Source organism: Agrobacterium sp. CCNWLW155 (genome assembly GCF_036888815.1).
Lineage (GTDB): Bacteria > Pseudomonadota > Alphaproteobacteria > Rhizobiales > Rhizobiaceae > Agrobacterium > Agrobacterium radiobacter.
The window spans coordinates 338,712-395,904 of the sequence record NZ_JBAKFW010000002.1; the positions used below are offsets into that span (position 1 = coordinate 338,712).

Annotated in this window: 52 protein-coding genes, 1 tRNA gene and 1 pseudogene (1 of these 54 running past the window's edge); 36 read left to right on the top strand and 18 right to left on the bottom strand. The window is 59.5% G+C overall.

All coding sequences use genetic code 11. From position 1 onward, the window contains the following. The 4 genes from lnt to trmB form a co-directional block, all read left to right on the top strand. Positions 1–1,070 carry the 3' portion of an apolipoprotein N-acyltransferase gene (lnt, locus tag V6S97_RS10210; RefSeq protein ID WP_262513208.1) on the top strand. It extends 520 nt beyond the left edge of the window, so only the last 1,070 of its 1,590 coding nucleotides appear in the window; the start codon falls outside the window, past its left edge; it ends in the stop codon at positions 1,068–1,070. Positions 1,071–1,203: 133 nt separating this feature from the next. Beyond that, the gene (locus V6S97_RS10215; protein WP_003503735.1) at positions 1,204–1,623 is read left to right on the top strand and encodes a helix-turn-helix domain-containing protein; all 420 of its coding nucleotides are present in this window, start codon (positions 1,204–1,206) and stop codon (positions 1,621–1,623) included. A gap of 191 nt (positions 1,624–1,814) precedes the next feature. Next, positions 1,815–3,077: a methionine adenosyltransferase gene (gene metK / locus V6S97_RS10220; protein WP_003503733.1), complete on the top strand. Its 1,263-nt coding sequence runs from the start codon at positions 1,815–1,817 to the stop codon at positions 3,075–3,077. A gap of 110 nt (positions 3,078–3,187) precedes the next feature. After that, positions 3,188–3,886, top strand: a complete 699-nt coding sequence (gene trmB / locus V6S97_RS10225; protein WP_003503731.1) for a tRNA (guanosine(46)-N7)-methyltransferase TrmB — start codon at positions 3,188–3,190, stop codon at positions 3,884–3,886. A gap of 12 nt (positions 3,887–3,898) precedes the next feature. Here trmB and V6S97_RS10230 read toward each other — a convergent pair whose 3' ends face one another. Next, complete coding sequence (locus V6S97_RS10230) at positions 3,899–4,798, bottom strand: ribokinase (RefSeq protein WP_003503729.1); 900 nt, start codon at positions 4,796–4,798, stop codon at positions 3,899–3,901. Positions 4,799–4,852: 54 nt separating this feature from the next. Beyond that, entirely contained in the window at positions 4,853–6,046 is a 1,194-nt protein-coding gene (locus V6S97_RS10235) for a DNA recombination protein RmuC (RefSeq protein ID WP_003503726.1), read from the bottom strand. 148 nt (positions 6,047–6,194) lie between these two features. Between V6S97_RS10235 and def the strand changes: the two genes are divergently transcribed. The 3 genes from def to truA are packed head-to-tail and all read left to right on the top strand — an operon-like array spanning position 6,195 to position 8,488. Beyond that, positions 6,195–6,707: a peptide deformylase gene (def, locus tag V6S97_RS10240; RefSeq protein ID WP_003503724.1), complete on the top strand. Its 513-nt coding sequence runs from the start codon at positions 6,195–6,197 to the stop codon at positions 6,705–6,707. 45 nt (positions 6,708–6,752) lie between these two features. After that, positions 6,753–7,688, top strand: coding sequence for a methionyl-tRNA formyltransferase (gene fmt / locus V6S97_RS10245; protein ID WP_112356034.1), 936 nt, complete (start codon positions 6,753–6,755; stop codon positions 7,686–7,688). Next, positions 7,688–8,488, top strand: coding sequence for a tRNA pseudouridine(38-40) synthase TruA (gene truA, locus V6S97_RS10250; protein WP_129565919.1), 801 nt, complete (start codon positions 7,688–7,690; stop codon positions 8,486–8,488). Before fmt ends, truA begins: the two co-directional genes overlap by 1 nt. 20 nt (positions 8,489–8,508) lie before the next feature. Here the strand turns inward: truA and V6S97_RS10255 are convergent, their stop codons facing one another. The 3 genes from V6S97_RS10255 to dapD are packed head-to-tail and all read right to left on the bottom strand — an operon-like array spanning position 8,509 to position 11,155. Beyond that, the gene (locus V6S97_RS10255; RefSeq protein ID WP_003503718.1) at positions 8,509–9,105 is read right to left on the bottom strand and encodes a hypothetical protein; all 597 of its coding nucleotides are present in this window, start codon (positions 9,103–9,105) and stop codon (positions 8,509–8,511) included. Next, entirely contained in the window at positions 9,089–10,285 is a 1,197-nt protein-coding gene (gene dapE, locus V6S97_RS10260) for a succinyl-diaminopimelate desuccinylase (protein WP_020811937.1), read from the bottom strand. Before dapE ends, V6S97_RS10255 begins: the two co-directional genes overlap by 17 nt. A 15-nt stretch (positions 10,286–10,300) precedes the next feature. Then, positions 10,301–11,155 (bottom strand): 2,3,4,5-tetrahydropyridine-2,6-dicarboxylate N-succinyltransferase, encoded by an 855-nt coding sequence (gene dapD, locus V6S97_RS10265; protein WP_020811938.1) that lies wholly within the window; start codon positions 11,153–11,155, stop codon positions 10,301–10,303. 138 nt (positions 11,156–11,293) lie between these two features. On the opposite strand from dapD, the gene V6S97_RS10270 reads away from it, so the two are divergent. Together V6S97_RS10270 and V6S97_RS10275 are read left to right on the top strand one after the other, a co-directional pair. Further along, on the top strand, positions 11,294–12,160 hold the full coding sequence (locus V6S97_RS10270) for an LOG family protein (protein WP_423752249.1): 867 nt from the start codon (positions 11,294–11,296) through the stop codon (positions 12,158–12,160). Between the two features lie 166 nt (positions 12,161–12,326). Further along, positions 12,327–14,660 (top strand): methyl-accepting chemotaxis protein, encoded by a 2,334-nt coding sequence (locus tag V6S97_RS10275; RefSeq protein ID WP_111794276.1) that lies wholly within the window; start codon positions 12,327–12,329, stop codon positions 14,658–14,660. 72 nt (positions 14,661–14,732) lie between these two features. On the opposite strand, the gene V6S97_RS10280 is transcribed toward V6S97_RS10275, so the two are convergent. Beyond that, on the bottom strand, positions 14,733–15,677 hold the full coding sequence (locus V6S97_RS10280; protein WP_060723025.1) for a nucleoside hydrolase: 945 nt from the start codon (positions 15,675–15,677) through the stop codon (positions 14,733–14,735). 206 nt (positions 15,678–15,883) lie between these two features. Between V6S97_RS10280 and V6S97_RS10285 the strand changes: the two genes are divergently transcribed. Then, entirely contained in the window at positions 15,884–16,309 is a 426-nt protein-coding gene (locus V6S97_RS10285; RefSeq protein ID WP_003503708.1) for an Hsp20 family protein, read from the top strand. Positions 16,310–16,365: 56 nt separating this feature from the next. Further along, entirely contained in the window at positions 16,366–16,623 is a 258-nt protein-coding gene (locus tag V6S97_RS10290) for a DUF1150 family protein (RefSeq protein ID WP_003503706.1), read from the top strand. A gap of 41 nt (positions 16,624–16,664) precedes the next feature. Here V6S97_RS10290 and V6S97_RS10295 read toward each other — a convergent pair whose 3' ends face one another. Beyond that, entirely contained in the window at positions 16,665–17,252 is a 588-nt protein-coding gene (locus V6S97_RS10295; protein ID WP_003503704.1) for an EF-hand domain-containing protein, read from the bottom strand. A gap of 100 nt (positions 17,253–17,352) precedes the next feature. Beyond that, a complete protein-coding gene (locus V6S97_RS10300) occupies positions 17,353–18,066 on the bottom strand; it encodes a pyrimidine 5'-nucleotidase (RefSeq protein ID WP_334426755.1) in 714 nt (237 codons plus the stop codon). Positions 18,067–18,172: 106 nt separating this feature from the next. On the opposite strand from V6S97_RS10300, the gene V6S97_RS10305 reads away from it, so the two are divergent. Further along, positions 18,173–19,090 (top strand): DMT family transporter, encoded by a 918-nt coding sequence (locus V6S97_RS10305; RefSeq protein WP_334426756.1) that lies wholly within the window; start codon positions 18,173–18,175, stop codon positions 19,088–19,090. 46 nt (positions 19,091–19,136) lie between these two features. Here the strand turns inward: V6S97_RS10305 and argB are convergent, their stop codons facing one another. Continuing rightward, positions 19,137–20,021, bottom strand: a complete 885-nt coding sequence (gene argB, locus V6S97_RS10310; RefSeq protein WP_003503698.1) for an acetylglutamate kinase — start codon at positions 20,019–20,021, stop codon at positions 19,137–19,139. A 271-nt stretch (positions 20,022–20,292) separates the two neighbouring features. Here argB and V6S97_RS10315 point away from each other — a divergent pair, with 271 nt between their 5' ends. Continuing rightward, positions 20,293–20,670, top strand: coding sequence for a hypothetical protein (locus V6S97_RS10315; protein ID WP_003503696.1), 378 nt, complete (start codon positions 20,293–20,295; stop codon positions 20,668–20,670). Between the two features lie 12 nt (positions 20,671–20,682). On the opposite strand, the gene yihA is transcribed toward V6S97_RS10315, so the two are convergent. From yihA to rpmH, 4 genes are read right to left on the bottom strand one after another with little or no spacing between them, the layout of a single operon-like run. Further along, positions 20,683–21,336 (bottom strand): ribosome biogenesis GTP-binding protein YihA/YsxC, encoded by a 654-nt coding sequence (gene yihA, locus V6S97_RS10320; RefSeq protein WP_003503694.1) that lies wholly within the window; start codon positions 21,334–21,336, stop codon positions 20,683–20,685. After that, positions 21,333–23,138: a membrane protein insertase YidC gene (gene yidC / locus V6S97_RS10325; protein WP_035212582.1), complete on the bottom strand. Its 1,806-nt coding sequence runs from the start codon at positions 23,136–23,138 to the stop codon at positions 21,333–21,335. The genes yihA and yidC overlap by 4 nt, the downstream gene beginning before the upstream one ends. Next, on the bottom strand, positions 23,138–23,521 hold the full coding sequence (rnpA, locus tag V6S97_RS10330) for a ribonuclease P protein component (protein ID WP_080865779.1): 384 nt from the start codon (positions 23,519–23,521) through the stop codon (positions 23,138–23,140). Before rnpA ends, yidC begins: the two co-directional genes overlap by 1 nt. 36 nt (positions 23,522–23,557) lie before the next feature. Then, positions 23,558–23,695 carry a 50S ribosomal protein L34 gene (gene rpmH / locus V6S97_RS10335; RefSeq protein ID WP_003493611.1) on the bottom strand — a complete coding sequence of 46 codons (138 nt, stop codon included), beginning with the start codon at positions 23,693–23,695 and terminating at the stop codon, positions 23,558–23,560. Positions 23,696–24,046: 351 nt separating this feature from the next. Between rpmH and V6S97_RS10340 the strand changes: the two genes are divergently transcribed. The 17 genes and pseudogenes from V6S97_RS10340 (at position 24,047) to V6S97_RS10420 (ending at position 43,624) form a co-directional block, all read left to right on the top strand. After that, a complete protein-coding gene (locus V6S97_RS10340; RefSeq protein WP_080865782.1) occupies positions 24,047–26,095 on the top strand; it encodes a methyl-accepting chemotaxis protein in 2,049 nt (682 codons plus the stop codon). 250 nt (positions 26,096–26,345) lie between these two features. Then, positions 26,346–27,764, top strand: coding sequence for an ATP-binding protein (locus V6S97_RS10345; RefSeq protein WP_035212580.1), 1,419 nt, complete (start codon positions 26,346–26,348; stop codon positions 27,762–27,764). A 217-nt stretch (positions 27,765–27,981) separates the two neighbouring features. After that, positions 27,982–28,058: transfer RNA gene (locus V6S97_RS10350), tRNA-Arg, on the top strand. 185 nt (positions 28,059–28,243) lie between these two features. Then, a pseudogene (locus V6S97_RS10355) lies at positions 28,244–29,003 on the top strand (class I SAM-dependent methyltransferase). Between the two features lie 205 nt (positions 29,004–29,208). Further along, on the top strand, positions 29,209–30,354 hold the full coding sequence (locus V6S97_RS10360) for an ABC transporter ATP-binding protein (protein WP_020811735.1): 1,146 nt from the start codon (positions 29,209–29,211) through the stop codon (positions 30,352–30,354). Beyond that, positions 30,351–31,277: a carbohydrate ABC transporter permease gene (locus V6S97_RS10365; RefSeq protein WP_003503653.1), complete on the top strand. Its 927-nt coding sequence runs from the start codon at positions 30,351–30,353 to the stop codon at positions 31,275–31,277. The genes V6S97_RS10360 and V6S97_RS10365 overlap by 4 nt, the downstream gene beginning before the upstream one ends. Continuing rightward, positions 31,277–32,098 (top strand): carbohydrate ABC transporter permease, encoded by an 822-nt coding sequence (locus V6S97_RS10370; RefSeq protein WP_003503652.1) that lies wholly within the window; start codon positions 31,277–31,279, stop codon positions 32,096–32,098. Before V6S97_RS10365 ends, V6S97_RS10370 begins: the two co-directional genes overlap by 1 nt. A gap of 42 nt (positions 32,099–32,140) precedes the next feature. Beyond that, entirely contained in the window at positions 32,141–33,433 is a 1,293-nt protein-coding gene (locus V6S97_RS10375; protein ID WP_003503651.1) for an ABC transporter substrate-binding protein, read from the top strand. Positions 33,434–33,499: 66 nt separating this feature from the next. Then, on the top strand, positions 33,500–34,300 hold the full coding sequence (locus tag V6S97_RS10380) for a phosphodiesterase (protein ID WP_060722845.1): 801 nt from the start codon (positions 33,500–33,502) through the stop codon (positions 34,298–34,300). Between the two features lie 288 nt (positions 34,301–34,588). Next, the gene (locus V6S97_RS10385) at positions 34,589–36,085 is read left to right on the top strand and encodes an acetyl-CoA hydrolase/transferase family protein (RefSeq protein ID WP_060722846.1); all 1,497 of its coding nucleotides are present in this window, start codon (positions 34,589–34,591) and stop codon (positions 36,083–36,085) included. A 188-nt stretch (positions 36,086–36,273) separates the two neighbouring features. Further along, on the top strand, positions 36,274–37,596 hold the full coding sequence (locus tag V6S97_RS10390) for an alpha/beta hydrolase (RefSeq protein WP_003503627.1): 1,323 nt from the start codon (positions 36,274–36,276) through the stop codon (positions 37,594–37,596). 128 nt (positions 37,597–37,724) lie between these two features. Continuing rightward, positions 37,725–38,762 (top strand): 4-hydroxyproline epimerase, encoded by a 1,038-nt coding sequence (locus V6S97_RS10395; RefSeq protein WP_003503625.1) that lies wholly within the window; start codon positions 37,725–37,727, stop codon positions 38,760–38,762. Between the two features lie 113 nt (positions 38,763–38,875). Then, complete coding sequence (pyrC, locus tag V6S97_RS10400; RefSeq protein ID WP_080866515.1) at positions 38,876–39,913, top strand: dihydroorotase; 1,038 nt, start codon at positions 38,876–38,878, stop codon at positions 39,911–39,913. Positions 39,914–40,084: 171 nt separating this feature from the next. Further along, positions 40,085–40,783, top strand: coding sequence for an orotate phosphoribosyltransferase (locus V6S97_RS10405; protein WP_003503621.1), 699 nt, complete (start codon positions 40,085–40,087; stop codon positions 40,781–40,783). A gap of 99 nt (positions 40,784–40,882) precedes the next feature. Then, positions 40,883–41,809: a carbohydrate kinase family protein gene (locus V6S97_RS10410; RefSeq protein WP_003503619.1), complete on the top strand. Its 927-nt coding sequence runs from the start codon at positions 40,883–40,885 to the stop codon at positions 41,807–41,809. Between the two features lie 124 nt (positions 41,810–41,933). Continuing rightward, a complete protein-coding gene (locus V6S97_RS10415) occupies positions 41,934–42,899 on the top strand; it encodes an acetylxylan esterase (RefSeq protein ID WP_080866516.1) in 966 nt (321 codons plus the stop codon). Then, the gene (locus tag V6S97_RS10420) at positions 42,896–43,624 is read left to right on the top strand and encodes an esterase family protein (protein WP_080865788.1); all 729 of its coding nucleotides are present in this window, start codon (positions 42,896–42,898) and stop codon (positions 43,622–43,624) included. The genes V6S97_RS10415 and V6S97_RS10420 overlap by 4 nt, the downstream gene beginning before the upstream one ends. A gap of 15 nt (positions 43,625–43,639) precedes the next feature. Here the strand turns inward: V6S97_RS10420 and V6S97_RS10425 are convergent, their stop codons facing one another. The 3 genes from V6S97_RS10425 to V6S97_RS10435 all read right to left on the bottom strand — a co-directional run bounded on the left by V6S97_RS10425 (position 43,640) and on the right by V6S97_RS10435 (position 48,076). Next, entirely contained in the window at positions 43,640–44,509 is an 870-nt protein-coding gene (locus V6S97_RS10425) for an ornithine carbamoyltransferase (RefSeq protein WP_334426760.1), read from the bottom strand. An 89-nt stretch (positions 44,510–44,598) separates the two neighbouring features. Continuing rightward, positions 44,599–46,224 (bottom strand): glucose-6-phosphate isomerase, encoded by a 1,626-nt coding sequence (gene pgi / locus V6S97_RS10430; protein ID WP_112292912.1) that lies wholly within the window; start codon positions 46,222–46,224, stop codon positions 44,599–44,601. Between the two features lie 139 nt (positions 46,225–46,363). After that, the gene (locus V6S97_RS10435) at positions 46,364–48,076 is read right to left on the bottom strand and encodes a long-chain fatty acid--CoA ligase (protein WP_107674983.1); all 1,713 of its coding nucleotides are present in this window, start codon (positions 48,074–48,076) and stop codon (positions 46,364–46,366) included. Positions 48,077–48,435: 359 nt separating this feature from the next. On the opposite strand from V6S97_RS10435, the gene V6S97_RS10440 reads away from it, so the two are divergent. The 6 genes from V6S97_RS10440 (at position 48,436) to V6S97_RS10465 (ending at position 56,287) form a co-directional block, all read left to right on the top strand. Next, complete coding sequence (locus V6S97_RS10440) at positions 48,436–49,485, top strand: ABC transporter ATP-binding protein (RefSeq protein WP_334426761.1); 1,050 nt, start codon at positions 48,436–48,438, stop codon at positions 49,483–49,485. Positions 49,486–49,640: 155 nt separating this feature from the next. Then, a complete protein-coding gene (locus tag V6S97_RS10445) occupies positions 49,641–50,657 on the top strand; it encodes an extracellular solute-binding protein (RefSeq protein WP_334426762.1) in 1,017 nt (338 codons plus the stop codon). Between the two features lie 73 nt (positions 50,658–50,730). Next, entirely contained in the window at positions 50,731–52,407 is a 1,677-nt protein-coding gene (locus V6S97_RS10450; protein WP_112292911.1) for an ABC transporter permease, read from the top strand. A 179-nt stretch (positions 52,408–52,586) separates the two neighbouring features. Next, a complete protein-coding gene (locus tag V6S97_RS10455; protein ID WP_334426763.1) occupies positions 52,587–54,776 on the top strand; it encodes a TonB-dependent siderophore receptor in 2,190 nt (729 codons plus the stop codon). A 107-nt stretch (positions 54,777–54,883) separates the two neighbouring features. Continuing rightward, on the top strand, positions 54,884–55,765 hold the full coding sequence (locus tag V6S97_RS10460; RefSeq protein ID WP_003503589.1) for a helix-turn-helix transcriptional regulator: 882 nt from the start codon (positions 54,884–54,886) through the stop codon (positions 55,763–55,765). A gap of 129 nt (positions 55,766–55,894) precedes the next feature. Then, positions 55,895–56,287, top strand: coding sequence for a PRC-barrel domain-containing protein (locus V6S97_RS10465; RefSeq protein ID WP_003503587.1), 393 nt, complete (start codon positions 55,895–55,897; stop codon positions 56,285–56,287). Positions 56,288–56,381: 94 nt separating this feature from the next. On the opposite strand, the gene V6S97_RS10470 is transcribed toward V6S97_RS10465, so the two are convergent. Both V6S97_RS10470 and V6S97_RS10475 read right to left on the bottom strand, forming a co-directional pair. Then, a complete protein-coding gene (locus V6S97_RS10470; RefSeq protein ID WP_003503584.1) occupies positions 56,382–56,624 on the bottom strand; it encodes a DUF982 domain-containing protein in 243 nt (80 codons plus the stop codon). Between the two features lie 317 nt (positions 56,625–56,941). After that, the gene (locus tag V6S97_RS10475) at positions 56,942–57,100 is read right to left on the bottom strand and encodes a YqaE/Pmp3 family membrane protein (protein ID WP_003503579.1); all 159 of its coding nucleotides are present in this window, start codon (positions 57,098–57,100) and stop codon (positions 56,942–56,944) included. Positions 57,101–57,193 lie beyond the last annotated feature (93 nt).

Consider the following 57,193-nt stretch of genomic DNA (forward strand, 5'->3'; position numbering starts at 1 on the left):
AGTCAGCGCATCTGCTCGGTCTTTTCAGTATCACGACGCTGGCGGTTTTCATCTTCGCTGCACCGGCGCTGATCGGTACGAAAAAAGGCATGGGACCGGGGCTGGCGCTGGCGGGCCTGCTGCTGGCCGCCCACTTCGGTTATGGCTTTTATCGCTTGCAGACGCCGGCGGAGATCCCGGCGGACGCCCTGACGGTGAGGATCGTTCAGCCTTCCATCGATCAGTCCCGCAAGATGTTGAACGACGACCGTGCCGAGATTTTCAGCGATCATCTGCGGCTGACGGCCCTGTCGCCGGGCGCAGGGAAAAAACGCCCTGATATCATCGTCTGGCCGGAAACCTCCGTCCCGTTCATCCTGACGCAAAACCCGGATGCTCTGGCGGAAATCGCCAGAACGCTGGAGGATGGACAGGTGCTGTTCACCGGCGCTGTCAGAATGGAAGATCAGGGGGCCGGCCGACCGCCGCGTTATTATAATTCGGTCTATGCGATCGACAGCCAGGGCGAGATCATCGGTGCGACCGACAAGGTGCATCTGACCCCCTTCGGCGAATATGTCCCCTTTGAAGGCATCCTGCGGGAATTCGGTATCGACAATGTCATTGCCCTGCCGGGAGGTTTTTCCGCGGCCTCTTCGCGTACGCCGCTCACGCTGCCTTCGGGCAAGACCTTCTATCCATTGATCTGTTACGAGATCATTTTCCCGGGCGAGATGACGCCCGGGCTGGCCGGCTCGGCCGCCATCCTGAACGTGACGAATGATGGCTGGTTCGGTGATACGCCCGGCCCCTATCAGCATTTTCTGCAGGCGAGAGTACGGGCCGTTGAGACGGGCGTGCCGGTGATTCGCGGCGCCAATACCGGAATTTCTGCCGTCATCGATCCCTATGGCCGCATTATTGCAGGGCTGGACTACGGTCGGGTCGGAATTGTTGACGCCACTTTGAGTGGTGGGTCAAACGACGCATTTACCTACGACACACATCGGACGTATTTCTGGTTGATTTTTTCCATCTTGATAATCGTCGCGGTATTGCCTGCGTGGAGTTTTGCGCGGCGCCAGAATTGACCGCGAACCCCCACAATTGCATAGTGAATACGTCAGTCGTAAAACAAGTTTAGCCGTTGTCGAAATACCGGCTCATTTCTTCGAATAGTACTGAAGCGAGATATCAACCCTTTCCGAGTGTCAGGACCGCATGATGACCGAGAATAAGAAAAAGCCTAACCCCATCGACATTCATGTCGGAAGCCGAATTCGCCTTCGCAGAACCATGCTCGGAATGAGTCAGGAGAAGCTGGGTGAAAGTCTTGGAATTACCTTTCAGCAAATCCAGAAATATGAAAAAGGCACCAACCGCGTCGGCGCCAGCCGCCTGCAGAATATTTCCGGGATCCTCAATGTACCGGTTTCCTTTTTTTTCGAAGATGCGCCCGGCGATCAGGTCGGCGGTACGACCGGCATGGCGGAAGCGTCGAGCTCCAATTACGTGGTCGACTTTCTGTCCTCGGCTGAAGGTTTGCAGCTGAACCGCGCATTCGTGAAGATCGCCGACCCCAAGGTTCGCCGTCGCCTCGTTGATCTCGTCAAGGCGCTCGCCGCCGAGGGCGATGCCGAGTAGAGCCTGGTCCGCACAGCGCAGAAAATTTCCGGCATGGGATGCCGGGCACTCAACGGTCCGCAAGGACCGTTTTTTTGTACCGGATTGGAAAGGAATTCTCACATAAAGATATATTTATGTGGTTGTGTCCTTGTTTTTCGCGGCTGAAATGACTAACAAACTCCAAGACCGTTCTTTGAGGGGAATCCCGCATGCGTGCCAATTACCTGTTCACCAGCGAGTCCGTGGCCGAGGGTCATCCGGACAAGGTTTGTGATCGTATTTCTGATGAAATCGTGGATCTTATTTATCGTGAAGCGTCCAAGACGGGTGTCGATCCCTGGACCGTGCGCATCGCATGTGAAACGCTTGCGACGACCAACCGCGTTATTATTGCCGGTGAGGTTCGGGTTCCCGATACGCTTCTGAAAAAGGACAAGGACGGCAAGATCATCAAGGACGCCGCCGGCCATCCGGTCATCAACCCTTCGAAGTTCAAGTCCGCCGCCCGCAAGGCGATCCGTGACATCGGCTACGAGCAGGATGGTTTCCACTGGAAGACCGCCAAGATCGACGTTCTCCTGCACCCGCAGTCGGCAGATATCGCGCAGGGCGTGGACAATGCTTCCGACAAGCAGGGCGACGAGGGCGCCGGCGACCAGGGCATCATGTTCGGTTACGCCTGCAAGGAAACGCCGGATCTGATGCCGGCGCCGATCTATTATTCTCACCGTATCCTCCAGCTGCTCGCCACCGCCCGCAAGAGCGGCGAAGGTGAAGCGGCGAAACTTGGCCCCGACGCCAAGAGCCAGGTGACGGTTCGTTACGTCGACGGCAAGGCTTCGGAAGCCGTATCCATCGTTCTGTCCACACAGCATCTCGATGCAAGCTGGGATTCGAAGAAGGTTCGCGCTGTTGTCGAGCCCTATATCCGCGAAGCTTTGGGCGACCTGAAGATCGCCGACGATTGCCAGTGGTATATCAATCCGACTGGTAAGTTCGTCATCGGCGGTCCCGATGGTGATGCGGGCCTCACCGGCCGCAAGATCATCGTCGACACCTATGGCGGCGCTGCCCCCCATGGTGGTGGCGCATTCTCCGGCAAGGACACGACCAAGGTTGACCGTTCCGCCGCCTATGCCGCCCGCTATCTTGCCAAGAACGTCGTGGCTGCCGGCCTTGCCGAGCGTTGCACAATCCAGATTTCCTACGCGATCGGCATCGCCCAGCCCCTGTCGATCTATGTCGATCTGCATGGCACCGGCAAGGTCAGCGAAGATCAGGTCGAGAACGCGATCCGTAAGGTCATGGACCTTTCGCCGTCGGGTATCCGCCGTCATCTCGATCTCAACAAGCCGATCTACGCCAAGACGTCCTCATACGGCCATTTCGGCCGCAAGGCCGGCCGTGACGGCTCCTTCTCCTGGGAGAAGCTCGATCTGGTGAAGCCGCTTAAGGAAGCTTTGAGCGCCTAACACTTGTTATTTGACGGCGATTGAGAGATACCGTCACCAACTTTTGTAACCCGCACAATGCCTCATGTGGCGCTGTGCGGGTTAAATCTATTTGTTCTTGAGAGTATGAGATGACGGAAGAACGGCGTTCGCGCGCAACGGAAGCGTTTTTTGGCAGACGCAAGGGCAAGCCCCTGCGCAATCAGCAAGTCGATACGATCGAGAACCTGCTGCCTTTGCTGAAAATCGATCTGGAAAGCGCTCCGCCGCAAAATCTCGCCGCTCTTTTTCCGGCGGATGTGCGATCGATCCGTCTGGAGATCGGTTTCGGCGGCGGCGAGCATCTCGCCCACCGCGCGGTTGAGAACCCAGAGACGGGTTTCATCGGGGTCGAGCCCTTCGTTAACTCCATGGCCAAACTGCTCGCCACCGTGCGCGAACGCGAGCTGATGAATATCCGGCTCTATGACGATGACGCGACGCAGCTGCTCGACTGGCTGCCAGAGGGGTCGATCGATCACATCGATCTGCTTTATCCCGATCCGTGGCCAAAGAAGAAGCACTGGAAGCGCCGCTTTGTCTCGGACGTCAATCTCGCCCGTTTCCATCGCGTGTTGAAACCCGGCGGCAAATTCTGCTTTGCGTCGGATATCGATACATACGTCAACTGGACGCTGCAGCATTGCGCCCGGCATGGCGGTTTTGAATGGACGGCGACGAGCGCTGACGACTGGCGTACGCCCTACGCCAACTGGCCGGGCACGCGCTACGAAAACAAGGCGAAAAGAGAAGGCCGCAGCTCGGCCTATCTCACCTTCATCCGTCGTTGAGCGATTGAGCCCTCAGAGGGCCGCATCCACTTCCGCTGCCAGCGGAATGGAAGGCTGGGCACCGGCACGCGTGCAGGCGAGCGAGCCTGCAACGGCGGCACGCTTCAGCGCCCTTTCGAAATCCATCCCCTGATCGAGGCTGGCGGCGAGATAACCGCAGAAGGTATCGCCCGCACCAACCGTATCGACCGGCTCGATCTTGAGGCCGGAAGCCCTGTAGACCTTGCCGTTGCGCATGGCGATCACGCCGTCCGCCCCAAGCGTCACGATCAATGTCTGGCCGGTCCTGTCGTGAAGGGTCTTGAGTTCGTTTTCCCGCTCGACGCTGGAGAGGCCATTCTTGCCGATCAGCAGCTCGAACTCGGTTTCATTGGCGATGACGATATCGGCAAGGCCAGCAAGACGCGGACCGTCTGCGGTCAGCGGCGCTGTGTTGATGACGGTGGTGATGCGCTTTGCCTTGGCGGCCGTCAGCGCCGCTTCGATGGCTGCGGCCGGTATCTCGAACTGCAGCATCAGAATATCGCCAGCGGCCATGTCGGATACGGTCTTTGCGGCATCGGAGGCGGAGACCTCGCCATTGGCGGCGGGAATGACCGAAATCATGTTCTCTCCGCCTTCACCGATCAGGATCACCGCCGTTCCCGTCGGGCCGGGCGCAGTCTTGACCAGAGACAGGTCGGTGCCAGCATCACGCAGTAATGTCAGCGCCGGTGCGGCAAAAGTATCATCGCCCGCAGCCCCTGCCATCTTGACTGCGGCGCCTGCACGCCGTGCGGCCAGCGCCTGATTGGCTCCCTTGCCGCCGGCGGCCGTGGAGAATGTCTCTCCCGTTACGGTTTCACCGGGCTTGGGCAGGCGTTTGGCGGTCGCGACGAGGTCCATGTTGATGGAGCCGAAAACAGTAATCATGGGGCGCTGGGTCCATATGAAATTTGAGCAAGGCGGCGACTTTGCCCGAGACGATCACTCGTCGTCAACTACCCGCAATTTGGCCGCACCGGCCCTGTTTTCGGCAAAGCGGCGCGCCTGCTCGATTTCACCATGCGGGGCGTCTTTTTCCGTTGGCGAGAAATCAAGTCCTTCGATCTTCTGGCCGCGTGCCAGCACCTTGTCCGAGGAGATGAGCATCATGTCGACGTCCTTCTGCGCCAGCCCGAAATGGGCCTGCAGCTTGCGCGTCCGGTCGTCCAGCCGCCGCACATCGTCCATCAGAAGGGCAACTTCACCCTGGATGAGGTGCGCCTGCTCCCGCATGCGCTGATCCTTCAGCACGGACTGGATGACCTGCACCGACAGCATCAGAAGCGACGGCGAAACGATGACGACACGGGCGCGGTGAGCGCGCTGCACCAGATATTCGAAATGCTGGTGGATATCGGCGAAGATCGATTCGGACGGCACGAAGATGAAGGCGGTATCCTGTGTTTCGCCACGGATGAGGTATTTCTCGGCCACATCGCGAATATGCACTTCCATATCACGGCGGAACTGCTGAACGGCGGCACGTTTGGTTTCCGGTGTCTCATCCGCCTTGATGGCATTCCATGCCTCCAGCGGAAACTTCGCGTCGATGACGAGCGGCGGCGCATTGTTCGGCATCTTGATGGTGCAGTCCGGCCGGTAACCGTTCGAAAGCGTCGGCTGAAGCTGGAAAGCGCCGGCGGGAAGGGCATCGGCGATCAGAATTTCCATGCGTGCCTGTCCAAAGGCGCCGCGCGTCTGCTTGTTGGAAAGGATGGCCTGCAGTCCGACCACGTCCTTGGCCAGATCCTGAATATTGCCCTGCGCGGCGTCGATCACCGCGAGGCGCTCCTGCAGTCGGCTCAGATTTTCATGGGTCGACCGGGTCTGTTCCGTCAGTGTTTCGCCAATGCGCTGCGACATGCCGTCGAGGCGCTGGTTGAGCGTCTGGCTCATCTCGGTCTGGCGGGTGCCGAGCGTTTCCGCCATGGCCGCGATACGGCCATGCAGTTCGGACTGTGTTTTCAGAAGATCGGAGATTTCACCGTCGGCTCCCGCTTTTTTCACGCGGTTTGTCGTGACCAGCCAGGTTGTGACCAGACCGAAAACCAGAGCCGCGAGCAGCGCGCCGAAGCTGATATCAACGGAGCCGGCCCGCAGCGCGGGATCAAGGAGAACGGAGAAATCTATACTCATGATTAAATCTAGCAGATTTCCAGTGATTCGGAAGATCAAAACAAGAACATTCCTGTGGCGGAAATGAGTCGGGCGGGGTGGATGCCCGAGGCGATTTGAACCTCGTGTTTTTTATTTCCTCCGCGCAAGAGATACGTTATGGGAAGCCATGACCATCAAACCGCTTATCATTTTGCCCGATCCCGTGCTGCGCCAGCAATCGAAGCCCATCGAAAAGGTGGATGCAGAGGTTCTGCGTCTTGCCGACGACATGCTCGAAACCATGTACGATGCGCCGGGTATCGGTCTTGCCGCTATCCAGATCGGCGTGGCGCGCCGCATGCTGGTGATCGACGTTGCGCGTGAAGGCGAGGAAAAGACCCCGATCGTCTTCATCAACCCGGAAATCCTCAAGGTGTCGGACGATGTCTCGACCTATGAGGAAGGCTGCCTCTCCATTCCCGACTACTACGCCGAGGTCGAGCGTCCCGCCTCGCTCACGGTGCAATATGTCGGCCGTGACGGCAAGCAGCAGACGGTCGAGGCGGATGGTCTGCTCGCTACCTGCCTGCAGCACGAGATCGATCACCTCAATGGTGTTCTGTTCATCGACCATATTTCGCGGCTGAAGCGCGACATGGTCATCAAGAAATTCACGAAAGCGGCCCGCGCAAAGATCTGATCCGTCCTCTCTGGACCGGAATGGACGACAGGGCAGGGGGCGATAATGGCTCTTCGCATCATATTTATGGGCACACCGGATTTTTCCGTTCCCACATTGCGTGCATTGGTGGAGGCGGGCCACGAGGTTGTCGCTGTCTACACCCAGCCGCCGCGTCCCGGCGGCCGCCGTGGTCTCGATCTGCAGAAGTCGCCGGTGCATCAGGCTGCCGAACTGCTGGGGCTTCCGGTGTTTACGCCCGTGAATTTCAAGGCTGAGGAAGACCGTCAGCAGTTCCGGGAATTCAATGCTGATGTGGCGGTTGTCGTGGCTTACGGGCTGCTGCTGCCCGAAGCGATCCTCTCCGGCACGCGTCTCGGCTGTTACAATGGTCATGCCTCGCTGCTGCCGCGCTGGCGCGGTGCTGCCCCCATTCAGCGGGCGATCATGGCCGGCGACCCCGAAACCGGCATGATGGTCATGAAAATGGAAAAGGGGCTCGATACCGGTCCCGTCGCGCTGACCGCGAAAGTCGCGATCGGCGATAACATGACGGCCGGCGAGCTGCATGACAGCCTGATGCTAACAGGCGCGCGGTTGATGCGGCAGGCGATGGACAAGCTGGAAGCAGATGACCTGCCGCTCGTCACACAGGCGGAAGAGGGTGTTCTCTATGCTGCGAAGATCGACAAGGGCGAGACTCGCATCGATTTTTCTCGGCCCTCGCAGGATGTGCATAATCACATTCGCGGCCTTTCGCCGTTTCCCGGCGCATGGCTGGAAATGGACATCGGCGGCAAGACGGAGCGCGTGAAGGTTCTCGCCTCCGAACTGGCTAGCGGCATGGGAGAAGCGGGCGCAGCGCTCGACGATGCTCTGACCATTGCCTGCGGCAGCGGGGCCGTGCGGCTCACCCGCCTGCAAAAGGCGGGCGGCAAACCGATGTCGGCGGCTGATTTCGTTCGTGGCACCCCCGTTCCGGCCACAACGAGGCTCGGCTGATGCCGCGTTTCCGCATGACCGTCGAATATGACGGCACGCCCTATTATGGCTGGCAGAGACAGGATAACGGCCCCTCGGTTCAGGGTGCGCTGGAGGCTGCGGTTCGCTCGCTGACGGGAGAGAGCGTCTCCATTCGCGGCGCCGGTCGCACCGATTCCGGTGTGCATGCCGTTGGGCAGGTTGTCCATGTCGATCTTTTGCGCGACTGGGAGCCCTACAAGCTTCGCAACGCCGTCAATGCGCATCTCGCCATGGCGGGCGAAGCCGTGGCCGTTCTCGACGCCGCTTCCGTGACCGAGGATTTCGACGCCCGTTTTTCCGCCCTTCGTCGGCACTATCTCTACCGCATCATTTGCCGCAAGGCCCGGCTGGCGCTGGAGCACAAGCGGGCATGGTGGGTGTCGAAGGATCTCGACCATGAGCGCATGCATGAAGCCGCCCAGATGCTCGTCGGCCGGCATGATTTCACCACCTTCCGCTCGGTCCATTGCCAGGCGAACAGCCCCGTGCGCACGCTCGACCGGCTGGATGTGACGCGCAATGGCGATCTCATCGAGATACGCGCGACGGCGCAGAGCTTCCTTCATAACCAGATCCGCTCTTTCGCCGGCACGCTGAAACTGGCGGGCGAGGGCACGATGACGCCGGAGGACGTGCGTGCCGCACTGGAGGCACGGGACCGCAAGGCATGCGGCCCTGTCGCACCGCCGGACGGTCTTTATTTCATGCAGGTCGATTATCCCGACGTCATTCCGCCGCGCCGGCGCGCCGAAGTCGACATGACCGAGGATGCGGACTGACGTTTAAGCTGTGCCAGTTCTCAGGCGGGATAGACACCGAGAAAACGCTGCAGCGCTTCCGATAGAAGCATGCCCGGCACCAGCAGCGTCATGACGATGGCCGAGACGAGCAGCGACTGATCGCGGATGAAAAACCGCACGATCCGCGAGAAGGCGAAGACCAGCGATAGAAGCAGTGCCAGCCAGAGAACGGCGATCAGTCCTTGCAGCGGCGGCAGGAAGAACGCGATCAGGATCAGAACCGCATAGGCATAGGAAAATGGCAGCGACAGCCAGTTCATGGTGGTGACGAGCGGCGCGAATTTTTCCCGAGCGCCGAAGGCGTATAGTAGCATACCGATCAAAAGCAGCGGCACGATCCAGCAGATGGCCTCAACCATCGCCAGACGGAAGAAGAAGATGAACCCCGTTCCGGTGCCGGGCGGATAGCTGGCGAGGAAGGCAGCCCGCAGCCACAGCCAGGAAACCAGCATGGCCGGCAGACACCAGAGGGCGGAATAGAAGGATCGCCACATGCCGCGCTCGGAGAGATCAAGATAACGCGCACCATTATGGTCACCCAGCAGCAGAAGCCACAGGCCGGTCAGATAGAGCCTTATTTCACTTGCCGTCGGCATGGGCGAACCAGCGTTCGATAAAGGTCTCGTAAATGCGCGTCAGCGTTTCGAGATCGGCAACGGCCACGCGTTCATCGACCATATGCATGGTCTGCCCGACGAGGCCGAATTCCACGACAGGGCAATAATCCTTGATGAAGCGTGCATCGGATGTGCCGCCGGTGGTCGAAAGCTTCGGTTCCCTGCCGGTAACGGCTTCAACCGCGCCTGAGAGCGACGAGATAAGCGCATTGTTCCGCGTCAGGAAGACATGCGACGGGCGGTCGGCCCAGACGATCTCATATTTCACCGGTGCGCGGTCGGGGCGAAGCTCACCTTCGGCCGCAGCGGCGTCGAGGCGGCGGATGATCTCCGCGCGCAGGCTTTCTGCTGTCCAGGTGTCGTTGAAACGGATGTTGAAGGCCGCTGTCGCCCGCGCCGGGATCACATTGGTGGCGGCGTTGCCGGTGTCGACGGTCGTCACTTCCAGATTGGATGGCTGGAAATCATCCGTGCCGTGATCGAAGGGTGGATGCATCAGCGCATGGGTCAGCTGCAGCAGGCCGCGAATGGGGTTGTCGGCGAGATGCGGATAAGCGGCATGGCCCTGAACGCCATGAACCGTGATGCGGCCGGAAAGCGAACCCCGGCGGCCGATCTTGATCATGTCGCCAAGCTGGTCGGGATTGGTCGGCTCGCCCACCACGCAGGCGTCCCATGTCTCGCCGTTGGCGGCGGCCCATTCCAGCAGTTTGGAGGTGCCGTTGATCGACGGACCTTCCTCGTCGCCGGTGATCAGGAAGGAAACGGAACCCTGCGGCTTGCCGTGTTTTTCGATATGGCGGGCGATGGCGGCGACGAAACAGGCGATGCCGCCTTTCATGTCCACTGCACCGCGACCGAACATTTCGCCACCGGCGATTTCAGCCGAAAAGGGCGGATGGCTCCACGCCGCCTCGTCGCCCACGGGAACGACATCCGTATGGCCCGCAAACATCAGATGCGGACCCTCGGTGCCGAGCCGGGCATAGAGGTTTTCCACGTCAGGCGTTCCCGCCTCGCTCGCCACTATCTTGTCTACCTTGAAGCCGAGCGGCGAAAGCAGGGTGTCGAGCAAAGAAAGCGCGCCGCCTTCGGCAGGCGTCACCGAAGGGCAACGGATGAGGGCGGCGAGATTGGCAACGGGATCGGTCGTGGTCATGGTAGTCGCTTTATATCAGTCGCGCAGAAGCTCGTTGATGCCGGTCTTGGAGCGGGTCTTTTCATCGACGCGCTTGACGATCACGGCGCAATAGAGGCTCGGGCCCGGCTCGCCGTTCGGGAAAGGTTTGCCCGGCATGGTGCCGGCAACGACGACGGAATAGGGCGGCACTTCGCCATAGGTGATCTCGCCGGTGGCGCGATCGACGATCTTGGTGGACTTGCCGATGAAGACGCCCATGCCGAGAACCGCGCCTTCGCGCACGATGCAGCCTTCCACGACTTCCGAACGGGCGCCGATGAAGCAATTATCCTCGATGATGGTCGGGCCTGCCTGCAGCGGCTCCAGAACGCCGCCGATGCCGACGCCGCCAGACAGATGCACGTTCTTGCCGATCTGTGCGCAGGAGCCGACAGTCGCCCAGGTGTCGACCATCGTGCCTTCATCGACATAGGCGCCGAGATTGACGAAGGAGGGCATCAGAACGACGTTCTTGGCCACATAGGCGGAGCGGCGGACGACGGCGTTCGGCACGGCGCGGAAACCGGCGGCGCGGAACTGGTTTTCACCCCAGTTTTCGAACTTCGACGGCACCTTGTCCCACCAGCTGGATTCGCCCGGTCCGCCGGTGACGATCTCCATGTCGTTCAGACGGAAGGAGAGGAGCACGGCCTTTTTTAGCCACTGGTTCACCTTCCAGTTTCCATCCGCCTGCTTCTCAGCAACGCGTGCCTTGCCGCTATCGAGAAGTTGAAGAGATGTGTCCACGGCGTCGCGAACCTCGCCCTTCGTCGATACGTTCACGCTATCGCGGTTGTCGAACGCCGTTTCGATGATGGTTTCGAGGGAGGTGAGATCCGTAAGGCTCATGGAAAATTCCTTAAAGTCGCGTGGTGTTCATGGTCACGGATGGTACCGCGCCGCTGGAAGGCTTTGGTCATTTGATCTAAGGGAGTGTTGGAAAGGCGTCAATGTGATTTGGGTGATTTGGCGCGTCAGACGAAAGGCATGGAAATGACACGACTGAAAAACGGCAAGTTGCGGCGCAAGGACGGGGTATGGGACCCGTTGAAGCGCAGTGCTGTGGACAAGCAGCAGGCCGAGGTCGTTCAAAAAACACCGCAGTCGGACTCCCCGTCCTATCGCCTCGCCTATGTGGACATGGATTTTCTCTGCCGCGAGGAATTGCGCCCCGTCAGGTTGCAGCTTGAGCTTCTGAAGACGGAAATGGCGCTCACCGAGCGCGGCATAAAATCCACCGTCGTCATGTTCGGCGGCGCGCGCATTCCCGAACCCGGCGGCGAAGCCTGGGCGGCGCGCAACGAGACGCAAAAGCGCAATCTGGAACAATCCTCCGTCTATTACGATGAGGCGCGCAAGTTTGCCCGTCTTTGCACCGCCTATGCCGCAAAATCGGATCACCTCGAATATGTCGTGGTCACCGGCGGCGGTCCGGGCGTCATGGAAGCGGGCAATCGTGGTGCGGCCGATGTGGGCGGCCCGTCCATCGGCCTTAATATCGTCCTGCCGCACGAGCAGGCGCCGAACCCCTATGTGACACCGGAACTGAGCTTCAACTTCCACTATTTCGCCATTCGCAAGATGCATTTCCTGATGCGGGCGAAGGCGGTGGTGATCTTCCCCGGCGGTTTCGGCACGCTGGACGAATTGTTCGAAGCGTTGACCCTGATCCAGACGAAGCGCATGGAGCCCATTCCTCTCATCCTGTTCGGTGAGAAATTCTGGCGATCGGTGATCAATTTCGAGTTCCTGGCGGATTTCGGTACTATCGCGCCTGAAGATATGAATCTTCTGCATTTTGCTGAAACGGCTGACGATGCATGGAAAATCATCTCGGCTCACTACGAGCACTGATTATGCTTGGCGCGACGAAGTAATTTTAGGGCTTAATTAGCAATCTTCTTCTAATTTTGCCCCGTCGCGCTGCAGCGCACTGTCCCAAGGGGACGGGCCTCCATGACGGAGATTTATCATCCGTTGAAGTCAGCCTTTTCAGGCGGGCGATTTGATCGAGGCCAAAATGTTCAATTTCCAAGTGAAGTCGCTTGCGACCAAGCTGATCCTCGTAACCGGCTGCGCTATCACCACGGTTCTCGTTGCATCGAATTCCTTCCTCATTTCCCAGACTAGCGAGCGCGTGCACGCGCTGACCATGGATCAGGCCAATACCGAAGCGCGCGCCATCGCCAACGTCATCGCCGCTGATGTGGGTGAACTCGGCAGCGCCGCACGCTCCATGGCCGGTGTCATCGGCCGTGCGCATCAGGCGAAATCAATGGATCGCCCCGGCATCGTCAACATCCTGAAGGCCAATGTCGAGCAGAACGCCTTTGCCTTTGGCAGCTGGTTCTGTGAGCAGCTCGGCCTTTTTGACGGCCAGACGACGGAGATCGCCAACAGGCTCGATCTTGGCACCAATGCCACCGGCGCCTTCGCTCCTTACTGGTCGAAAACCCAGAAGGGCGAAATCCAGTTCTCGACGTTCAAGAATGATTATGCGGCGGAATGGTATGCGCTTGCCGCCAAATCCGGTAAAGGCGCGATCACGCAGCCCTATCTCGCCGAAGGCACGGAAGTGCCGACGACGATGACGTCACTTGCCTATCCCGTCATGTCCGATGGCAAGATGATCGGTGTGGCTGGTGTCGATATCTCGTTGGCCTCGCTGTCGCAGAAGCTGCAGGCGCTGCATCCTTTCGAGACCGGCCGCGTGACGCTCGTTTCGCAGGGCGGCCAGTGGCTGGTGCCGCCGACACCCGAGCAGAACATGAAAGCCTATGACGGAGACGGTGCAAGCACCGTTCAGGCGGCAATCACGTCAGGCAAGCAGGGCCTCATTGAAAATCTCGGCGTTGATACGGACGCGCCCTATAACCGTCTCGTTTATCCCTTCGCCGTTCCCGGCCTCAACGCGACCTGGGTGGTGCTGGTGGATATTCCCCATCAGGCCCTGAACGCACCGGTTCAGGAACAGACCTACATGATGATCATCGGCGCGATTGTCATTCTCGCCGCGGTCATCACCGCGCTTTATTTCGCCGTGCGTTATTTTGTTCGCAATCCGCTTGCCTCGCTGGTCTCCGACGTCAGGACGCTGAGTGACGGTCGCTACGATGTGCCGGTTTCCGGACAGGAACGCCGGGATGAAACGGGCGCCGTGGCCACCGCGCTGGAAGGTTTCCGCGCGAAGCTTGCCGGCATCCGCGAGATGGAGGCTGAAGCCGATGCCCAGCGTGGTCACGCCGAGACGGAGCGCCAGCGATCCGAATTCGAGCGCAACGAGAACAGCCGCATGCAGCAGCACATTGTCGGCGTGCTGGGTGCAGGCCTCAATGCGCTCTCGCAGGGCAATCTCACCTACCGCATCGAGGACGAGTTCCCGGGCGAATATGCGAAGCTGCGCGAGGACTTCAACTCTGCGCTCGCCAGCCTCGAGGAAACGGTTTCCACCGTCAATGCAACCGTCGTCAGCATCGGCAACGGCACGGGTGAGATCACCCGCGCCGCCAGCGATCTTTCGCACCGCACGGAACAGCAGGCCGCAAGCCTGGAGGAAACCGCTGCCGCCCTCAATGAGTTGACCGCACAGGTCAATTCCAGTGCGGAAAACGCCGCACAGGCGGCCGGCGCCGTCAGCCATGCCTGCGACGACGCCGGCAAGTCGGGCGAGGTCGTGCAGCAGGCCGTGAACTCCATGGAAGGCATCGCGCAATCCTCGGCCGAAATTTCCCGTATCATCGGTGTTATCGACGAGATTGCCTTCCAGACCAACCTTCTGGCGCTGAACGCGGGCGTCGAAGCTGCCCGCGCGGGTGATGCCGGCAAGGGCTTTGCCGTCGTCGCACAGGAAGTACGCGAACTGGCACAACGGTCCGCCACCGCCGCCAAGGAGATCAAGGGCCTCATCAACACTTCGGCCACCCAGGTTGGCGAGGGCGTCCAGCTGGTCGGCAAGGCCGGTGAGACGATGAAAAAGATCGCCGATCAGGTTCTGCAGATCAACCAGCTGATACGGCAGATCTCCGCCTCCGCCAGCGAACAGGCAGTGGGTCTGAAGGAGATCAATTCCGCCGTTACCCAGATGGACCAGGTTACCCAGCAGAATGCGGCGATGGTGGAAGAAACTACCGCGGCGAGTGTAACGCTGAACAGCGAAGCCGAAACGCTGAAATCGCTCGTTGCCGGTTTCTCCGTTTCCGGTGGTCATTCCAGCCAGCAATTGCGCGCCACTGCCGCGGCGATGCGCGCACCCGCCGCTCCGGCGCAGGCATCGGGCCGCCCGGCCGCGCAACGCGCCCGTCCGAGAACCAGCGGCGCAAACGCACTGGCGCAGGATGACTGGACGGAGTTCTGACGCGCCATTTCCGCCTCAAATAAAAAGGGCCGCTGGTATCGCCAGCGGCCCTTTTTTTCATGTCCGCTTCCGTCAGAGACGGGCTAAACGTTCCGTCAGCAACTCGAAGAAACCGTCGGCATCCACATTGCGCATAACGCGGGCATTGGCGGGACGTTCGGTAACATTCCACCAGTCCACCACGGTCATGCCCATGGTCAGTTCGGAATGGACCTCGATTTCGACGTTGCACTCGCGACCCTGAAACAGTTCGGGTTTGACGAGATAGGCAATGACGCTCGGATCATGCAGCGGGCCGCCATCCGAACCGTATTTTTCGATGTCGAAGCGTTCGAAGAATTCCAGCATTTCCGCCATGGCGATGGCCGGCCGTGTGCCGATCTCGCGAATGCGGCTGACCCGGGCCTTGGTCGTCAGCAACTGATGGGTGACATCGAGCGGCATCATCACAACAGGCATGCCGGAGCGGAAGACGATGTCGGCGGCCTGCGGGTCGACATAGATGTTGAATTCCGCCGCCGGTGTGATGTTGCCGCCCTCGAAGAAGCCGCCGCCCATCATCACCAGTTCCTTGACTCGATCGGCGATCTCAGGCGCCTTCAGGAGCGCCAGCGCCACATTAGTCAGCGCGCCGAGCGTGCAGAGCGTTACCGTGCCGGCGGGCTCGCGCATCACCGTCTCGATGATGAAATCGACCGCGTGCTGCTTTTGCGCCTCCATGGACGGTTCGTCGAGAACCGGGCCATCGAGGCCGGTGCTGCCGTGAACATGTTCGGCGGTGATGGGCTTGCGCACCAGCGGCTTCTCGGCGCCCTCATAGACTGGAATATCGGTGCGCCCGCACAATTCGCAGATGATGCGGATGTTGCGGCTCGTCAGCTTCAGCGGAACGTTGCCGGCGACGGCGCACAATCCGAGAATGTCGATTTCCTCCGGGCTTGCGAAAGCGAGCATGATTGCCGCTGCGTCGTCCTGGCCGGGATCGGTGTCGATGATGATTTTTCTGCGTTCTGCCATGTCTTGCCCGCCGTTGAGATGAGCGCTTTTTTCGAGCGGCGGGTGCTCACTTGTCAAGTCTCATTCCTGCGGCTTGCCTTTGCCCCGCGTTTCGTCTTGCGCATCGTGGTTCGGCTTCCCATATTGCTGGGGCCGGTGCGATTGACCGGCAAGGTTGCCGGAAGCGGGACCGCGAAACGTCGCTTGGTTGCAAGGACAGAAGAGACATGAGCCGCATGACGCCATTCACCCACCCGCTTCTGCTGGGTTTTGATGCCATGGAAAAAACGCTGGAGCGCATGGCGAAGGCCAATGACGGCTATCCTCCCTACAACATAGAGCGCCTGCCCGGCAGCGAAGATATGCCCGAACGCCTGCGCATCACCATCGCAGTCGCCGGTTTTTCGCAGGACGATCTGGATGTGACGACGGCCGATAACCAGCTCGTCATTCGGGGACGACAGCAGGAACAGGAGAAGCGCGATTTTCTCTATCGCGGCATCGCGGCGCGCCAGTTCCAGCGGGTTTTCGTGCTTGCCGATGGCATGCAGGTCAGGGAAGCGCGCCTGCGCAACGGCCTTCTTTCCATCGATCTGGTCCGGCCGGAAATTTCAAACGTGGTGAAGAAAATTAATATTTCCGTCTCAGAGTAGAACGTGAACGCCAGAATCCGACACGAATCGCTCGGCGTGAAGAAGGAGGCTGAAATATGCTTTTGAAAGAAGCGCATGCGCGTCTCACCCAATCCCAGCTCGCCCATATCGGCGAAGGAGAAGTGGGATATATCCGCAAGATCCGGGCGGAAGACGTCAGCCGCTGTTTCCCGGAAGCGCCTGATCTCGATCCGCAATTGGATCTTTGGGCACTGTTCGGTGCGGATGGTACGCCAATCCTCCTCACGGACAACCGTTCAAGCACGTTTTTCAAGGCTGCCGAAGACGATCTCAAGACCGTCAGCCTGCATTGAATAAAAAAGCCCGCTTTTGAGCGGGCTTTATGCTTAGTGGATCAAAGGAACGGGCGGTCCGGCATGTCGTCGATGGAGATGACGCCGTCCTTGTTCCTGTCCAGCCGTTCGAACATCTTTTCGCCGGCGGCGGTGAATTCGGCCTTGCTGACCTGACCGTTCTCGTCGGTATCGGCCATGCGGAACAGTGCGTAGGCTCCACCCTTGCCGCCATGTTTGCCCCAGCCCTGACGGCCGCCATGTTCGCGCTCGGCGCGCTTGCCCTCGGGACCCTTGCCTTCATCCGCCTTGGCTTCCTCCCGCTCCGGACGCGGATGGGCGGCGCGGAAGGCTTCCATCTTCGCCTGGCGGTATTCGCGGATTTCCTTCGGCGTAATCGAGCCGTCTTTGTCCTTGTCGATCTCTGTGAAGAGCGCGTCCTGACGGGCGGCGAATTCCTCCTTCGAAATCTTGCCGTCCTTGTTGGCGTCGGCCACCTTCAGCAGGTGAACGAAAGCCGCTTCCGGACGGATCGGCATGCGATCCTTGTGGCCCTTGCCGGGCGCGGCGAAACTGGCCGTTGCGGCCGTGCTGAGCACAAGGGCTGCGCCAAGAGCAGAGAGGGCGATTTTGCGTGTGGTCATCGTCATTACCTTTCTTTGGTGTCCCTGAAGAAAAGATAGTGACGTCCAGCAAGCCTCACCACTTAAACATCCGTAAGGTGGATGAAGCTTCGGTAATGTTCGCTGCTCAGCGGGTGATGGTTTTCGTCAGGAACCCGGTCAGGTCGTCGGTGATGTAGTCGATATGCTCATCCGTCACGGCCGGAATTTCCCAGCGTTCCATGATGACGCCCTCAAGGTTTGAAGGCACGAGCAACACGGTCTTCATGCCCAGCGCCTTGGGGGCGGCAAGATTGCGCGGCAGATCCTCGAACATGGCGGCTTTTTTCGTGTCGAGTTTCGAAAGCGCCGCGAATTTCTCATAGGTCGCGCCGGCTGGTTTCGGCAAGTATCCCGCGGCGACGATATCGAAAATATCCTCGAAATGATCGAGAATGCCGAGCGCGCCGGCCGCAGCCTGCGCGTGTTTCACGCTGCCATTGGTGAGGATGAACTTGCGACCGGGCAAAGCCTTGATTGCCTCACCAAGTTCCGGATGCGGTTTCAATGCCGAATAGTCGATGGCATGGGCGCGTTCCAGAAACTCGTCCGGGCTGATGCCGTAATGGATCATCAGGCCCTGCAGCGTCGTGCCGTGGTCGTGATAATACCGTTTCTGCAGCACCCGGGCTTCCTCGGGGTCAAGCTTCAGAAGTTCCGCCACATAGGCCGTCATGTTTCGATCGATCTGCGAAAACAGATTGATGTGATGCGGATAGAGCGTGTTGTCGAGATCGAAGACCCATTCGCTTACATGGTCGAAATCGGCGGCTTCGGGCAGGTTTTTCGGCTTTGTGTCCATGGGCTGCTTTATGCCCGTTTCGAATGACGAAGAAAATCGAAAAGACGACTATTGGTCAGAAAATCGGGCTTGGCTGCGGCCTCCGGCGCATGATACCGCCAAAGCCATGGAACTCTGGATAGGTATTACTTTCGCAAGCGCGTTCTTGCAGAACCTGCGCTCGACCCTGCAAAAGCACCTCAAGGGCATGATGGGCACCACGGGCGCGACCTTTGTGCGCTTCGTGTTCGGCATGCCCTTCGCTCTCGCCTATCTCGCTTTTCTGCATTTCGGGCTCGGTCGCCCGCTGCCGGTGCCCAACATGTCCTTCGCTTTGTGGGCGACGGTCGGGGCCATGGCGCAGATTGCCGCCACGTTCCTGCTGGTGCACCTGTTCTCCTTCCGCAACTTTGCAGTGGGAACGGCCTATTCCCGCACAGAACCGGCGCAGGCGGCACTGTTCGCGCTTATCTTCATCGGTGAAAGCGTCAATGGCGGCACATTGGCGGCTATTGCCATATCGGTCGCCGGTGTCATGCTGATTTCGGTGGCACGCACGGAAGTGACGCCCGCTTCCTTCCTGACGTCGATCTTCAGCCGGACGGCGGGCATCGGCCTCGCCTCAGGCGCTTTCTTCGGCCTGTCGTCGGTTGCCTACCGATCGGCGTCGCTCGCGCTTGCGCCGAGCCTTCCCGTTCCGGACGCGATGATGCAGGCGGGCTTCACACTCGTCGTCGTGATCGTCATGCAGACGGTGTCGATGTTCCTGTGGATCATCTGGCGCGAGCGGGAAGAATTGCGGCGTATCGCCAAGGTTTGGAAACCGTCGCTTGCTGTCGGTTTCGTGGGCGCCACGGCCTCATTCGGCTGGTTCACGGCGATGACCCTGCAGCAGGCCGCCGTGGTGAAGGCGCTGGCGCAGGTGGAGATGCTCTTCGCCTTCGCCTCGACCGTGCTCTTCTTCAAGGAGAAGATCAACCGGCTCGAACTCTCCGGTTGCCTGCTGATTGTGGTGGGTGTGCTGTCGCTTCTGGCATTCGGTTGAAGGCCTGTCGTGGCGGACAGGCTTGCCGTCCGCCACCTGAAGCACATCAGGGCACGATGAGCGTGCCGGCGCCTTCCGTGAAGATTTCCAGAAGGACGGAATGGGGCGTCTTGCCGTTGAGGATCACCACGCCCTGAACACCGGCCTTGATGGCGTCGATGCAGGTCTCGACCTTCGGGATCATGCCACCGGAAATCGTGCCGTCCTTGATGAGCGCACGCGCCTGCGAGACGGTGAGTTCCTTGATGAGTTCCTTGTTCTTGTCGAGAACGCCGGGAACGTCGGTGAGAAACAGCAGACGCGAGGCGTGAAGCGCGCCCGCAATCGCGCCGGCGAAGGTATCGGCGTTGATATTGTAGGTGGCGCCATCGCGGCCAGGCGCGACCGGGGCGATGACCGGGATCATTTCCGACTTGGCGAGCAGGTCGAGCAGGGTGCGGTCGACTTCGGTGACTTCGCCGACGAAGCCGAGATCGAGCACACGTTCGATATTGCTGTCAGGATCGATGACGGTCTTTTTCGCCTTTTCGGCGAAGACCATGTTACCGTCCTTGCCGCACAGGCCGATCGCCCATTCACCCGTCTGGTTGATGAGGGCGACGATTTCCTTGTTGATCGATCCGGCCAGAACCATTTCGACGATCTCGACCGTCTTGGCGTCGGTAACGCGAAGGCCGCCCTCGAACTTCGATTCGATGCCCATCTTGGTCAGCATCGCGCCGATCTGCGGGCCGCCGCCATGCACGACGATCGGGTTTATGCCTGATTGCTTCAACAGCGCGATGTCTTCCGCGAAAGCCTTGCCGAGTGTGGAATCCCCCATGGCGTGGCCGCCATATTTCACCACGATGGTCTTGTTCTCGTATTTCTGCATAAAAGGCAGAGCCTGTGCGAGCAGCCGCGCCTGAGTTTCGCTTTCGGAAGACGTCATCTAAAAACCTCGGTCTGTGGTTGCGGCTGTTGAGAGCCTGTCACCGCTCTAAAGCAAGTCTTTGACGGATGAAATAACCTCTCGGCCTTATTGTGTCGGCAGCAGTCAAATTTCTTTTTTTTGGCGTTCCGGGCCCTGTAATGCGATTGACATAAAGGCCCAATGGGACCAGCCTTGCAGGGGAAAGGGGAGGGGTTAATTCAGGGCGACAGAAGATGTCGCGCGCCGCGCAAGCGATGCTGACCTGAACGACCGAGGAGCGAGAGACCACATGACGGCACCCGATCGAGACAAGCAAAGCGGTTTGCGGGACGAAGTCCTTGCGGGCGAATATGTGCTGGGTGCCTTGCCGCCGGAAAGCATGGCGGAGCTTGCCAAACGCATCAAACGTGACCGCCAGTTCGCGGCCATGGTCAGGCGCTGGCGGGACAATCTGGCGGAAACCGAATACCGCGAAAATGCGACCGTCGCCGCGCTGCTGGAACGGGATCCAAGCCGCTCCGGCCTGCCATTCAGGAGCCAGCCGCTGCGCGGTGGCAGCATGTTCGCAGCCATGCTTTCGGAGGTCTGGCATTCGGTGCGCTTCTGGCGTCTTCTGGCACTGACGGCGATGCTGTGGACCGCCGTTCTGCTTTTCACTATCGCCTGAGGGGCGCGCCTCTCAAAGGGAGATCGTTCTGACGATCTCGGCCCGCAGGCTATCCAGCCCGAATGATTTTTCCGAGGACGTGGCGAGAACTTCCGGATAGGCGGCAGGGCGCTTGCGGATTTTTTCCAGCGTTTCGCCGATCAGCCGCGGAACGCCGACATCCTTGATCTTGTCCGTCTTCGTCAGCACGATCTGGTAGGACACGGCTGCCTTGTCGAGCAGGGTCAGAACCTCCTCGTCATTCTTTTTCACGCCGTGGCGGGAATCGATCAGCACGTAAACGCGCTTCAGCGTCGCACGGCCGCGCAGATAATCGAAGACAAGCTTCGTCCAGGCGTCAACATGATCCTTGGGGGCCTGCGCATAACCGTAACCGGGCATGTCGACCAGCGCCATCGGCGGCAGGTCGCCCGCTTCGCCGGAATAACCATCCGGAACGAAGTAGTTGAGTTCCTGCGTGCGTCCGGGCGTGTTGGACGTGCGGGCAAGCCCCTTGTGGCCCACCAGCGCATTGATGAGCGAGGACTTGCCGACATTCGAACGACCGGCGAAGGCAATCTCCGGCGGGCCTTCGGGCGGCAGGAATTTCATTGCGGGAACGCCGCGAATGAAAATCCAGGGTCGCCCGAACAGGGGCTTTTCGGTTGCCGTGCCGGTTTCACTCATTTCGATTGCACCGGCTTTCGCTTGAACAGCCCCTTGATATTATCGAACAGCTCGATCTTGGCGCCCTGACGCTTCATGATGACGGCCTGCTGGGTGATGGAGAGCGTATTGTTCCATGCCCAGTAGATGACCAGACCGGCCGGGAAGGAGGCCAGCATGAAGGTGAAGATCAGCGGCATCCAGTTGAAGATCATTGCCTGCGTCGGATCGGGCGGCGTCGGGTTCATGCGCATCTGCAGGAACATGGTGATGCCCATGACCAGCGGCCAGACGCCGATCATCAGGAAATGCGGCACGTCGTAAGGCAGAAGGCCGAACAGGTTGAAGAGCGATGTCGGATCGGGCGCGGAAAGGTCGTGAATCCAGCCGAAGAACGGTGCATGCCGCATTTCGATGGTGACGTAGATGACCTTGTAGAGCGCGAAGAAGACCGGAATCTGCAGAAGCATCGGCCAGCAGCCGGCAACCGGATTGATCTTCTCTTCCTTGTAGAGCTGCATCATCGCCTGCTGCATGGCCATGCGGTCATCGCCATGCTTGGCCTTAAGCTCCTCCATCTTCGGCTGCACGCGCTTCATGTTCGCCATGGAAGCATATTGCTTGCTGGCGAGCGGGAAGAAGAGCGCCTTGACGACGATGGTGGTGAGCAGGATGGCCACGCCGAAATTGCCAAAATAACGGAAGAAGAAATCCATCATTTTGAACATCGGCTTGGTGATGAAGTAGAACCAGCCCCAGTCGATCAGAAGGTCGAACTTCGGAATGGAATATTCTTTTTCATAGCGGTCGACCAGCGGCACTTCCTTGGCGCCGGCGAAGACAAGGCTCTTCAGCTCGATGGACTGGCCGGGTTCGACCGTCATCGTGTCGCTCTTGAAATCCGCCTGATAGCTCGGCTGATTGCCGGTGATATGCGAAAAGCGGGTTTCGAACGGTGTTGTCTGCGGCGGAACGATGGCAGCAGCCCAATATTTGTCGGTAATGCCGAGCCAGCCGCCGGTTGCCTTGGCAATAGTTACCGGTGCTTCTTCAACATCCTTGTATTTTTCTTCCGTCAGGCTGCCGTCTTTGCCCGAAACGCCGAGAAAGCCTTCATGGATGACGAAGACGGGCGGGATCGCCGGCTTGTTGTTGCGCGTCACGCGGCCATAGGTGGCGAAGGAGACCGCAGCCTGTCCCGGGTTCTCGACCTTGTCGGCGACCGAGATCATATAATGCTCGTCGATCGAAATCGTGCGGGAGAAAATCACGCCCTTGGAATTGGTGTAGGTGAGGGTGACCGGGGTGGTTTCCGTCAGCTTCTCGCCGCTTGCCAGCGTCCAGACGGTGGTCGGACCGGGAACGCCGCCGACTTCCTGTGCAGCAACAAAACCGAGTTCGGTGAAGTAGCCGTCCTTGGTGTCGGAGGGCGAGAACAGCGTGATGATCGGGCTCGAGTCATCGACGGTCTCATGGTAATCCTTGAGCCGGATGTCATCGAAACGGGCGCCGGCGAGATTGATCGAACCGGCGATGGCGTTGGTGTCGATGGCCACACGCTGGGTTCTTGCAATCGACTCTTCACGGGTCGCCGTTGCGGCGGTCTGCGGCGAAGAGGCGGGCGGTGTGCCTTCGACGGCTGCACCAGGCGCGGCACCCGGTGCCGGCTGCTGTTGCTGCGTCGTCTGCTGCTGCTGCGCCTGGCGGGCCTCTTCGGCACGGCGCTGCTGCTCGATACGCGGATTCATGTAAAGGAATTGCCAGGCGAGGACGATGACAACCGAAAGGGCTATCGCGATGAAGTAATTGCGGTTCTTTTCCATCATTCTTTCCTGGAGCGGGTCTCCTGGGACCGTTTCGGTTTCGCCGTTCCTTCAATGCGCTCGGCAAGGAGAGACTGAAGTTTCGGGAAGGTTGTATCGAGCACATCCCTGCGGGCGACAATCACATAGTCATGACCGGGCTTCATTGCGACCCCGGCAGAAAGCCTGACGGCTTCCCTGAGACGGCGGCGCATGCGATTTCGCTCGACCGCGTTGCCTTGTCTTTTTGTTACGGTAAAACCGACGCGAGGCTCGGTTTCCGGGGCTTTCCGGTCAAGCACTTCCAGAAGAAAGGTGCTTCCCCGCCGTTTTTCCCCCGCCTGAACGGCAAGAAACTCCGACCGGTTTTTAAGCCGGCCGGGGTGTTTTTCAGTCTTGCTCATGTGCCCACGACTTTCATCGGGCCACAGGCTCGGCAATTAAGCCGACAGACGTGCGCGGCCGCGCGCACGGCGGGCTGCGAGAACCTTGCGACCGCCGGCGGTAGCCATGCGGGCACGGAAACCATGACGACGCTTGCGAACAAGCTTGGACGGTTGGTAAGTACGCTTCGACATTTATTTAATACCGCGGTGTGCGGCCCTTCTTGAATTTGCAATTATTTGCAAGAGCGTTTCGTTTTTTGCACGGCTAACCCCGCCTGGGCGAGCTTTCAATGGCCGAGCGTGCGCGGCTTATAAGGGCATAGGCCGAGCAAAGTCAATTGCCGAAGGGGTTTTCGCGGTTCACCTTTTGCGGAAAACGCACCGCAATCTCCTTCGCCGACTGCCGATAGAGGCTGATTCCGACGCGCAATCGATAAAATCCGAAATTCTTTCTTAACGCCGCATTGATAAATCTTGTGACGCGAAAAGTTATGCCAGCTTCCCATTTTCATTGCGCGGCTGGTTTTTGTTGGGGGAACGAAATTGAGAATTCGCGGTCGTATCAATCTACTTGTCGGGCTTATGAGCCTTGTTGCCTGCACCATCGGCGGGCTGTCCATCTATGCGATCAACGAATTCCGGGTCCGGTCGCATCATTTCGAGGAAGCTGCCGAAAGGGCCTACAAGGGCGAGGCGCTTAACCGTCTGGTGACGGCGGTCGTCATGGAGGCGCGTGGTGTCTATGCGGCAGCCGATGTGGCCGCAGTCACCCCCTTTGCCGACGGCATGGTCAAAAACCTTGATGCCATGGAAAAGCTGATTGCCAGCTGGGCTCCGCTCGTGCCGGCGGAACAGCGGGCGAGTTTCGACAAGCTTGTCGGCCGGTCCAAGGAATTCCGGACCTTCCGTCTGGAGACTGTCCGGCTGGCGAAGGAGAGCGGGCCGCAGGCAGCCGCCCAGCAGGGCAACAATGAGGCGAACCGCGCCAACCGCAAGGCCTATCAGGCGGAGATCGATGGTGTCGTGAAAAACGACATTGCCGAACTGGAAGTCGTAAAGGCAGGAATGGATTCTTTCAGCACCGCCATATTCTGGGCGATCGTCGCGGTGACGGTTGCAGGTGTCGGCGCGGGAGCCGCCTTCGGTCTCTACATCGGAACGCGGCAGCTCAGCGCGCCCATCCGCCGGGTTTCGCAGGTGATGAATGCGGTGGCCGATGGAAATCTGGACGCGGAAGTCCCCTATCTCGGCCGCAACGACGAGATCGGCGAAATGGCTGCCGCCGTCGAGGTCTTCAAGAACAACGGCCGCGAGGTGCGCCGCATGAATGCGCAGGAGACCGCCATGCGCGCCAAGAGCGACGACCTGCAGGCCGGCATGGCCGTCGTCGTCGACGCCGCGGCCCAGGGCGATTTCAGCCGCCGCATCAACAAGGATTATGGCGACGAAAACCTCAATCGTTTCGCCGCGACGATCAATTCGCTCCTCACGGGGGTCCATAACGGCGTATCCGAGACCAGCCGCGTCATTGAAGGTCTGGCGCGGGGTGATCTGACGGAGAGGATGGACGGCGAGTTCCGCGGCGTGTTCGGCGAACTCCAGGAGAACGTCAACCAGACGCTGACCAAGCTGCGCGAGACAATGAGGGAGGTGCGCGGCAGCACGGAAGGCATCAGCGGCAACGCAAGCGAACTGCGCTCGGCGGCCGACGACCTGTCGAAGCGGACGGAACAGCAGGCTGCGGCGCTGGAGGAAACCTCCGCCGCACTGGACGAAATCACCGCCGTCGTCCGCAATTCCACCGACCGTGCGCAGGAAGCCAGCGCCATGGTTGCCGAAACCAAGCAGAAGACGGAGGAATCCGCCAGTGTCGTGCGCGATGCCGTCTCCGCCATGGATCGCATCGAGCATGCCTCGCGTGAAATCAGCCAGATCATCAACGTCATTGACGAGATCGCCTTCCAGACGAACCTTCTCGCGCTGAACGCAGGCGTGGAAGCGGCACGTGCCGGCGAGGCCGGCAAGGGCTTCGCCGTCGTCGCGCAGGAAGTGCGGGAACTGGCGCAGCGTTCCGCAACGGCTGCGAAGGACATCAAGGCGCTGATCACCAAATCCGGCCAGGAGGTCGGACGCGGCGTGTCGCTGGTGCAGAAAACCGGCAGCGCACTGAGCGAGATCGAGACCCGCGTTCTGGCGATCAATGAGCACATCCATTCGATCGCCACGGCGGCCAGGGAGCAGTCCACCGGTCTGCACGAGGTGAATACCGCCATCAACCAGATGGATCAGGTGACGCAGCGCAATGCTGCCATGGTGGAGGAGACCTCGGCCGCAACCCACAAGCTGAGCAGCGAGGCGGATCATCTCGTGACGCTGGTGACTCGTTTCAATGTTGGCGCCGAAAATGTGCAGCACAGCCACCGTTTCGAGCAGCCCGCAAGACCGGTAACGGCATCCACCGGACCGGTTGCGGTCTCCGGCAGGACGGCGGCGGTGGCGTCCCCGGCCCGCAAATTGATGAACAGCGTCAGTCGTGCACTCAATGCCCAGCCCGCTGCAGCACCGGCGCATGGCGACTGGCAGGAATTCTAGGCGACCTGCAGTTCCGCTTCAAACAGGCTTACGCTGCGAACGCCGCCCTTTTCGGGCGGCGTTTGTTTTCCGGCAATGAAAACGTTTGTTTTGCAGCGCATTGGAAAAATATCCATTAGGTCCTATTATCGTCGCTGCATATAAACCGAGCCGTTCCACGCAAGCAGCGGCGCGCATACAGGATCATGGCCCGGTGTTTTCTAAAGGCGTAGACAGCTTGGACCGCACGCAAGACGATCCGGTGCACTGCATGCCGGGATTGACCGCCGGTCTTTCCGGACGGCTGCTGCTGCTCACGGTCATTTTCGTGATGATCGCCGAAGTGCTGATCTTCGTGCCTTCCGTCGCCAATATGCGTCTTTCCTGGCTGCAGGACCGTCTGAATACGGCCGCCGCCGCCGGCGCGGTGATTGATGGCCTGCAGGCCGAACTGCCGCGAAGCGTGCAGAACGACACGCTGATGGCAACCGGGGCAAAGCTTATCGCGCTGCGAAAGGACGGCACCTCGCGCCTGCTCGCAGTGGCGGAAACACCGCCCGGTGTCGACGAGCAATATGATCTTTCCGATGTTTCGCAGGTGGCGGCGGTGCGGGATGCCTTCTCCACCCTGCTGTTCGGCGGCAACCGCGTCATCCGCGTCTTCGATGTGGTGGGCGACAGCGATACCATCATCGAACTGGTGCTGGGCGAAAACAAGCTGCGGGCGGCGATGCTTGCCTATGCCCGCAACGTTTTCCTGATTTCCATCGTCCTGTCGCTGATCACGGCCGGCCTGATATTCATCTCCATCAACCGCATCATGATCCGGCCGATACGCCGGCTGACGCTCGGCATGCAGAATTTCTCCGAGGATCCAGGCAATCCCGAGCGGATTTTCGTGCCCGAGGAGGGGACGGACGAACTGTCGGTTGCGGGCCGCCATCTTGCGGATATGCAGACCGAACTGCAGAAAACCCTGCGCCAGCAGAAGAACCTTGTGGATCTCGGCCTTGCGGTGTCGAAGATCAACCATGACATGCGCAACATCCTCTCCTCCGCGCAGCTGATGTCCGACCGGCTTGTGGATGCCAAGGACCCGATGGTCAGGAGCTTCGCGCCGAAACTGCTGCGCACCATCGACCGCGCCGTGGCCTATACGGGCGAGGTTCTAGCCTATGGCCAGGCGACCGAAGGCGCGCCGAAACGCAAGATGGTGCAGTTGAGCCTTCTGGTGCGGGATGTGCGCGACATTCTGGCGCTCGATCCCGACAGCGGTATCGAGTTTCACGACAGCGTCCCCCCGGATCTCACGATCGATGCGGATTCCGAACAGCTTTTCCGGGTCATCCATAATCTCTGTCGCAATGCCGTCCAGGCTCTGCAATCCGATGCCACAAATGCCGCGCCGAGACACCTTTCCATCCTGGCCCAGAGGGCCGGCAGCGTCGTCAGCATCGTCATCGACGACAATGGGCCGGGAATGCCGCGCAAGGCCAAGGAGAACCTGTTTTCCGCTTTCCGGGGTTCGGCCCGCTCCGGCGGCACGGGCCTCGGGCTGGTCATTGCCCGCGAACTGGTGCTCGCCCATGGCGGCACCATCGCGCTCGTCGAAAAGCCCGGTCCCGGCACGCAGTTCCGCATTGAAATCGCCGACCGCGCCGCCTCCGTGCAGGCCGCCAGAACCGCCTGAAAAACCCGCGCCGCGACAGGCCCGCGAAATCATTATCTCCGCCGGAATTGACATGGTCTCAGGCCCGTGGAAAACGAGGTTCGTAGAATTTACAATATAATCAATAAGATACATGAATTGCTGCGGAAAAATGACAATTTCCAAACGAAATCGCTTGCATTCGGAATGAGGACGTTTTAGAGGATCGCCACGCCACCGGAAACGACCGGAACGGCACGCACCCGTAGCTCAGCTGGATAGAGCACCAGACTACGAATCTGGGGGTCAGGAGTTCGAATCTCTTCGGGTGCGCCATTTCCTTTCCTAAAAAACGGGTCTTGAAACACGCGATGTTTCTCGCTTGCCATGTGGCTTGAAACGGCGAGTTCGTTCCGCCAGATGCTTCGGCTGCTGCGACACCCGGCAGGACCGAACGAATTCCGAACCTTCCGAATATATGTTAAAATCATCCGGTCATCAGATGGCCCGGGGTGAAAGCCATGTTGGAAGCAGACAAGGTATTTGCAGGTTCGATTCCGGAAAATTACGACCGCTATATGGTGCCGTTGATTTTTGCGCCGTTCGCCACTGATCTGGCGCGACGGGCGGCGGCTTTGATGCCGATTGATATTCTGGAGATTGCTGCGGGAAGCGGTGCCGTCACGCGCAAACTGGCTCCCCGATTATTGCCTGCCGCAAACTATGTGGTGACCGATCTCAATCAGCCTATGCTCGATTTTGCCGCGTCGCAGCAGGCGCCGGATCACCGCATAAGATGGCAACAGGCGGACGCCCAGACCCTACCTTTTGAAAACACTGTTTTCGACCTCGTCTTCTGCCAGTTCGGTGCGATGTTTTTCGGTGATCGCCCGTCGGCCTATCGAGAGGCAAAGCGGGTGCTGAAGCCCGGTGGGCATTATTTATTCAACGTCTGGGATCGCATCGAGGAAAACCACTTCGCGAATGATGTGACGAACGCCTTGGCACGCCTGTTCCCCGATGATCCGCCGTGAACTGGAGGATGCCGGGTTTTCGCGCGTGACGATCGAGACGGTGGCGATGCAAGGCCGCGCCTCTTCGCCGCGTATTCCAGCTGTCGCTTATTGTCAGGGAACTGTTCTGCGGACGGAGATCGAGGCAAGGGCTCCGGGGAAGCTGGATGCCGCGACAGACTACGTCGCCGCGGCCATTGAAGCGCGCCATGGCGGCGGTGAGGTTGCCGCCAAAATTCAGGCGCATGTGATTCTCGCCGCCGTATAAATCGGTGTCTCAAGGCTGGTTTCTCAGTCTATAAACAAGCACCGGGAATATCCCCCAATATTAGTGGTTTTGGGTAGAGGCCTACACAGCAAGGTTTTCCGATCACCCGACATTTCCGGGCTTTCGAGTGTCATCGAACTTTCCCCGAACCTTCGTCATATTGTCATACAATAAAAGCATATGCGCTCCAGAAAAGGAGCGCAGAATGACGCCACAATCACTTGAACTTTCGGGCATCGGCAAAGGCTTCGGGGCCGATGATGTTCTGAAAGAGATCGATCTCTCAATCCGCCCAGGCGAGTTTTTGTCCCTCGTTGGTATGTCGGGCTGCGGCAAGTCCACGCTGTTGCGTATCATTGCGGGTCTGGAAACGCCGGATCGCGGTTCGGTTTCGATCGGCGAGCAGGATGTGACAGAGGTTGATCCGAGCGATCGCAATCTGGCGATGGTTTTCCAGTCTTACGCCCTTTATCCGCATATGAGCGTGCGCCAGAACATCGCGACGCCGCTCAGGATGCGGCGCCTGCCTTTCGCTGCTCGCCTGCCACTGATCGGACGTTTTGCAGCGCCTGCTGAAACATTGAAGCAGATCGATGCCGCCGTTGAACAGGCGGCCGAGACGCTGCAGATCGCGCATCTGCTGGATCGCAAGCCGGCGCAGCTTTCCGGCGGCCAGCGTCAGCGTGTGGCGCTCGCCCGGGCGCTGGTGCGTTCGCCTGCAGCCTTCCTGATGGACGAGCCGCTTTCCAACCTCGATGCGAAACTTCGCGCCCATATGCGTGAGGAACTGGCGGGCCTGCACCGCCGGCTTGGGGCAACCTTCATCTACGTCACCCATGACCAGATCGAAGCCATGACCATGTCCGACCGTATCGCCCTGATGTCGGAAGGCCGCATCGAGCAGCTGGGCACGCCGGACGAGCTTTACCGCAAGCCCGCGACGCTGACGGTCGCGCGTTTTATCGGCACGCCATCGATCAACCTGCTGCCGGTCGAAATCGATGCGCAGGGCAAGATCACGGCTTTTGGACGCGATCTTGCTATTGAAGGTGCCGGCCGTGATGCCGGCCCGGCGACGCTCGGCCTTCGTGCCGAAGACCTGCGCCCGGGCGAAGAAGGTTTTGCCGTGCGCGTGGTGCGCAGTGAAACCCACGGCGCCGATCGTTTCGTGAGCTGCCGCCTGCTGAGCGACGAGACCGTCGCCATCACCCTGCGTCAAGTCGCGGGCGAGGCCCTGGGTGCCGATGCGAATGGCGTCATGAATCTCGGCTTTGCACCGGAACGCGCGCATCTCTTCGCGGCCGATGGCCTGCGTCGCAAGGTGACGGTGCGCGAACGGGTGCCGGCATGACGGCGGTTGATTTCTCCTCGGCTGCACGGGCGAAGGCTCGCCCGCGGCTGTCGAAGGCGGACCGGCGGATGATCTGGCGCGGCCTGATGTTCGCAGCCCCCGCAAGCCTGCTGCTTCTGGCGATCTATATTGTTCCGATGCTCGTTCTGGCCGGTTTTTCCGTCACCGATTACCAGCTGGGTTCGCTCTCCACCCGCTTTGTCGGTCTTGGAAACTTCGTCAAGGCGTTTCAGGATCCGGTTTTTCTGCGCGCCCTAGCCAACACCGCCATCTATGCGCTCATCGTCATTCCCTTCGGCGTCTTTCTGGCGCTCGGCGTGGCTTTGCTCGTATATAACCGCAAGCGCAGCCGCGCTTTCTGGGAAGTGGCTTATTTTCTCCCCGTCACCGCAACACTCGTCGCCATGGCGACCGTGTGGCAGTTCCTGCTGCACCCTTCGCTTGGTCCGGTGAATGCGGCGATCAAATGGCTTGGTCTCGAACCGGTCGCCTTCCTCTCCAATCCCGTACTCCTCATTCCCACCATGGCGCTGATGGGCGTCTGGCAGATCCTCGGGTTCAACATGGTGCTGTTCCTTGCCGGCCTCACGGCCATTTCGAAGGATCTGCACGAGGCGGCGCGGCTGGATGGCGCCAAGAACCCGGTCGACCGGTTCCTGACCGTGACCTGGCCGATGCTTGGGCCGACGACCATGTTCGTGGTGGTCACCACCTCCATTTCGGCCTTCAAGGTGTTCGAGACGGTGGCTGTGTTGACCAAGGGCCGCTTCGGATCGGAAACCCTGCTGTTCGATCTTTATCTCGAAGGTTTCGAATATTCCAACACCGGTTATGCCGCCGCGCTGACGATTATCTTCCTCGCGATCGTGCTGGTCCTGTCTATCGGCCAGACGCTGCACATGGACCGGAAGGTGCACTACTGATGGCCGCATTGCGCAAATATTTCCCGCATCTCGTGCTTGCGCTGGGCGCTTTCGTGATGCTCCTGCCGTTCTACTGGATGGTGTTGACCTCGATCCGCTCGCCGGCGGAAATCTTCGATGTCTCGCTCTGGCCGATCCCGCAAAAATTCGACGCTGTCGATAATTACGCCCGGGCGGCGGGTCAGGTGCCGATGGCGCGTTTCATGCTGAACGGCGTCATTGTCTGCGTCGGCATTCTCGTCGTGCAGGTGCTGACATCGGTTCCGGCTGCCTATGCGCTGGCAAAGCTCCGGTTCCCGGGCCGCAAGCTGCTGCTGGGCCTCGTTATTGCGGCGCTCTGCGTTCCCATTCAGGCGCTTGCATTGCCGCTTTTCGTTGGTCTGGCCAAGACGGAACTTCTGAATACCTATTTCGCGATGATGATGCCGTTCTTCCTTTCGGTCTTCGCTATCTTCCTGTTCAACCAGTCCTTCCGCAGCTATCCGAATGAAATCATTGAGGCTGCCCGCATGGACGGGTTCTCGGAAATGGAGATTTGCTGGGGACTGGTCCTTCGCGGGTCGTTGCCTTCGCTCGCCGCCTTCTCGATCTTCTCGCTCGTTGCCCACTGGAACGACCTGTATTGGCCGATGATCGTGGTCTCCGACACCAATCTCGCCCCGCCGCCGCTTGGCATGATGCTTTTCGCCGATGTCGAATCCGGCGCGAATTATGGTGCGCTGATGGCGGGCGCCACACTGATTACCGCGCCGATGGTGCTGTGCTTCCTCCTCGCACGACGGCACTTCATCGCCGGTATTACCATGACCGGCGTCAAGTGACGCCGTTCAGACTTCCTCCTCCCAACCTCTCTGGAGACTGACATGAAACTCAACCGACGCGCTGTGATGGGCGGTCTGGCTCTCGGCATGGCTTTTGCGGGCCTCGCTCAGCCGGTTCTGGCCAATGAAATCACGCTCAACGTTCTCTACAACCTGCCGGGCTTCACCAAGTTTCATCAGCCGCTGGCCGATGAATTCATGAAGAAGAACCCTGATGTGAAGATCAACTTCCTCGCTCCGGCTGCCGGTTACAACGAAGGCCAGCAGCAGGTTCTGCGCTCTGCCGTCACTGGCAATCTGCCTGACGTTTATTTCTCGGGTTACAACCTGACGGCGGAACTCGTTCACACGCTTGCACCGCGCAACCAGATCACCGATCTCGGCCCGTTCATTCAGGCTGAAGGCGGTCAGGCTTTCCTCGACAAGAACTACAGCCCGAAGATGGCGGCACTCGGCCAGATCGACGGCAAGCAGTACGGTCTGCCGGTCAACGCCTCCTCGCCGATCATCTACATCAACTCCGACCTCGTCACCAAGGCTGGCGGTGATCCGGACAAGATGCCGACGACCTTTGCCGAGCTCATTGCTCTTGCAAAGAAGATCAAGGCTCTCGACCCCAAGTTCGCCGGCATGAGCTACGACATTAACGGCTGGCCGGATGACTGGTTGTGGCAGGCGCTCATCGTCGAACAGGGCGGCAAGCTCGTTGACGAGAAGGCCAAGACCGTTGGCTTCGACAACGAGATCGGCCTCAACGCCCTGAAGATGACCCGCCAGTTCGTCACCGAAGGCGGCCAGAACCTGCTCGACTGGGATCAGTCCCGCCAGCAGTTCGGTGCAGGCCTTACCGGCTTCATCTTCTCGACGCCCGCCCACGTTCAGACGATCCAGGGTCTGGTCGGCGACCGCTTCAAACTGAAGACGGCGACCTTCCCGCTCGACAACAAGGAAAAGGGCGGCGTTCCGACCGGCGGCAACTCGGCTGTTATCCTGACCCAGGAAAAGGCCAAGCAGGACGCTGCCTGGAAGTACCTGAAGTGGATCACCGGTCCGGAAGCGCAGAACACCATCGTTCGCATCACCGGTTACCTGCCGACCAACAAGCTGGCAACCGGCCCGGACTTCCTCGCTCCCTATTATGTCGAGAACCCGAATGTGAAGACCGCTTCGCTTCAGGCTGACCGTTCTCTGCCCTGGGCCGGTTATCCGGGTGGCGATTCCGTCCGCATCTGGCGCACGCAGCGCGACATCATCGGCACGGTCATGCGCGGTGAGGTGACGCCGGAAGCCGGTCTCAAGCAGATCGTCGAGCAGACCAACGCCCTGCTGAAATAAGCAGAACGACTGAAAAGGCTGCGGGGAAATCCGTTCCCGCAGCCATTTTGTGCAGAAAGACCCGTTATGAAGATCATCCAGATTACCGACACCCATCTCGTACCGCCCGGCATTGCTGTAAACGGCGTCGACCCGGAAAAGCAGCTGCGTGCGGCGGTGGCCGATATTGTCGAAAAACACGCCGACGCCGATCTTCTTGTCATGACGGGTGATCTTTGTAATTACGGCGAGCCGGAAGCCTATGAGCTGCTTCGCGATATCCTCACACCGGTCTCCATGCCGGTGAGGCTGATGCTCGGAAATCATGACCGTCGACCGGAATTCGTGGCCGCCTTTCCCGAGCAGCCGCGCGACGATAACGGTTATATCCAGTCCTTCATCGATACGGATTTTGGCCGTTTGCTGTTTCTCGACAGCCACGAAGCCGATGTCATAGGCGGCATGTATGGCGCGGATCGTCTGGCATGGCTGGAGAGTGCGCTGGAAGGCGCAGGCGATCTGCCGGTGACGGTTTTCATTCACCATCCGCCGATGGATTGCGGCATCCGCCATTTCGAACATATCGGCATGCATGATGACGGTGCTGTCATGCGCCGCCTCTCCGCCCATCCGGCCGGCATACGTCACATCATTTTTGGCCACATCCATGTGCCGATGGCGGGCACGACGGCGGAAGGCATAGCTTACAGCTCCGGTCAGGCTTGCGCACACCGTTTCATCACCGATATCGATGTTGTCGATCCGCTGTGGACGGGCGGCAATCCCTGTTACCGGGTCATAAGCCTCGGCGCATTTGGCCTGCGTGCCTATGATGCGGAGGTGGGGCAGGTCGTGCTCGGTCAGGCTCCTGTCTGCGAAGGCCCCTGACACCGGACGATTTCCGTGTTGCAGAGATGACCTCCGCCTCGTCGCCTGTTGCGGGTGGTGAGGGAGAGGTCTTTGCCGACTACAAGGCTGCGGTGGTGAGAAGACCCCGCGGCCTGTCGCGCCGATGCGTCACTTGAGGTTTGTTGAACGGATTTGATACGCGAGAGCCATGGTTCCGTTCGCACCCTTGATCTATGTCAGTTTCATCGATGAAACTGCGCGCCATAGTCGCCGTGAGGTGGCCAGCCAAATGCCGTGCCATCGTGATGACAGATCATGGAGAAGTGCATGCTTGAAAAGCGTATCCGCAACGCGTCCCTCTTGAACAGGATCGTCAGCGCCGAAGAGGCCGCCAGTCTCATTCAGGATGGCATGACGGTAGGCATGAGCGGCTTTACGCGGGCCGGGGAAGCGAAGGCCGTGCCGCTGGCGCTGGCCGAGCGCGCCAAGACACATCCCATGAAAATCACCCTTATGACCGGTGCGTCGCTGGGCAACGATCTTGACAAGACCATGGTCGAGGCGGGAATGCTGGCGCGCCGCATGCCGTTCCAGTCCGATCCGGCTTTGCGCAGGGCGATCAATGACGGCAAGGTGATGTTCATTGATCAGCATCTTTCCGAAACGGTCGAGCAATTGCGCGGCGGCCAGATTCACGGGGTCGATATCGCCATTGTCGAGGCCGTGGCGATCACGGCGGAAGGCGGCATCATTCCTACCACCTCCGTCGGCAATTCCGCGAGCTTCGCCATTCTGGCCGACAAGGTCATCGTCGAGATCAACCTGTCGCAGCCCGAGGTGCTGGAGGGGCTGCATGACATCTTCATTCCCGCCAGGCGCCCGACCCGCATGCCCATTCCGGTGGTGGCAACGGATAGCCGTGTTGGCCTGCCCTTCATTCCGGTGCCGCCGGAAAAGATCGCCGCCATCGTTCTGAGCGACAAGAGCGACAGTTTTTCAACCGTGCTGCCGCCTGACGATGGGACCAAGGCCATTGCCGGCCATCTCACCGAGTTCCTGTTGAACGAGGTGCGTCACGGCCGCATGACCCATGAACTCCAGCCGCTTCAGGCCGGCATCGGCACCATCGCCAATGCTGTCATGCATGGTTTCATCGATACGCCGTTTCACGACCTCAAAATGTATTCGGAGGTCTTGCAGGATTCGACTTTCGAACTGTTTGATGCGGGCAAGCTGACCTTTGCCTCGGGTTCATCGATCACCCTGTCTTCCGCCATGAACGAGCAGGTCATGCCGCGACTGGCCGATTACAAGAGCAGATTGATCCTGCGCCCGCAGGAGGTCAGCAATCACCCGGAAGTCATCCGCCGCCTTGGCATTATCGGCATCAACACGGCGCTGGAATTCGATATTTACGGAAACGTCAATTCCACCCATGTCGGCGGAACGCACATGATGAACGGCATCGGCGGCTCGGGGGATTTCGCCCGCAACGCCTATATGTCCATCTTCGTCACCAAATCGATCGCCAAGGGCGGAGCCATTTCCAGCGTAGTGCCCATGGTCAGCCATGTCGATCATACCGAACATGATGTCGATATTCTCGTGACCGAGACCGGGCTTGCCGATCTGCGCGGTCTCGCACCTCGCGAGCGCGCGGCGGTTATCATCGCGAACTGTGTGCACCCCCAATATCGTGATGCGCTGACGGATTATTATCAGCGCGCGGTGGCGCGGGGAGGGCACACGCCGCATCTCATTGAAGAGGCGCTATCCTGGCATGAGGCGCTGCGCGAAAGGGGCACGATGCTGCCGCAGAAATAGGCCTGCGTTTTTTAAAGGTGCCCTCGCTGCCGGCTCAACCGCCATACAATTGGGTCCGTTTGGACACACCGGGGCGGAAATTGTCCGCTCTAGTGGTCAGGTTGCTGGCGCGGCGGTTCCGCCTCCGGTAGAAAATCCTCTCCCCCGGCTGCTTTCCGGCTGCCTCTGGGTTGTAGGAGAGTGATGTGATGCCCATTCGCTTCGTGGCCGTAATCGCCATTGTCGCCCTGCTCGCCGGTTGCGGGGGGCGTCCGATCGGGGTCATGACGCCGACGGGGCAGACCGTGGCGGGAACCACGCCGGTCAATCTTCTCGTCGCCACCACCCGCGCGCCATCGGAAAACGCCGCCGTGCTTTTTGGCGGCGAGCGTGGAACGGGTCTGAAGGTGGATGCGGTGACGGTTTCCATTCCGCCCAACGCCAACCGCAAGGTCGGGCAGGTGCAATGGCCGAAGAAGCTGCCGCCCAATCCGCTGAAGGATTTCACCACGGTGGCGGTGGAGCCCATTCGCTCCGAAGCCGAGACCAGAAGCTGGATCGGCAGACACATCCAGAAGGACCGGCGCGTGCTGGTCTTCGTTCACGGTTTCAACAACCGGTACGAGGAATCCGTTTATCGCTTCGCGCAGATCGTCCATGATTCCGGCACTGACGTCGTGCCCGTCGTCTTCACCTGGCCGTCGCGAGCGAGCATCTTTGACTATAACTACGACAAGGAAAGCACCAACTATTCGCGCGATGCGCTGGAGGAAATGTTGACCCGCCTCGCCAAGGACAGGTCCATCGGCGAGGTCACGGTCATGGCCCATTCCATGGGCACCTGGCTTGCGGTGGAGGCGCTGCGCCAGATGGCCATCCGCAATGGCCGTGTCGATCCGAAGATCGGCAATGTCATCCTCGCGGCGCCGGATCTGGATGTGGACGTGTTCAGCCGGCAATTTGCAAGCCTCGGCAAAACCCCGCCGAAATTCACGCTTTTCGTTTCGCAGGATGACCGCGCGCTCAGCCTGTCGCGCCGCATTTCTGGCAATGTCGACCGTCTCGGCCAGATCGATCCATCTGTCGAGCCCTATCGCAGCGAGCTTGAAAAAGCCGGTATCACAGTTCTCGATCTCACCAAGCTGCAATCCGGCGACCGACTGAACCATGGCAAATTTGCCGAGAGCCCCGAGGTCGTGCGTCTGATTGGCGACCGCCTTATCGCCGGGCAGACGGTAACGGATTCCGACGTCGGTCTCGGTGAAGCTCTTGGCGCTGTCAGCATTGGTGCTGCGCAAACCGTTGGGACGGCGGCCAGCGTGGTGGTCAGCGCACCGATTGCAGTCTTCGATCCGCGCACACGGGAAAATTATGGCAGGCAGGTGGAACGACTGGGCCGCTCCATGGAAAACACGGTCGGATCGGTGGGTGATACGGCCGGCTCCGTGGTGGACGATCAGGCGCTTCAATCGTCAAGGGTGAACTGCGATGCTGCTGCCAACCGAAACCGGGCGGAATGCCGTAACCGCTAGACTACGATGCGAGAGAGGGGGGCGGAAACGCTAAGCGTTTTTGTCATCACGCTCCCGTAGTTTTGTATACAGCTTGTATTTTTATCTGTATGGTCCGGTTAACAGCTCAACTTCCGGAGTAAGACCCCATGCGTTGGAAACGCACTCTCCAGCTTCTCGATGTCCATTGCGAAGGCGAAATCGGCCGTGTCGTCACCGGCGGCGCGCCGAAAATTCCTGGCAATACCGTGGCCGAACAGCTTCACTGGATGAATACCGATCCGCAGGGAGAGGCTCTGCGCCGCTTCCTGACACTGGAACCGCGCGGCACGCCCATGGGCTCGGTCAATCTTCTCCTGCCGCCGAAACATCCGGATGCGCATGCGGCTTTCGTCATTCTCCAGCCGGATCAGGCGCATGCCAGCTCGGGCTCCAATTCCATCTGCGCAACGACGGCGCTTCTGGAAAGCGGCATGGTGGAAATGCAGGAGCCGGAAACCGTCATCATTCTGGAAACGGCGGCCGGTCTGGTAAAGGCCACGGCCACCTGCCGCGACGGACGCTGCGAAAAGGTCAAGCTGACCATGGTGCCGTCCTTCGTGCACGAGCTGGATGTCAGCATCGACACGCCCGAATGGGGCAAGGTGACGATGGATATCTCCTATGGCGGCATTTTTTATGCGCTGGTCGATGTCCGCCAGATCGGTCTCACGATCGAAAAGGCCAATGCCGCGAAGCTGGTCTCGGCGGGCATGATCCTGAAAGATTTGGTCAACCGCGAAATGACGGTCGTCCATCCTGAAATCCCGGCCATCTCAGGCGTCGCCTATGTGATGTTCCGGGATGTGGATGCGGACGGTTCCATCCGCACCTGCACCACCATGTGGCCGGGCCGGGCGGATCGTTCGCCCTGCGGAACCGGCAACTCCGCCAATCTTGCCACGCTTTATGCGCGCGGCAAGGTGAAGGTGGGAGATGAATATAAATCCCGCTCGATCATCGGTTCGGAATTCGATGTCGGCCTTTCCGCCGTCACCGAGGTGGCGGGCCGTCCTGCCGTCATTCCAACCATCGCCGGGCGCGGCTTCACCTTCGGTCTGCATCAGGTTGGTCTCGATCCCTTCGACCCCCTGGCTGATGGTTTCGCGATGACCGATGTCTGGGGTCCGGAGGCGGGTAACATCTGAGCCACGCCTCAAAAAAATGACATTTACAGCTGCCTGATGGACTTTGGCGGCTGTTTTCCCGCGGCAAAAGATGCTAAGCGGGCGCCAATTCCGTCATGCTCCGAGGTATCCCGATGAAGTCGCTCACCCTGCGCCGCCCTGATGACTGGCACCTGCACCTGCGTGACGGGGCAATGCTGGAAGGGGTGATCGGGGATACGAGCCGCCATTTCGCCCGCGCCATCATCATGCCGAACCTGGTGCCCCCGGTCGTCACCACGGCCGATGCCCGCGCCTATCGCGAACGCATTGTCAGGGCCATTCCGGCGGGCGATCGTTTCGAGCCGCTGATGACCCTCTATCTGACTGAAGACACGCAGGCCGACGACGTGGAAGAGGGCAAAAAAAGCGGCCTCATCACCGCCGTAAAGCTCTATCCGGCTGGCGCGACCACCAACTCCCACGGGGGTGTGCGCGATTTCAACAAGGCCATGCCGGTTCTGGAGCGCATGGCGAAAATCGGCCTGCCGCTCTGCGTGCATGGCGAGGTAACGACACCGGAAGTCGATATTTTCGACCGCGAGAAAGCCTTCATCGATACGGTTCTGGAACCCCTGCGCCAGCGTCTGCCGGAACTCAAGGTGACGATGGAGCACATCACCACCCACGACGGCGTGGATTATATCAAGTCGTCCAAGGCCAATCTGGCCGGCTCGATCACCACGCACCACCTCATAATCAACCGCAATGCCATTCTGGTTGGCGGTATCAAGCCGCATTATTATTGCCTGCCCGTTGCCAAGCGCGAGGAGCACCGGCTGGCGCTGCGGGCTGCTGCGACTTCGGGCGACGCCCGCTTCTTCCTCGGCACGGATTCCGCCCCGCATGTGGACCCGCTGAAGGAATGCGCCTGCGGCTGCGCCGGCATTTACACCTCCATCAACACCATGAGCTGCCTTGCCCATGTCTTCGAGGATGAAAACGCCCTCGATAAACTGGAAGCCTTCGCTTCGCTCAACGGCCCGGCCTGGTATGGTCTTGCACCGAACGAGGAGACGATCACGCTGATCAAACGCGAGGAGCCGGTGTCGTTTCCCGCCAAGATCGAGACGGGCGCCGGGCCGGTGACCGTATTCGACCCGATGTTCCCGCTCCATTGGGATGTAAGCTGATTTTTTTGACCGCCGGCACTGCCGGCGGTTTTGTTATGGTCCTCAGGCATCCACCCATAAATTTCGGTGCCGCCTGCGGATGCCTGCAATGCTGAATCGAGATGCTGTGCTTTCCGAAAACCGATCCGGGTTTTCGGAGCGATAAACCAAGGCCGAAAAAGGAGAACGCCTATGAACCATTTCACATTCACTGACCGCACCGTTGTTGCGGAACTGGTTGCGAAGATGTTGTGGGAAATCAAGGCGGTCCATTTCAATTCCGAAAGCCCCTACACCTTCGCTTCAGGCATGAAGAGCCCGGTTTACATCGATATGCGCAAGCTCATCTCCTTCCCGCGCATCCGCTCGGCGGCAATGGATTTTGCGGCGGCGGCTGTCATGCGCGAGGCCGGTTTCGAGAAGTTCGACTGTGTGGCGGGCGGTGAAACGGCCGGCATTCCCTTTGCCGCCTTCCTTGCCGAGCGCCTTGGCCTGCCGATGATCTATTGCCGCAAGAAGCCGAAAGGCCATGGCCGCAACGCCCAGATCGAAGGCCATATGCCGGAAGGCGCACGCGTTCTCGTCATCGAGGATCTGACGACGGCCGGCGGCTCGATGTTCACCTTCATCGACGCCATCCGTGCGGCGGGCGGTATCGTCGATCACGGCATTGCGCTCTTCTATTACGGCATCTTCGAAGAGGCCGAAGCGCGCTTCGCCAACGGCAATGTCAAGCTGCATTACCTGACGACCTGGCGCGACGTTCTGGCGGTCGCCCGCGCTGAAAAACTGTTTGACGAAGAGACCCTGTCCGAGGTCGAGGCCTTCCTCGATAACCCCCTGCCGTGGTCGGCAAAGCGCGGCGGTGTCAGCGAATTGCCGCAATCGTGATTTCGGATGCGGCCAGCCCGGTTTTGCGGCTGGCCTTCCGATCGATCTTCGTCTAAATCGATTTAAGTCCATTTGATTTGCTGTTTGAGGAGGACCGTAATGATCCTGTGTTGTGGTGAAGCCCTGATCGACATGCTGCCCCGGCAGACGACGCTGGGTGAGGCTGGTTTTGCCCCCTATGCAGGCGGAGCGGTCTTCAACACGGCGATTGCGCTGGGGCGTCTCGGCGTCCCATCCGCGTTCTTCACAGGTCTTTCCGACGACATGATGGGCGATATCCTGCGGACAACCCTGCGGGCGAGCAATGTGGATTTCAGCTATTGCGCAATGCTTTCGCGGCCGACCACGATCGCCTTCGTCAAGCTCATCGATGGCCATGCCACATACGCTTTTTATGACGAGAATACCGCCGGCAGGATGATTACCGAGGCCGATCTTCCGGCGCTTGGCGCGGATTGCGAGGCGCTGCATTTCGGCGCCATCAGTCTCATTCCGGAACCTTGCGGCAGTACCTATGAGGCGCTGCTGGTACGCGAGCACCAAAGCCGCGTCATTTCGCTCGATCCGAATATCCGCCCCGGTTTCATCAAGGACAAGCAGGCGCATATGGCTCGCATCCTCCGTATGGCGGCGAAGTCTGACATCGTAAAATTCTCCGACGAAGACCTTGAATGGTTCGGAGTGGAAGGCGACGAGGAGACGCTTGCACGCCACTGGCTGCATCATGGCGCAAAACTCGTCGTGGTCACCCGGGGCGCCAAGGGTGCCGTTGGTTATTCGGCCAATTTCAAGGTGGAAGTGGCGTCCGAACGGGTAGAGGTAGTCGATACGGTCGGTGCGGGCGATACATTCGATGCCGGCATTCTCGCTTCGCTGAAAATGCAGGGCCTTCTGACCAAGGCGCAGGTTGCCTCGCTGACGGAAGAGCAGATCAGGAAGGCTTTGGCGCTGGGTGCGAAGGCTGCGGCGGTCACGGTCTCGCGGGCCGGCGCGAATCCACCCTTTGCGCATGAGATCGGTTTGTGATGGGCGCGGTTGAACCATTTTGAACAGGTGGTTCAACACTCTTCCCGCCGCTAAAGCCGTAAAAAACCGTTATTTCGATATTATGAAGCTTGTGTCCGCTGTTTTTTCACGAAACAAGCATCGCATGAGCGTTCCCAAGTCCCATCCTTTTGATTTCGACCCGACCTATGGCATGCAGCGTGAACAGTTGCTGGCCATCACCCCGCCCGAGGCGCCGCCGGGCTTCGATGATTTCTGGAAAAAGCGCCATCGCCGCGCGCTCGCCACGGATCCTCGACCGGTACTGCGCAAGAGCAGGCTCAGCGACCCCCGCTGGCATGTCCTCGATATGACCTACACCTCCACCGGCGGTTTTCGTATCGGCGGGTGGATGCTGCTGCCGCGCGAGGGGCAGGTGCGTCGCGGCCTCGTTGTGGGCCATGGTTATGGCGGTCGCGAGGCTCCTGATTTCGACGTGCCGGTGGAAGAAACAGCCGTGCTGTTTCCCTGTTTTCGCGGGCTTTCGCTGAGCGCCTGCCCGCCGATCTCGTCCGACCCGGCCCTCCATGTTCTCTATAATATCGACAGGAAAGACGATTACATCATTGGCGGCTGCGTCGATGATCTGTGGGTTGCCGTTTCCACGCTCATAAGCCTTTATCCCTGGCTGGAGGGGCAGGTGGGTTATAGCGGCATCAGTTTCGGCGGCGGCATTGGCGCCCTGGCCATCCCTTTCGACGAGCGTATTGATCGCGGCCATCTGGTGGTCCCGACATTCGGACACCGGCCGTTCTGGCTGACGCTGCCCACCGTCGGCAGCGCGGATGCGGTTCAGACGTACCAGAAGACCCATGCCAATGTGCTTGAAACGCTGCGCCTGTTCGATGCCGCCTGCGCCGCCGCCCGCATAAAAGTGCCGATGCTGGTCGCGCCTGCGCTTTTCGATCCGGCAGTGGCGCCGCCTTGCCAGTTCGCGGTGGCCAATGCGCTGCCACAATCAAAATTTAATGAAATCTTCATCCTCGACGCCGGACATTTCGATTACCCTGACAGCGCATCGCAAGATGCGGTCCATAAGGACAAGGTCAGACGGTTTTTCAAGGTGCTATGAAACGCGAATATCTCCGCTGGTATAGTCAAAGGCTCCATCGCGACATGGAGCTGTTAATATTCGGCCATTCTGGCGCCAAGGTGCTGATGTTTCCCACCCGCGATGGGCGTTTCTTCGAATATGAGGAACTGGGCCTTGTCGGCAGTCTGGCCGACAAGCTGGAGGCGGGCCACCTTCAGCTCTATTGCATAGAGGGGCTGGCCAGAGAGACCTTCTATGCGGCCGGGCATCATCCCGCCGATCGCATTCGCCGACATGCCGCTTTCGAAGAGTATATTCTGAACGAAGTGCTGCCGCTGATGGCCGAGAAAAACCCGAATAGTGACACGATCGTGCAGGGCTGCAGTCTCGGTGCGTTTCAGGCCGCCAGCCTCGTCTTTCGCCACCCGCATCTTTTTCGCAAGCTCGTCGCCTTTTCCGGTCGTTATGATCTGACGATGAAGGTGGAATCTTTCGGTGACCTGTTCGATGGTTATTACGATGACGATGTTTATTTTCACATGCCGAGCCATTTTCTGCCGGGCCTCGCCTGCCCATGGCGGCTTGATCACCTGCGCCGCATCGACATGGTCTTCACCATCGGCGATGCCGACCCGTTTCTGGACAACAATCATCATCTGAGCCGGGTTCTGTCGGACAAGCAGGTGGGGCATCAGATGCACGTCTGGGACGGCCGCGCCCACCGTGCGGGTGCGTGGCGCAAGATGGCGGCGCTTTATATTTGAGGTCTGGCCCGCGTCTCAGGCGAGCAGAAATTCCATCAGGGCATTCTGGGCATGTAGGAGAAATGCCTTCGCTGCCCGGCTCTGGCAGGCCGGGTGCACCATGGCGTCCGCCGTCACCTCCTGACCACGCGCGACCGGCGGGCAGGGCAAAAAGATCGCATCTGGTCGCATCCTGTCGAGAAGGGATGCGAAGATGCGGTAATCGGTCAGATGATGATCGGGGCCGGCTGGCAAGGAATCGGTAATGACCACATCCGCATCCAGCAACTCTGCCATATCAGTGCTCACCCGGAAGTTCGGATTGACGAGCGCGGCATCGGTGACGTGCCATTGATCGCGGTAAACCTGTGTGACCTGAATGGGCAGGGAAATCGAGGCTTCGACCCATGAGCGTAAAATATTGGCGTCCGGTGCCACACCGACGATTTTGAGGCCGTCTATCCGGCCTCTTACGCTTTTGACATAGGCCAAATCGCCAAGCGTTTCGCATGGATGATTGGACTTTGTCCGCGCGTTGATGACAGGCGCGCGCATTTCGGCTGCAAGCGCCCGGAGGGTCGAGAGTTCTTTCGTGCGGACGATCAGCAGGTCGAACCAGTTGTCGAGATAGCCCGCCAAATCGGCAATGTCTTCGCGGCCGTTAAAGCTGATCGGAACGGTAACGCAAATGCCGCCCATCGCCTGAATGCCGAGATCGAATGCCGCGGTATTGCGCCAGCCGGTGTCATCAACGATCAGCCCGATGCGCTTTCCCTTCAGGGTCTGCGGCGTCGCGGCCTTTGACCAGTCCTCGGCCAGAGCGCCCGCGCGGTCGATGATCGAGAAGACCGCATCCGCGGGCAGGTCGTGAAACTCCAGAAAGTCCTTGCCCGGCGGCAACGGCATATGCGCCTCCAAAACGATATTCGACCAACGCTGTATTGAAAAAAGCCGGAAGTCTGCTTCCGGCTTTCGTAAATTGCGGCGTGTGGGGTTTATCCCGCCAGTCCCGCCAGCGCCTTCACCAGTCCCTGTGTCGAGCTGTCATGGCCGGCAGCGCTTTCCTTGCCTTCAACGACGGGAAGCAGGCCGGTCGCCAGTTCCTTGCCAAGCTCCACGCCCCACTGGTCGAAGGAGTTGATGCGGAACAGCACGCCTTCCACGAAGACGCGGTGTTCGTAAAGCGCGATCAGGCGGCCAAGCGCAAACGGCGTCAGCTTGTCGTAGACGAAGGTGATGGACGGACGGTTGCCGGTGAAGACGCGGTGCGGCGCGATGAAATCGGCGAGCTTGTCTTCCATGCCCTTGGAGGTGAGCTGGGCTTTCGCTTCGGCCAGCGTGCGGCCCTTCATCAGCGCTTCCGATTGCGCCAGGCAATTGGCGATGAGAAGCTGGTGCTGATGGCGCAGTTCTGGCTCAAAACCGTTGGCGGCGATCATGAATTCCGCCGGAATGACGCTCGTGCCCTGATGGATGAGCTGATAGAAGGCGTGCTGGCCGTTGGTGCCGGGCTCGCCCCAGACAACCGGGCCGGACTGGCCTTCGACCGGCGTGCCGTCGATGGTCACACCCTTGCCGTTCGATTCCATGTCGAGCTGCTGCAGATAGGCGGGGAAACGCGAGAGCCGCTGGTCATAGGGCAGGATCGCCCGGGTCGGATAGTTCAGCACGTTGCGGTTATAAAAACCGATGAGGCCGAGCAGCATCGGCAGGTTTTCGCGGATCGGCGCTTCACGGAAGTGCCTGTCCATGGCGTGTGCGCCATCCAGGAACTTGCCGAAATTATCCGGGCCGATGGCAAGCATCAGCGGCAGGCCAATGGCCGACCAGATCGAATAACGTCCGCCGACCCAGTCCCAGAAACCGAAGATGCGATCGCTTTCGATACCGAAGGCGGCGACCTTGTCGAGCGCGGTCGAAACGGCGGCGAAATGGTGCTTTACGGCCTCTTCACCCAGCTTTTCGGCGATGAAGCGGCGCGCGGTGGCGGCATTCGTCATCGTTTCGATAGTGGTGAAGGTCTTCGACGCGACGATGAAAAGCGAGGTCTCGGGATCGACGAGCTTCAGTGTGTCGGCAATATGTGCGCCATCGATGTTGGAAACGAAATGCGCGCGCGGGCCATCATGGAAAGGTGCGAGCGCCAGCGTCGCCATGACCGGGCCGAGATCGGAGCCGCCAATGCCGATATTGATGACATCAGTAATCTTCTTGCCAGTCGCGCCCTTCAGCGAACCGGAACGGATCGCATCGGCAAATTTGCCCATGGCCGCCAGAACGGCGTTCACATCAGGCATCACGTCCTTGCCGTCAACGAGAACCGGCGTGTTGGAGCGATTGCGCAGCGCGGTATGCAGCACGGCGCGGTCTTCGGTGAAGTTGATTGCCTTGCCGGAGAACATCTCCTCGCGCTTTGCCTCGACGCCGCCTTCGCGTGCGAGCTGTTCGAGAAGCGTGACGATCTCCTCATTCACGGCGCATTTGGAATAATCCATCAGCAGGTCATCGAATTTGGCGCTGAAACGGCTGAATCTCTTGTCGTCGGCCGCAAAGGCGGCGCGAAGATCGGTTGCGGCTGTGCTGCTCGCCGTTGCTTTCAGTTTTTCGATGGTGGCCTGCATCTTGTGCTCCTCGGCTTCCGTGGAAGGATGAGGAAACTATTCTTTTTCAGGCGGCCAAATCAAGGCGACTTTGATAAAAGAAAAGGGCCGGGATGAAAGAAAGAGCCGGTCGCCCGGCTCTCCCCATTGGCTGAGACAATCAGTTCAGATTGCGCAATTCGCGCCGCAAGATTTTGCCGACATTCGATTTCGGCAGTTCGGTGCGGAACTCGATGATTTTCGGCCGTTTGTAGTTCGTCAGGTTCTTGGCGCAGAAGGCCTTGAGCTCCGCTTCCGTCAGGGACTGATCCTTCTTGACCACGAAAAGTTTGACGGTTTCGCCGGAATGTTCATCCGGAACACCGATTGCCGCGCATTCCAGCACACCCGGATGGCTGGCCGCCACTTCTTCCACCTCGTTCGGATAGACGTTGAAGCCGGAAACGAGGATCATGTCCTTCTTGCGGTCGACGATCTTGGTGTAACCGCGCTCGTCCATGAAACCCATGTCGCCTGATCGGAAGAAGCCGTCCGCGGTCATGGCCTTTGCCGTTTCATCCGGCCGCTGCCAGTAACCGGCCATGACCTGCGGCCCGCGGATGCAGATCTCGCCGACTTCCCCTGTTGGCAGGCTGTTGCCGTCCTCGTCGCGAATATCGATTTCGGTCGACGAAATCGGCAGGCCGATGGTGCCGCTGAATTCCGTGGAATCAAGACGATTGACCGTTGCAACGGGTGATGTCTCGGAGAGGCCGTAACCTTCGGCAATCGGGCAGCCGACGACGGAAAGCCAGCGCTCCGCAACGGGCCTTTGCACCGCCATGCCGCCGCCGAGAACCAGAATGAGGGACGACAGATCGAGCTTGCGGAAATCCTCGTTGTTCATCAGCGCGTTGAAAAGCGTGTTGATGCCGGGGAAAACATGCGGCTGATAATGCGCCAGCTCCTTCACGAAGCCGGGAATATCGCGCGGATTGGCGATCAGCAGGTTATGGCCACCGAGCGCAATGCCCATCAGCGAATTCACCGTCAATGCGAAGATGTGGCAGAGCGGCAGCGCGCAGATGAAGTTGAGAACCTCCGGGCGATCTTTTTTGCCATTGAAGGCCGCGTCCAGCCACAGGCTGATCTGGACCTTGTTGGCCAGAAGATTGGCATGGGTGAGAACCGCACCCTTCGATACGCCCGTTGTGCCACCGGTATATTGCAGGAAGGCGATGTCCTGCGCCGTGAGACTGACCGGCTTCAACGAAAATCCCTGACCTTCCTTCAGCATCGCCTTGAAGCCGATGGAGCCGGGGATGGTGTAGGCGGGCACCAGTTTCTTGACCTTGCGAACCACCAGATTGACGATATGTCCCTTGAGACCAAGCAGATCGCCCATCGCCGCGACGACCACATGCCGGACGGCGGTTTTTGGCACCGCCTGCTGCGCCACATGGGCGAAGTTTTCCAGCACAAAGATCGCCTTTGCGCCGGAATCCTTAAGCTGATGTTCCAGTTCGCGCGGTGTGTAGAGCGGATTGACATTGACCACGACCATGCCAGCTCGCAGGATCCCGTATACGGCGACGGGATTTTGCAGGATATTCGGCATCATCACGGCAACCCGGTCGCCTTTTTCCAGTCCTCTGGATTGCAGCCAGGCGGCGACCGCGCGGGTTTCAGCGTCCAGTTCCCGATAGGTCAGGGACTTTCCCATGCTGGAAAAGGCCTTGCGGTCGGCAAATTGCGCACAGCTCTTTTCGAGAAGTTCGACAAGGGAGGCATGGGCGGATGCGGGGATTTCGGAAGGTACGCCCGGCGGATAGGATGCCAGCCAGCGCTTCTGTGCGCCGACATTTTCCGGGTGTCCCAGGGACAGTTCACTCATGCTTCTCCTCCCAGAGTCTTTGTTGCGCCGCGCATTCATTGAAATACGTTAACGGCGCTTTCGGCTGCCTGATGTTCACGAGGCTCCCGCATTCAACCGGCCCAATCGGCCGGGTTGAGGAAACCTCATGTGGCGTCACCGGATCGACCGCTCCTCTCGCTCCCCGGTAACGAATGATAGACGCGTAATCCATTGGCGTCCATCTCGTCGGCAAAACCTATTTAACTCTAACGTAAACGTCAATATTGCTGCCGCACATCTCGCCAACTCGTGAAGGGAAATACATTTTTCCCGGCTTTTTTGACTTTAATCCTGATTTGAGCGATCAACATAATTCGCAAAGCAGGGCAGGATTGGAAATGGCAGGCAGGGCAGCGCTTGAACTGAAATCGGTTGGGAAAAGATTCGGCGATACGGACGTGCTGTCCGATATCGATCTTTCCGTCGAACGTGGCGAAATCATTTGTCTGGTGGGGCGCTCCGGCTGTGGAAAATCGACCCTGCTGCGCATTGTGGCGGGCGTGGAGACGCCGGATCATGGCAGCGTTTCCCTGAACGGCGCTGTCGTTGCCGGCCCCGCTGTTTTCGTGGAGCCGGAAAAGCGCAATATCGGTTTTGTCTTTCAGGATTACGCGCTGTTTCCGCATCTCACCGTCGAGCAGAATGTCATGTTCGGTCTTCGCACTTTGCCGAAGGTGGAGGCCCGCCGCCGCGCTGCCGAGATGATCGAACATGTTCACCTGCAGGAGCTGGCAAAACGTTATCCGCATACGCTTTCGGGCGGTGAGCAGCAGCGCGTGGCGCTTGCCCGTGCGCTTGCCCCGCAGCCCGGCCTGCTGTTGATGGACGAGCCCTTTTCCAATCTGGACAGGGGGTTGCGCGACAACGTGCGTGAGGAAACGCTCGGCCTCCTGCGGCAACTGGGCACGACGGCGATCATGGTCACCCATGATCCGGAGGAGGCGCTTTCCGCAGGTGACCGTGTGGTTCTGATGCAGCGTGGACGTATCGTGCAGAGCGGCACGGGTTACGAAATCCACGACAATCCCAAAACCCGCTATGCCGCCGATTTTTTCTGTGCCTTCAACAAGATCGAGGGCCGGGTGAGAGAGGGTCGCGTCGAAACGCCGCTCGGGCTGTTGGGTGACGCCTCCGATCTGCCCGATGGTCTCGCCGCCGTCGCTTATGTTCGCCCCAATGCGATTTCGATCATCGAGGACGGCGCCGCGAAAGAGGGGATTGCCGGCGAAATATCGAGCCGCGTTTTTCTCGGCGAGATCGAGCAGCTTGGCATAGCCGTGCCCGGACTGCCTTCCGACCTGCGGGTCAGGACGATGCAGCGCACACCCGCCCGGACCACGGCGGTGCGCTTCGGTATAGACCCCAAAGGGGTTCTCATCTTTACCTGAAGTTGAATGAATGGACTGGCGCTTTTATTCCCTGTCTATTTTCAACTCTTGGTGATCGCAGCGGCTCAAAAAACCAGGAAATAAAACTTGATTTGGGCCGTCATGTATGATGTCTGCTCCCCCTATATTGCCGCTATCGGAGAGGGAGACAAAACATGACGAAATTTACGAGATTTACCCTGCTTGCCAGCACGGTTGCCTTTGCGGCCGGAACGGCCAGCGCTGCTGAACTCAACATCTACACTACCCGCGAACCGGGCCTGATCCAGCCCCTGCTGGAATCCTTCACCGCTTCGAGCGGCGTCAAGGTCAACACCGTGTTCCTGAAGGACGGTCTTGCGGAGCGCGTTCTGAGCGAAGGCGCAAGCTCGCCGGCCGACGTTCTGATGACGGTGGATGCGGGCAACCTCGTTGATCTCGCTGAAAAGGGCGTCACCCAGGCAGTTGAATCCGAGACTCTCACGAAGGCCATCCCGGCTGAACTTCGCGACGCCAAGGGCCATTGGCTCGCGCTTTCCATGCGCGCCCGCGTTCTCTACGCGGCGAAGGATGTCGATCTCGCCTCCTTCAACTATGAAGATCTGGCGGATGCAAAGTGGAAGGGCAAGGTTTGCATTCGCGCCGGCCAGCATCCCTATAACACGGCGCTGTTTGCCGATTACATCGCCCATTACGGCGCTGCGGACACCGAGAAGTGGCTTGCCGGCGTCAAGGAAAACCTGGCCCGCAAGGCAGGCGGCGGCGACCGCGACGTTGCCAAGGACATCCTCGGTGGCATTTGCGACATCGGCATCGCCAACTCCTATTATGTCGGTCTGATGCGCTCGGGCAAGGGCGGCGAGGAGCAGGTGAAGTGGGGCGACGCCATCAAGGTGGTTCTGCCGACCTTCAAGAACGGCGGCACGCAGGTCAATATCAGCGGCGCGGCTGTGGCCAAGAATGCTCCGAACAAGGCGGAAGCCGTCAAGCTGCTGGAATATCTCGTTTCGGACGAAGCCCAGAAGATCTATGCTGAAGCCAACTACGAATATCCGGTCAAGCAGGGTGCTGCTCTCAACGAGATCATCGCTTCCTTCGGCACGCTGAAGATCGATAACAAGCCGCTGACGGAAATCGTCTCGCATCGCAAGCAGGCGAGCGAGCTGGTCGACAAGGTCGGTTTCGACAAGTAAAGGCCAATCAGCGATAACATGGTGGAAGGCGTTCGCATCTGCGGGCGCCTTTCCGCGTATTTTCCAAAAGCACATGAATCCAGACGCCATCCAGCCATTGACACCTCGTGCCCGAGTCAGGTTTTCATCCTCCTTCTGGTGGCTGTGCCTCTCCGTGCTGGCGGTCTGTGGCGCCATGGTGCCGGTTCTGGCGCTTGTCTCACAGGCTTTGCAGGGGTCTGAAGGCCTTTGGGCGCATCTCGGCTCGACCGTGCTCTGGACGGCGCTTCCGGATACGGCGATCCTTCTCGCTGGTGTCGGGCTGCTGGCCGGTGTCATTGGAACCTATGCCGCCTGGCTGGTCACCGCCTATGATTTTCCCGGCCGCAGATTATTGGAATGGGCACTGCTGCTGCCGCTGGCCATGCCCACCTATATCGTTGCCTATGCCTATCTCGATATCCTGCATCCCATCGGGCCGGTGCAGGGTGCGATCCGCTGGCTGCTCGGTTATTCAAGCCCACGAGAATTCCGCCTGCCGGACATAAGGTCGATGACGGGCTGCATCGTTCTCCTCGGCTTCGTGCTGTTTCCCTATGTCTATATTCCCGTGCGCGCCATGTTCCTGACGCAAGCGGGCAACCTGCTGGAAGCGGCCCGCACGCTCGGCGTTTCAAGACGCGCGGCTTTTTTCAAGGTCGCGGTGCCGCTGGCGCGCCCGGCGATCGCGGTCGGCATCAGCCTAGCCTTGATGGAAGCGCTGAATGATATCGGCGCATCGGAATTCCTCGGCGTCCGCACCCTCACCGTTTCCGTCTACACCACATGGGTCACGAAATCCGACCTTCCGGGTGCGGCGCAGATCGCGCTCTCCATGCTGTTCATCGTTGTCGCCCTTGTGGCGCTCGAGCGCTGGGCGCGGCGCAAGCAACGTTACGCGGTTTCTGCACAGAAAAGCAGGGAACTGGAACCGCTGCGGCTCACCGGCCTGAAGGGCTGGGGCGCCTTCGTGCTCGGCAGTCTGCCGGTCCTGATCGGCTTCGTAGCACCCGCGAGCTATCTCGTCATTGAGGCTTGGAAGCGCTTCCGCTTCAGCGGCCTGTCGGCCCGTTTCGCCGATGAGGCTCTTAACACCATCCTCTTTGCCGGGCTGGCGACGGTGATCACGCTTATCCTGGGCCTTGCCGTTGCTTACGCCATGCGCCTTGCACCGGGACGTCTCGCGCTCTGGTCCTATCGTCTTTCGACAGTGGGTTATGCTGCCCCCGGCACGGTCATCGCCATCGGGGTATTGATTGCACTCGGCGGTTTCGACCGGTTTGTCGACCAGACCATGCGTGACTGGTTCGGCATCTCCACCGGCCTGATCTTCATCGGCAGCGGCGCGGCCCTCATCTATGCCTATTCCGCACGTTTCCTCACCATTGCCGCGGGCGGTGTCGATGCCGGCCTCAGCCGTATCCCGCAATCCTTCGATCACGCCGCGCGAACGCTCGGTCGATCCGCGACGCAGACATTCCGCCAGATTCATCTGCCGCTTTCCAAGGCGTCGCTTGCGGCGGCGGCGCTGCTGATCTTTGTCGATTGCGTCAAGGAACTTCCCGCCACGCTTCTCCTGCGTCCGCTCAATTTTGAGACCTTCGCCACCCATCTTTATGGCGAAGCGGCGCGCGGCACCTATGAGGAGGCGTCTATCGCAGCCCTTGCGATTGTCGTCATCGGCATGCTCCCCGTGGTGCTGCTTGCGAGGATCGGCCGGCGCAAGGGCTGACATCCACGCCCTGCCTCACAAATGACGGGTCCGAAACTGTGCGAGAAGCCAATAAGATTCAAATCCGCCCCGAAAACGACAAGCATCCCGCCTTAATCCTGATGTAAACACTCATCTTAATTGAGGTGCTGCGGCCTGTCGGATAGGGACATCGGCCGCGATCTGTTTCGGGGCATATCTTGAAAAATTTGCATGGGATGTTTTTGAGCCGTCTGGCTTCGGGCACGGCCGCCATTGTTTTGCTGGCGCCAGCGATGGGCCACGCGCAGGACACGACCGTTCTGCAGCAGATTACCGTTGAAGGGCAGGGCGCGGGAAACGCGACTGGCCCGGTCCGCGGTTATGTCGCGAAGAAAAGCGCCACCGGTTCGAAAACCGAGACGGAAACCAAGGATATTCCGCAATCCGTATCGGTCGTCGGCCGCCAGGAAATGAACGACCGCGGCGCGGTGACGAAAATCGATGAAGTGCTGCGTTACACCCCCGGTGTGACGGCGGAACCCTTCGGCACGGACCCGGACACGGACTGGATTTATATTCGCGGTTTTCAGGCAACCCAGACCGGCGTGTTCCTCGATGGGCTGAACCTGTTCAGCTACGGTTTCGGCGGTTTCCAGATGGATGCCTACGGTCTGGAGCGCGTGGAGGTCCTGAAAGGCCCCGCCTCGGTGCTTTACGGCGGCGCCAATCCCGGCGGCATTGTGCAGATGGTCCGCAAGCGCACGCAGGATGAGTCGGTGCGGGAAACGGAAATCGGCATCAATAATTTCGGCAATGCCTTCTTCGGCTTCGATCTCGGCGACAAGGTCGATGAGCAAGGCGTGTGGAAATACCGCGTCACCGGCAAGGTCTCCGGCGGCGACAATTACACCGACTATTCCGAGGATTTGCGCGGCTTCATCATGCCGCAGATCACCTTCGAGCCGGATGCGCAGACAAGCGCTACGCTCTACGGCTATTTCTCGGCGCTCGATCAGGTCCATATCGGCAACGGCTTCCTGCCCTATGTCGGCACGGTCGTGGACGCGCCCTTCGGCAAGCTCGATCGCAAGGCCTTTTATGGTGAGCCGGATATCGATAATGGCCGCGTCTACCAGTCGATGGTGGGTTACGAAGTCAGCCATGAATTCGACAATGGCTGGAAGATCAGCCAGAACGCCCGTTACGGCCACCTCTACAAGCACGAGACCGGACCCTATGCGGGCGGCTGGGCCAATGCGGACGCTAATGGCCAGCCGATCCTCGATGCCACCACCAACGACTATATGCTGACCCGCTTCGGTTATGACGGCGTGTCGAAGGTCGACAGCTTCGGCGTGGATAACCGTGTTGAAGGCGAGTTCGATACCGGCGCGGTCAACCATTCGCTGCTCTTTGGCCTCGACTATAAATATTACCGGCTGGATCAGGTGCAGGCCTGCTGCGGATCGAATTCGATCGGCGCGCTCAACCCGGTCTATGGCTCGACGCAGGGAACGAATTTCGTTTATGCCGACAATATCGTGACCCAGCAGCAGATCGGCATCTACGCCCAGGATCAGCTGCGTTTCGGCGATGGCTGGCTGGTCACGCTGAACGGCCGTTACGATTATGTCGATACGGAACTGAACAACAGGCTGCCTGCCGGCCTGTCCCGCCGCTCCAATGACGATGCGTTAAGCGGCCGCGCCGGTCTCGCCTATGAATTCGACAATGGCCTGACGCCCTATGTCTCGGCTGCCACCTTCTTCAATCCCCTCATCGATACGCTTGCCGACGGCACCCCCGCCGTACCGGAGGAGGGACACCAGTTCGAGGCGGGTATCAAATATGAGCCGACCTTCTTTGACGGCAGCATCACCGCCTCCGTCTTCAAGCTGGTCAAGGACAATGCCATCGTGTCCTATACGGCGGGCGGCGTGACCACGAGCGGCCAGTTCGGGCAGGTGGAATCCACCGGCTTCGAGCTGGAGGCCAAGGCCAATCTCAGTGAGAACTGGAAGACCATCGCGTCCTATTCCTATACCGATCTGGATATCACCAAGGATGCCAATCCCAACCTGATCGGCAAATCACCATGGATCGTGCCCGCCCACACCGCCTCGCTGTGGCTGGATTACGCCTTTACCAATGATGCGCTGGAAGGCCTAAGCCTTGGCGGCGGCGTGCGGTATCAGGGCAAATCCTGGGCGGATGCGGCCAATACGCTGCGCGTGCCGGATGCCGCCGTCTTCGACGCCGCGATCCGTTATGAGAAGAACGACTGGACCGCATCGATCAACGTCGCCAACGTCTTCGACAAGGAATATGTGAAGAGCTGCGCCGGGGTCTCCGTCTGCGGCTGGGGCGATAGCCGCACCATCACTTTCAAGCTTTCCAAGAAGTGGTGATGGGCGGCCAAAGGCCGTAGTTGCGGGAAAATTGGTTTGCCACTATAAACATGAATAGATTTATCATGTTATAGTGGCGCCATGGCGCCCTGCGGGATCGAGAGGCCATGGCTTTCCGCGTGCGGATGGAAAATGAGATCGAGGGTTTTGCCGTCATTGGCGGCCCGCGCTCGAGGATGTGGAACGGCATCGTCGCCGATCTCTGGGACGTGCGCTGCGCCCCGAAGGCGGGTGGCCGTTATGTCGGCAAGGACCCGCGTTTCGTTTTCCTGCTCGATATGGATGGGACGGATGACGGCCGCTTCATGATGAACCGCTGCCGCCGCGATAATTACGGGTCGTCAAAGGCGAACCGGATTTCCTTCGTTCCCGCCGATCTGGATGTTCATGCGGAACTGAGCAATGTCTCCTTCGTGCGCCACCTCGATCTGCATTTCGATGCGGGATTGCTGGGTGCCCGGCTGGTGCAGGGCTTCGATCCGCACGGGCTGCTCGATCCGCATCTGATGTTCGAGGATGAGCGCCTACTGGCGCTGGCGCGACTGATTGCTGCCGAATGCGATAATCCCGATCCGCTGCATGACCTCTATGGCGAAAGCCTCGTGCTGGCGCTGCTCACGGATTTCCTGAAAGTGAAGCGGGAACCGGTCAAGAAACGCAGCAAGCTCGCCGCCTGGCAATTAAGGGCGGCGACGGACTATATCCGCGAACATTGCCTGCGGTCGATCCGGCTGGAGGAGCTGGCGGAACTCACCAACCTCTCGCAATCCCATTTCAGCCATGCCTTCAAGGCCTCTACCGGCGTGCCCCCGCACCAGTGGCAGATGCAGGCGCGCATTGATCGCGTCAAGGAATTGATGATGCGGACCGACATGGCGTTGACCGATGTCGCCATCGCCGCCGGTTTTTCGGACCAGGCGCATTTCTCCCGCGTCTTTCGCAAGATGGTCGGTGTTTCCCCCTCCGTCTGGCAGAAGATCCGTCAGTAGGCACGGATTTTGTTCCATTTTCCTCCAAAAAAATTCCCGCCGAGGCGACTGGAGCGCAGGGGAACGAATTGCCTGTCGCGGGGTTTACCAGACGTGACCTCAAAGAGGAAAAACAAGGAGGAAAGGCACATGATGCATCAGGAACCCCGCGCCGGACAGGACCCCTATGTCAAGGATACGCCGAGCCTGATCGCCAGCGACAAGGTGGAAGGCACCCGCGTTTATGGTGCTGATGGCAAGCATATCGGCTCGATCCAGCGCATCATTCTGGAAAAACGCGGCGGCCGCGTCGCCTATGCGGTATTGAGCTTCGGTGGCTTTCTCGGAATCGGCGACGACTATTACCCACTGCCCTGGGAAAAGCTGCATTATGACGAAGAACTCGACGGCTACCGTATCGATCTTACCAAGGAAGAGATCGAAAACGCGCCGCACTTCGCCAATCTGGATGATAACGACCTGCTGAACGCCAGGGACCGCAAGGTCTATGACTATTACGGCGTCGCTCCGTATTGGATGTAAAATCTGCTAAAAGGCGCTTCCGGCTGTTCTATCTCCGGAAGTGTCGCACATAAAGGAACGGCTCCTTTTCAGGAGCCGTTTTTCGTTTGGCGCGTCAATGCGTGTTGTTCTGCATCTCGGAAACCGCATCGGTAAAGCACTTGCGTGCCTCTTCGGGCGATTTGCGCCCGTCAAGAGCGGCGCGGCAGGCGCTTCTCGCTCTTACGAAGCTCAACCCCCCGATTTTGGGCCAGCCTTCGGTCAACAATGTCAGTGCTTCGAAGGGGCCGGCGATGACACTCTTGCCATTCGCCTCAAGATTGACCTCTACAGGTTCTGTCCATCTCTCGTTCTTCATCGTGCACCTCCCAGAGCAACGCGATCCCGAAATACACCCGACAGCGAAGCAACCCATGAACGCAGTCGTGTGTCACTGCCGCTTAGGATATGCGCAAGCGATCGAATTGACAACGGGGATCAACGGAAGCCGAAAAACGACAGGATCGCCAGAACGATGACGACGAGGCCGACGATGTAGATGATCTGGTTCATGATTTTCTCCTTGGCTGGTGTCATCACCATAACGTGAGGGAGAAGACGAGGTTCCAGCAGCCAATGAGAATTTAATCACGTACTAAAATGTTGCGAACATCCCATCGTCGATAAAAGGCTATGTCACCTGCGCAGGATTACCCAGATGGCGTGAATGATGCCGGGAACATAGCCGCAGAGTGTCAGGAGAATGTTGATCCAGAAATGCAGGCCGAGCCCGACCTGAAGAAAAACGCCGACGGGCGGGAGGATGATGGCGATCAGGATACGGATGACGTCCACAGTGGGTGCTTTCAAGTTAACCAAGACTAGACAATCAACGTAAGTGGAGCCCGGTTGGTTTCAACGTCCTATTGATGACGAATACCTTCCTTC

Coding starts and splice junctions, on each gene's coding strand:
- V6S97_RS10285 (WP_003503708.1), top strand. CDS start 15,884: ATGAGCCGCATGACGCCATTCACCCACCCGCTTCTGCTGGGTTTTGAT.
- V6S97_RS10425 (WP_334426760.1), bottom strand. CDS start 44,509: ATGCCGTTGCCGCCGGGCAAGGACTTTCTGGAGTTTCACGACCTGCCC.
- V6S97_RS10380 (WP_060722845.1), top strand. CDS start 33,500: ATGAAGATCATCCAGATTACCGACACCCATCTCGTACCGCCCGGCATT.
- V6S97_RS10370 (WP_003503652.1), top strand. CDS start 31,277: ATGGCCGCATTGCGCAAATATTTCCCGCATCTCGTGCTTGCGCTGGGC.
- V6S97_RS10460 (WP_003503589.1), top strand. CDS start 54,884: ATGGCTTTCCGCGTGCGGATGGAAAATGAGATCGAGGGTTTTGCCGTC.
- trmB (WP_003503731.1), top strand. CDS start 3,188: ATGACGGAAGAACGGCGTTCGCGCGCAACGGAAGCGTTTTTTGGCAGA.
- fmt (WP_112356034.1), top strand. CDS start 6,753: ATGGCTCTTCGCATCATATTTATGGGCACACCGGATTTTTCCGTTCCC.
- V6S97_RS10255 (WP_003503718.1), bottom strand. CDS start 9,105: ATGCCGACGGCAAGTGAAATAAGGCTCTATCTGACCGGCCTGTGGCTT.
- V6S97_RS10360 (WP_020811735.1), top strand. CDS start 29,209: ATGACGCCACAATCACTTGAACTTTCGGGCATCGGCAAAGGCTTCGGG.
- V6S97_RS10390 (WP_003503627.1), top strand. CDS start 36,274: ATGCCCATTCGCTTCGTGGCCGTAATCGCCATTGTCGCCCTGCTCGCC.
- truA (WP_129565919.1), top strand. CDS start 7,688: ATGCCGCGTTTCCGCATGACCGTCGAATATGACGGCACGCCCTATTAT.
- V6S97_RS10450 (WP_112292911.1), top strand. CDS start 50,731: ATGAATCCAGACGCCATCCAGCCATTGACACCTCGTGCCCGAGTCAGG.
- V6S97_RS10230 (WP_003503729.1), bottom strand. CDS start 4,798: ATGATTACTGTTTTCGGCTCCATCAACATGGACCTCGTCGCGACCGCC.
- V6S97_RS10270 (WP_423752249.1), top strand. CDS start 11,294: ATGGAAATGACACGACTGAAAAACGGCAAGTTGCGGCGCAAGGACGGG.
- rnpA (WP_080865779.1), bottom strand. CDS start 23,521: ATGAGCAAGACTGAAAAACACCCCGGCCGGCTTAAAAACCGGTCGGAG.
- V6S97_RS10445 (WP_334426762.1), top strand. CDS start 49,641: ATGACGAAATTTACGAGATTTACCCTGCTTGCCAGCACGGTTGCCTTT.
- metK (WP_003503733.1), top strand. CDS start 1,815: ATGCGTGCCAATTACCTGTTCACCAGCGAGTCCGTGGCCGAGGGTCAT.
- V6S97_RS10300 (WP_334426755.1), bottom strand. CDS start 18,066: ATGGACACAAAGCCGAAAAACCTGCCCGAAGCCGCCGATTTCGACCAT.
- V6S97_RS10290 (WP_003503706.1), top strand. CDS start 16,366: ATGCTTTTGAAAGAAGCGCATGCGCGTCTCACCCAATCCCAGCTCGCC.
- V6S97_RS10405 (WP_003503621.1), top strand. CDS start 40,085: ATGAACCATTTCACATTCACTGACCGCACCGTTGTTGCGGAACTGGTT.
- V6S97_RS10375 (WP_003503651.1), top strand. CDS start 32,141: ATGAAACTCAACCGACGCGCTGTGATGGGCGGTCTGGCTCTCGGCATG.
- V6S97_RS10345 (WP_035212580.1), top strand. CDS start 26,346: ATGCCGGGATTGACCGCCGGTCTTTCCGGACGGCTGCTGCTGCTCACG.
- V6S97_RS10235 (WP_003503726.1), bottom strand. CDS start 6,046: ATGAGTATAGATTTCTCCGTTCTCCTTGATCCCGCGCTGCGGGCCGGC.
- yidC (WP_035212582.1), bottom strand. CDS start 23,138: ATGGAAAAGAACCGCAATTACTTCATCGCGATAGCCCTTTCGGTTGTC.
- V6S97_RS10470 (WP_003503584.1), bottom strand. CDS start 56,624: ATGAAGAACGAGAGATGGACAGAACCTGTAGAGGTCAATCTTGAGGCG.
- V6S97_RS10275 (WP_111794276.1), top strand. CDS start 12,327: ATGTTCAATTTCCAAGTGAAGTCGCTTGCGACCAAGCTGATCCTCGTA.
- def (WP_003503724.1), top strand. CDS start 6,195: ATGACCATCAAACCGCTTATCATTTTGCCCGATCCCGTGCTGCGCCAG.
- rpmH (WP_003493611.1), bottom strand. CDS start 23,695: ATGTCGAAGCGTACTTACCAACCGTCCAAGCTTGTTCGCAAGCGTCGT.
- V6S97_RS10410 (WP_003503619.1), top strand. CDS start 40,883: ATGATCCTGTGTTGTGGTGAAGCCCTGATCGACATGCTGCCCCGGCAG.
- V6S97_RS10395 (WP_003503625.1), top strand. CDS start 37,725: ATGCGTTGGAAACGCACTCTCCAGCTTCTCGATGTCCATTGCGAAGGC.
- V6S97_RS10440 (WP_334426761.1), top strand. CDS start 48,436: ATGGCAGGCAGGGCAGCGCTTGAACTGAAATCGGTTGGGAAAAGATTC.
- dapE (WP_020811937.1), bottom strand. CDS start 10,285: ATGACCACGACCGATCCCGTTGCCAATCTCGCCGCCCTCATCCGTTGC.
- V6S97_RS10385 (WP_060722846.1), top strand. CDS start 34,589: ATGCTTGAAAAGCGTATCCGCAACGCGTCCCTCTTGAACAGGATCGTC.
- V6S97_RS10215 (WP_003503735.1), top strand. CDS start 1,204: ATGACCGAGAATAAGAAAAAGCCTAACCCCATCGACATTCATGTCGGA.
- V6S97_RS10280 (WP_060723025.1), bottom strand. CDS start 15,677: ATGGCAGAACGCAGAAAAATCATCATCGACACCGATCCCGGCCAGGAC.
- yihA (WP_003503694.1), bottom strand. CDS start 21,336: ATGAGTGAAACCGGCACGGCAACCGAAAAGCCCCTGTTCGGGCGACCC.
- V6S97_RS10435 (WP_107674983.1), bottom strand. CDS start 48,076: ATGAGTGAACTGTCCCTGGGACACCCGGAAAATGTCGGCGCACAGAAG.
- V6S97_RS10420 (WP_080865788.1), top strand. CDS start 42,896: ATGAAACGCGAATATCTCCGCTGGTATAGTCAAAGGCTCCATCGCGAC.
- V6S97_RS10295 (WP_003503704.1), bottom strand. CDS start 17,252: ATGACGATGACCACACGCAAAATCGCCCTCTCTGCTCTTGGCGCAGCC.
- dapD (WP_020811938.1), bottom strand. CDS start 11,155: ATGAGCCTTACGGATCTCACCTCCCTCGAAACCATCATCGAAACGGCG.
- V6S97_RS10365 (WP_003503653.1), top strand. CDS start 30,351: ATGACGGCGGTTGATTTCTCCTCGGCTGCACGGGCGAAGGCTCGCCCG.
- V6S97_RS10415 (WP_080866516.1), top strand. CDS start 41,934: ATGAGCGTTCCCAAGTCCCATCCTTTTGATTTCGACCCGACCTATGGC.
- pyrC (WP_080866515.1), top strand. CDS start 38,876: ATGAAGTCGCTCACCCTGCGCCGCCCTGATGACTGGCACCTGCACCTG.
- V6S97_RS10305 (WP_334426756.1), top strand. CDS start 18,173: ATGGAACTCTGGATAGGTATTACTTTCGCAAGCGCGTTCTTGCAGAAC.
- pgi (WP_112292912.1), bottom strand. CDS start 46,224: ATGCAGGCCACCATCGAAAAACTGAAAGCAACGGCGAGCAGCACAGCC.
- V6S97_RS10465 (WP_003503587.1), top strand. CDS start 55,895: ATGATGCATCAGGAACCCCGCGCCGGACAGGACCCCTATGTCAAGGAT.
- argB (WP_003503698.1), bottom strand. CDS start 20,021: ATGACGTCTTCCGAAAGCGAAACTCAGGCGCGGCTGCTCGCACAGGCT.
- V6S97_RS10315 (WP_003503696.1), top strand. CDS start 20,293: ATGACGGCACCCGATCGAGACAAGCAAAGCGGTTTGCGGGACGAAGTC.